At 34.8% G+C, this 57,671-nt stretch carries 58 protein-coding genes and 2 tRNA genes (1 of these 60 running past the window's edge); 28 read left to right on the top strand and 32 right to left on the bottom strand.

Annotated features, from left to right (window positions below; translation table 11 throughout):
- The 3 genes from pyrG to prlC form a co-directional block, all read left to right on the top strand.
- Positions 1–1,018: the 3' portion of a glutamine hydrolyzing CTP synthase gene (pyrG, locus tag Q1J40_RS04865; protein WP_301098919.1), read on the top strand. Its footprint begins 620 nt before the window's first position; the window shows 1,018 of its 1,638 coding nt (coding positions 621–1,638); its start codon lies off the left edge, out of view; it ends in the stop codon at positions 1,016–1,018.
- A gap of 188 nt (positions 1,019–1,206) precedes the next feature.
- Positions 1,207–1,596 (top strand): DoxX family protein, encoded by a 390-nt coding sequence (locus tag Q1J40_RS04860; RefSeq protein ID WP_301098918.1) that lies wholly within the window; start codon positions 1,207–1,209, stop codon positions 1,594–1,596.
- Between the two features lie 189 nt (positions 1,597–1,785).
- Positions 1,786–3,822: an oligopeptidase A gene (prlC, locus tag Q1J40_RS04855; protein ID WP_301098917.1), complete on the top strand. Its 2,037-nt coding sequence runs from the start codon at positions 1,786–1,788 to the stop codon at positions 3,820–3,822.
- Between the two features lie 183 nt (positions 3,823–4,005).
- On the opposite strand, the gene Q1J40_RS04850 is transcribed toward prlC, so the two are convergent.
- Together Q1J40_RS04850 and Q1J40_RS04845 are read right to left on the bottom strand one after the other, a co-directional pair.
- Positions 4,006–4,095, bottom strand: a tRNA-Ser gene (locus Q1J40_RS04850).
- A 120-nt stretch (positions 4,096–4,215) separates the two neighbouring features.
- The gene (locus Q1J40_RS04845; protein ID WP_301098916.1) at positions 4,216–4,527 is read right to left on the bottom strand and encodes a BolA family protein; all 312 of its coding nucleotides are present in this window, start codon (positions 4,525–4,527) and stop codon (positions 4,216–4,218) included.
- A gap of 78 nt (positions 4,528–4,605) precedes the next feature.
- On the opposite strand from Q1J40_RS04845, the gene Q1J40_RS04840 reads away from it, so the two are divergent.
- From Q1J40_RS04840 to ruvX, 4 genes are all read left to right on the top strand, one after another.
- Positions 4,606–5,193, top strand: a complete 588-nt coding sequence (locus Q1J40_RS04840; RefSeq protein WP_301098915.1) for a YajG family lipoprotein — start codon at positions 4,606–4,608, stop codon at positions 5,191–5,193.
- A 134-nt stretch (positions 5,194–5,327) separates the two neighbouring features.
- Positions 5,328–6,062 (top strand): 16S rRNA (uracil(1498)-N(3))-methyltransferase, encoded by a 735-nt coding sequence (rsmE, locus tag Q1J40_RS04835; RefSeq protein WP_301098914.1) that lies wholly within the window; start codon positions 5,328–5,330, stop codon positions 6,060–6,062.
- A gap of 1 nt (position 6,063) precedes the next feature.
- Complete coding sequence (locus tag Q1J40_RS04830) at positions 6,064–6,621, top strand: YqgE/AlgH family protein (RefSeq protein WP_301098913.1); 558 nt, start codon at positions 6,064–6,066, stop codon at positions 6,619–6,621.
- Positions 6,621–7,034 (top strand): Holliday junction resolvase RuvX, encoded by a 414-nt coding sequence (ruvX, locus tag Q1J40_RS04825; RefSeq protein ID WP_301098912.1) that lies wholly within the window; start codon positions 6,621–6,623, stop codon positions 7,032–7,034. Before Q1J40_RS04830 ends, ruvX begins: the two co-directional genes overlap by 1 nt.
- A gap of 66 nt (positions 7,035–7,100) precedes the next feature.
- On the opposite strand, the gene Q1J40_RS04820 is transcribed toward ruvX, so the two are convergent.
- Positions 7,101–7,661 (bottom strand): YtfJ family protein, encoded by a 561-nt coding sequence (locus Q1J40_RS04820; protein ID WP_301098911.1) that lies wholly within the window; start codon positions 7,659–7,661, stop codon positions 7,101–7,103.
- 198 nt (positions 7,662–7,859) lie between these two features.
- Here Q1J40_RS04820 and yajC point away from each other — a divergent pair, with 198 nt between their 5' ends.
- The 3 genes from yajC to secF are packed head-to-tail and all read left to right on the top strand — an operon-like array spanning position 7,860 to position 11,007.
- Positions 7,860–8,153, top strand: coding sequence for a preprotein translocase subunit YajC (gene yajC, locus Q1J40_RS04815; RefSeq protein ID WP_301098910.1), 294 nt, complete (start codon positions 7,860–7,862; stop codon positions 8,151–8,153).
- Between the two features lie 28 nt (positions 8,154–8,181).
- Positions 8,182–10,026: a protein translocase subunit SecD gene (gene secD / locus Q1J40_RS04810; RefSeq protein WP_301098909.1), complete on the top strand. Its 1,845-nt coding sequence runs from the start codon at positions 8,182–8,184 to the stop codon at positions 10,024–10,026.
- A 9-nt stretch (positions 10,027–10,035) separates the two neighbouring features.
- Positions 10,036–11,007, top strand: a complete 972-nt coding sequence (gene secF / locus Q1J40_RS04805) for a protein translocase subunit SecF (protein ID WP_301098908.1) — start codon at positions 10,036–10,038, stop codon at positions 11,005–11,007.
- Positions 11,008–11,533: 526 nt separating this feature from the next.
- On the opposite strand, the gene Q1J40_RS04800 is transcribed toward secF, so the two are convergent.
- Both Q1J40_RS04800 and Q1J40_RS04795 read right to left on the bottom strand, forming a co-directional pair.
- Positions 11,534–11,917, bottom strand: a complete 384-nt coding sequence (locus Q1J40_RS04800; protein WP_301098907.1) for a copper resistance protein NlpE — start codon at positions 11,915–11,917, stop codon at positions 11,534–11,536.
- A 31-nt stretch (positions 11,918–11,948) separates the two neighbouring features.
- Positions 11,949–12,257 (bottom strand): DciA family protein, encoded by a 309-nt coding sequence (locus Q1J40_RS04795; protein WP_301098906.1) that lies wholly within the window; start codon positions 12,255–12,257, stop codon positions 11,949–11,951.
- Between the two features lie 115 nt (positions 12,258–12,372).
- Between Q1J40_RS04795 and secM the strand changes: the two genes are divergently transcribed.
- The 3 genes from secM to mutT all read left to right on the top strand — a co-directional run bounded on the left by secM (position 12,373) and on the right by mutT (position 16,090).
- Positions 12,373–12,702 carry a secA translation cis-regulator SecM gene (secM, locus tag Q1J40_RS04790; protein WP_301098905.1) on the top strand — a complete coding sequence of 110 codons (330 nt, stop codon included), beginning with the start codon at positions 12,373–12,375 and terminating at the stop codon, positions 12,700–12,702.
- A gap of 91 nt (positions 12,703–12,793) precedes the next feature.
- The gene (gene secA / locus Q1J40_RS04785; protein ID WP_301098904.1) at positions 12,794–15,496 is read left to right on the top strand and encodes a preprotein translocase subunit SecA; all 2,703 of its coding nucleotides are present in this window, start codon (positions 12,794–12,796) and stop codon (positions 15,494–15,496) included.
- 174 nt (positions 15,497–15,670) lie between these two features.
- A complete protein-coding gene (gene mutT / locus Q1J40_RS04780; protein ID WP_301098903.1) occupies positions 15,671–16,090 on the top strand; it encodes an 8-oxo-dGTP diphosphatase MutT in 420 nt (139 codons plus the stop codon).
- Between the two features lie 32 nt (positions 16,091–16,122).
- Here mutT and yacG read toward each other — a convergent pair whose 3' ends face one another.
- Positions 16,123–16,305 carry a DNA gyrase inhibitor YacG gene (yacG, locus tag Q1J40_RS04775; protein ID WP_301098902.1) on the bottom strand — a complete coding sequence of 61 codons (183 nt, stop codon included), beginning with the start codon at positions 16,303–16,305 and terminating at the stop codon, positions 16,123–16,125.
- Positions 16,305–16,931: a dephospho-CoA kinase gene (coaE, locus tag Q1J40_RS04770; RefSeq protein WP_301098901.1), complete on the bottom strand. Its 627-nt coding sequence runs from the start codon at positions 16,929–16,931 to the stop codon at positions 16,305–16,307. Before coaE ends, yacG begins: the two co-directional genes overlap by 1 nt.
- Before the next feature lie 162 nt (positions 16,932–17,093).
- Between coaE and Q1J40_RS04765 the strand changes: the two genes are divergently transcribed.
- The 3 genes from Q1J40_RS04765 to Q1J40_RS04755 are packed head-to-tail and all read left to right on the top strand — an operon-like array spanning position 17,094 to position 21,970.
- A complete protein-coding gene (locus Q1J40_RS04765) occupies positions 17,094–18,398 on the top strand; it encodes an acetyl-CoA C-acyltransferase (RefSeq protein WP_301098900.1) in 1,305 nt (434 codons plus the stop codon).
- Between the two features lie 10 nt (positions 18,399–18,408).
- Entirely contained in the window at positions 18,409–20,529 is a 2,121-nt protein-coding gene (locus tag Q1J40_RS04760; RefSeq protein ID WP_301098898.1) for a 3-hydroxyacyl-CoA dehydrogenase NAD-binding domain-containing protein, read from the top strand.
- Between the two features lie 34 nt (positions 20,530–20,563).
- Positions 20,564–21,970 (top strand): YdgA family protein, encoded by a 1,407-nt coding sequence (locus Q1J40_RS04755; protein ID WP_301098897.1) that lies wholly within the window; start codon positions 20,564–20,566, stop codon positions 21,968–21,970.
- Between the two features lie 72 nt (positions 21,971–22,042).
- Here the strand turns inward: Q1J40_RS04755 and ubiH are convergent, their stop codons facing one another.
- Positions 22,043–23,239, bottom strand: coding sequence for a 2-octaprenyl-6-methoxyphenyl hydroxylase (gene ubiH / locus Q1J40_RS04750; RefSeq protein ID WP_301098896.1), 1,197 nt, complete (start codon positions 23,237–23,239; stop codon positions 22,043–22,045).
- Complete coding sequence (gene selD / locus Q1J40_RS04745) at positions 23,240–24,283, bottom strand: selenide, water dikinase SelD (RefSeq protein ID WP_301098895.1); 1,044 nt, start codon at positions 24,281–24,283, stop codon at positions 23,240–23,242.
- 126 nt (positions 24,284–24,409) lie between these two features.
- Between selD and Q1J40_RS04740 the strand changes: the two genes are divergently transcribed.
- From Q1J40_RS04740 to Q1J40_RS04730, 3 genes are all read left to right on the top strand, one after another.
- Positions 24,410–24,844, top strand: a complete 435-nt coding sequence (locus Q1J40_RS04740) for a type II toxin-antitoxin system RatA family toxin (RefSeq protein WP_301098931.1) — start codon at positions 24,410–24,412, stop codon at positions 24,842–24,844.
- The gene (locus Q1J40_RS04735) at positions 24,834–25,133 is read left to right on the top strand and encodes an RnfH family protein (RefSeq protein ID WP_301098893.1); all 300 of its coding nucleotides are present in this window, start codon (positions 24,834–24,836) and stop codon (positions 25,131–25,133) included. The genes Q1J40_RS04740 and Q1J40_RS04735 overlap by 11 nt, the downstream gene beginning before the upstream one ends.
- 128 nt (positions 25,134–25,261) lie before the next feature.
- Positions 25,262–26,269 (top strand): NAD(P)-dependent oxidoreductase, encoded by a 1,008-nt coding sequence (locus Q1J40_RS04730; protein WP_301098892.1) that lies wholly within the window; start codon positions 25,262–25,264, stop codon positions 26,267–26,269.
- Between the two features lie 100 nt (positions 26,270–26,369).
- Here the strand turns inward: Q1J40_RS04730 and Q1J40_RS04725 are convergent, their stop codons facing one another.
- A complete protein-coding gene (locus Q1J40_RS04725) occupies positions 26,370–27,089 on the bottom strand; it encodes a 3-deoxy-D-manno-octulosonic acid kinase (RefSeq protein WP_301098891.1) in 720 nt (239 codons plus the stop codon).
- Between the two features lie 153 nt (positions 27,090–27,242).
- Here Q1J40_RS04725 and folE point away from each other — a divergent pair, with 153 nt between their 5' ends.
- Entirely contained in the window at positions 27,243–27,899 is a 657-nt protein-coding gene (gene folE / locus Q1J40_RS04720; protein WP_301098890.1) for a GTP cyclohydrolase I FolE, read from the top strand.
- Positions 27,900–27,939: 40 nt separating this feature from the next.
- Positions 27,940–28,725 (top strand): tRNA pseudouridine(38-40) synthase TruA, encoded by a 786-nt coding sequence (gene truA / locus Q1J40_RS04715; protein WP_301098889.1) that lies wholly within the window; start codon positions 27,940–27,942, stop codon positions 28,723–28,725.
- 66 nt (positions 28,726–28,791) lie between these two features.
- Here truA and hpf read toward each other — a convergent pair whose 3' ends face one another.
- Positions 28,792–29,121 (bottom strand): ribosome hibernation-promoting factor, HPF/YfiA family, encoded by a 330-nt coding sequence (gene hpf / locus Q1J40_RS04710; RefSeq protein ID WP_301098888.1) that lies wholly within the window; start codon positions 29,119–29,121, stop codon positions 28,792–28,794.
- Between the two features lie 232 nt (positions 29,122–29,353).
- Between hpf and Q1J40_RS04705 the strand changes: the two genes are divergently transcribed.
- The 6 genes from Q1J40_RS04705 to Q1J40_RS04680 all read left to right on the top strand — a co-directional run bounded on the left by Q1J40_RS04705 (position 29,354) and on the right by Q1J40_RS04680 (position 32,914).
- On the top strand, positions 29,354–30,289 hold the full coding sequence (locus tag Q1J40_RS04705; protein WP_301098887.1) for a Kdo(2)-lipid IV(A) acyltransferase: 936 nt from the start codon (positions 29,354–29,356) through the stop codon (positions 30,287–30,289).
- Positions 30,290–30,343: 54 nt separating this feature from the next.
- Positions 30,344–30,946 carry an RdgB/HAM1 family non-canonical purine NTP pyrophosphatase gene (rdgB, locus tag Q1J40_RS04700; protein WP_301098886.1) on the top strand — a complete coding sequence of 201 codons (603 nt, stop codon included), beginning with the start codon at positions 30,344–30,346 and terminating at the stop codon, positions 30,944–30,946.
- Positions 30,946–31,266: a YbjQ family protein gene (locus Q1J40_RS04695; protein ID WP_301098885.1), complete on the top strand. Its 321-nt coding sequence runs from the start codon at positions 30,946–30,948 to the stop codon at positions 31,264–31,266. Before rdgB ends, Q1J40_RS04695 begins: the two co-directional genes overlap by 1 nt.
- A complete protein-coding gene (locus tag Q1J40_RS04690; protein ID WP_301098884.1) occupies positions 31,266–31,718 on the top strand; it encodes a YcgN family cysteine cluster protein in 453 nt (150 codons plus the stop codon). The genes Q1J40_RS04695 and Q1J40_RS04690 overlap by 1 nt, the downstream gene beginning before the upstream one ends.
- 71 nt (positions 31,719–31,789) lie before the next feature.
- Positions 31,790–32,545: an SDR family oxidoreductase gene (locus Q1J40_RS04685; protein WP_301098883.1), complete on the top strand. Its 756-nt coding sequence runs from the start codon at positions 31,790–31,792 to the stop codon at positions 32,543–32,545.
- A gap of 168 nt (positions 32,546–32,713) precedes the next feature.
- Positions 32,714–32,914 (top strand): hypothetical protein, encoded by a 201-nt coding sequence (locus Q1J40_RS04680; RefSeq protein WP_301098882.1) that lies wholly within the window; start codon positions 32,714–32,716, stop codon positions 32,912–32,914.
- Between the two features lie 73 nt (positions 32,915–32,987).
- On the opposite strand, the gene Q1J40_RS04675 is transcribed toward Q1J40_RS04680, so the two are convergent.
- From Q1J40_RS04675 to Q1J40_RS04665, 3 genes are all read right to left on the bottom strand, one after another.
- Complete coding sequence (locus Q1J40_RS04675; RefSeq protein WP_301098881.1) at positions 32,988–34,301, bottom strand: NCS2 family permease; 1,314 nt, start codon at positions 34,299–34,301, stop codon at positions 32,988–32,990.
- A gap of 108 nt (positions 34,302–34,409) precedes the next feature.
- On the bottom strand, positions 34,410–36,320 hold the full coding sequence (locus Q1J40_RS04670; protein ID WP_301098880.1) for a BCCT family transporter: 1,911 nt from the start codon (positions 36,318–36,320) through the stop codon (positions 34,410–34,412).
- A 66-nt stretch (positions 36,321–36,386) separates the two neighbouring features.
- Complete coding sequence (locus Q1J40_RS04665) at positions 36,387–38,399, bottom strand: BCCT family transporter (protein WP_502306657.1); 2,013 nt, start codon at positions 38,397–38,399, stop codon at positions 36,387–36,389.
- Positions 38,400–38,723: 324 nt separating this feature from the next.
- Between Q1J40_RS04665 and tgt the strand changes: the two genes are divergently transcribed.
- Entirely contained in the window at positions 38,724–39,863 is a 1,140-nt protein-coding gene (gene tgt / locus Q1J40_RS04660) for a tRNA guanosine(34) transglycosylase Tgt (RefSeq protein ID WP_301098878.1), read from the top strand.
- Positions 39,864–39,918: 55 nt separating this feature from the next.
- On the opposite strand, the gene Q1J40_RS04655 is transcribed toward tgt, so the two are convergent.
- From Q1J40_RS04655 to Q1J40_RS04570, 18 genes are all read right to left on the bottom strand, one after another.
- Positions 39,919–40,236, bottom strand: coding sequence for a c-type cytochrome (locus Q1J40_RS04655; RefSeq protein WP_301098877.1), 318 nt, complete (start codon positions 40,234–40,236; stop codon positions 39,919–39,921).
- A 4-nt stretch (positions 40,237–40,240) separates the two neighbouring features.
- On the bottom strand, positions 40,241–40,732 hold the full coding sequence (locus Q1J40_RS04650; RefSeq protein WP_301098876.1) for a TlpA family protein disulfide reductase: 492 nt from the start codon (positions 40,730–40,732) through the stop codon (positions 40,241–40,243).
- A 10-nt stretch (positions 40,733–40,742) separates the two neighbouring features.
- Positions 40,743–41,408: an ABC transporter ATP-binding protein gene (locus Q1J40_RS04645; protein WP_301098875.1), complete on the bottom strand. Its 666-nt coding sequence runs from the start codon at positions 41,406–41,408 to the stop codon at positions 40,743–40,745.
- A gap of 1 nt (position 41,409) precedes the next feature.
- Positions 41,410–42,525, bottom strand: a complete 1,116-nt coding sequence (locus Q1J40_RS04640; protein ID WP_301098930.1) for an ABC transporter permease — start codon at positions 42,523–42,525, stop codon at positions 41,410–41,412.
- Between the two features lie 10 nt (positions 42,526–42,535).
- Positions 42,536–43,855 (bottom strand): ABC transporter permease, encoded by a 1,320-nt coding sequence (locus tag Q1J40_RS04635; RefSeq protein WP_301098874.1) that lies wholly within the window; start codon positions 43,853–43,855, stop codon positions 42,536–42,538.
- Positions 43,856–45,259: a Fe-S-containing protein gene (locus Q1J40_RS04630; RefSeq protein ID WP_301098873.1), complete on the bottom strand. Its 1,404-nt coding sequence runs from the start codon at positions 45,257–45,259 to the stop codon at positions 43,856–43,858.
- Between the two features lie 89 nt (positions 45,260–45,348).
- Complete coding sequence (locus Q1J40_RS04625) at positions 45,349–45,870, bottom strand: iron transporter (RefSeq protein ID WP_301098872.1); 522 nt, start codon at positions 45,868–45,870, stop codon at positions 45,349–45,351.
- 38 nt (positions 45,871–45,908) lie between these two features.
- Positions 45,909–47,816, bottom strand: a complete 1,908-nt coding sequence (locus Q1J40_RS04620) for an FTR1 family iron permease (protein WP_301098871.1) — start codon at positions 47,814–47,816, stop codon at positions 45,909–45,911.
- Between the two features lie 219 nt (positions 47,817–48,035).
- Positions 48,036–48,112, bottom strand: a tRNA-Ile gene (locus tag Q1J40_RS04615).
- A gap of 104 nt (positions 48,113–48,216) precedes the next feature.
- Positions 48,217–49,272, bottom strand: a complete 1,056-nt coding sequence (modC, locus tag Q1J40_RS04610; protein WP_301098870.1) for a molybdenum ABC transporter ATP-binding protein ModC — start codon at positions 49,270–49,272, stop codon at positions 48,217–48,219.
- Between the two features lie 6 nt (positions 49,273–49,278).
- On the bottom strand, positions 49,279–49,974 hold the full coding sequence (gene modB / locus Q1J40_RS04605) for a molybdate ABC transporter permease subunit (RefSeq protein ID WP_301098869.1): 696 nt from the start codon (positions 49,972–49,974) through the stop codon (positions 49,279–49,281).
- Between the two features lie 70 nt (positions 49,975–50,044).
- Entirely contained in the window at positions 50,045–50,803 is a 759-nt protein-coding gene (gene modA / locus Q1J40_RS04600) for a molybdate ABC transporter substrate-binding protein (protein ID WP_301098868.1), read from the bottom strand.
- 20 nt (positions 50,804–50,823) lie between these two features.
- A complete protein-coding gene (locus Q1J40_RS04595) occupies positions 50,824–51,579 on the bottom strand; it encodes an ABC transporter permease (RefSeq protein ID WP_301098867.1) in 756 nt (251 codons plus the stop codon).
- Between the two features lie 11 nt (positions 51,580–51,590).
- Entirely contained in the window at positions 51,591–52,487 is an 897-nt protein-coding gene (locus Q1J40_RS04590) for an ABC transporter ATP-binding protein (RefSeq protein WP_301098866.1), read from the bottom strand.
- Positions 52,484–54,553 (bottom strand): DNA polymerase III subunit gamma/tau, encoded by a 2,070-nt coding sequence (dnaX, locus tag Q1J40_RS04585; RefSeq protein ID WP_301098865.1) that lies wholly within the window; start codon positions 54,551–54,553, stop codon positions 52,484–52,486. Before dnaX ends, Q1J40_RS04590 begins: the two co-directional genes overlap by 4 nt.
- A gap of 37 nt (positions 54,554–54,590) precedes the next feature.
- Positions 54,591–55,133: an adenine phosphoribosyltransferase gene (gene apt, locus Q1J40_RS04580; RefSeq protein ID WP_301098864.1), complete on the bottom strand. Its 543-nt coding sequence runs from the start codon at positions 55,131–55,133 to the stop codon at positions 54,591–54,593.
- A 185-nt stretch (positions 55,134–55,318) separates the two neighbouring features.
- Positions 55,319–56,773 carry a porin family protein gene (locus Q1J40_RS04575; protein WP_301098863.1) on the bottom strand — a complete coding sequence of 485 codons (1,455 nt, stop codon included), beginning with the start codon at positions 56,771–56,773 and terminating at the stop codon, positions 55,319–55,321.
- A 60-nt stretch (positions 56,774–56,833) separates the two neighbouring features.
- A partial coding sequence (locus Q1J40_RS04570; protein WP_301098862.1) for a hypothetical protein occupies positions 56,834–57,671 on the bottom strand: 838 nt, incomplete at its 5' end.

The raw sequence follows: 57,671 nt of genomic DNA, 5'->3' as shown, positions 1-57,671 counted from the left end.
TTTAATATGTCGTTCTGATCGTGCAATTCCAGCCAATGAACGTTCAAAAATTGCATTATTCTGCAATGTGCCAGAGCGTGCAGTTATTTCATTAAAAGATGTAGATTCTATTTACCAAATTCCAGCAATGTTAAAATCGCAAGGATTAGATAGTTTTGTTTGTAATCGTTTCCGATTAACTTGTAAGGAAGCAGATTTATCAGAATGGGAAAATGTACTTTATCAACAAGCTAATCCATCTGGCGAAGTGACTATCGGTATGGTTGGCAAATATGTTGAATTACCAGATGCGTACAAATCTGTGAATGAAGCGTTAAAACATGCAGGATTAAAAAATCGTTTGTCCGTACATATTAAATATATTGATTCACAAGATGTAGAAGGTAAAGGTATTGATGTATTAAAAGGTGTAGATGCAATTTTAGTGCCAGGTGGTTTCGGTTCTCGTGGTGTTGAAGGAAAAATTAAAACTGCACAATATGCACGTGAAAATAATATTCCATACTTAGGTATTTGTTTAGGTATGCAAGTAGCATTAATTGAATATGCAAGAAATGTTGCGGGTATGGAAGGAGCAAATTCAACAGAGTTTAATAAAGATTCAGCTTATCCAGTGGTTGGCTTGATCACAGAATGGCAAGATGCTGATGGTAATGTTGAAGTACGTTCAGATAATAGCGATCTTGGCGGAACAATGCGTTTAGGTGCTCAAGCTTGTCATTTAATCGAAGGAAGTAAAGCAAGAGAACTATATGGCAATGAAACGATTTTTGAGCGCCATCGTCATCGTTATGAAGTGAATAATACTTTGCTTCCACAAATTGAAGCTGCTGGTTTAAAAGTGACCGGTTTATCTGCGGATCGTAAATTGGTTGAAATTATCGAAGTGCCAAATCACCCTTGGTTTGTTGCAGCTCAATTCCACCCAGAATTTACTTCAACTCCTCGTGATGGGCATCCATTATTTGAAGGTTTTATTAAAGCAGCAAAGACTTATCAAGATACACATGCTAATTGATTTAATAGTATGCTCAAATAAGCGGTAAGATGGGTAAACATTTTGCCGTTTTTTATTTTAATAAACTAAATTTATTCTATATTATTTCTTTTTTTTAAATAGTATATACACATAAAAGTAGTAGATAAGATAACCTATAAGTGTTTATAATGTATCCATGGTGTTTAAATTATGATGAGGTAATTAATATGGAAAAAGATTATAAAGTTTATATTGTCGCATTATTACGTATTATGACTGCTTATTCTATTTTGATACATCCTATGTCTAAAATATTTGGTGTACCAGTAGATATGACTAATTTACTTACATCTTGGGCGTCTTTAGATGGTATAGCTACTGCTCTTGAATTAGTAGGTGGTATTTTATTAATTCTAGGTATTGCAACTCGCCCAACAGCATTTATTTTATCTGGTTTGATGGCAGCTGCTTATTTTATTGCCCACTTTTCATTTTTCCCTGTAGCGAAAGATGGTGAAGCCGCTATGTTATATAGTTTTGTATTAATGTTTATTACACTATTCGATGGTGGTGTATGGTCATTAGGTAATCGTTATAAAAGAAATTTATCTAAATAAAAGTTAGTTAATATGAGAGAAGTTTTATTGACATTGCAACTATAAAATACTAGATAATTTGATGGATTATCTAGTATTTTTTATTAAAGTTAAGCAATAGTCTATCTAATTTGTATAAATTACCCTTGATATTTTTCAAAAATCCTCCACATTATCGGAACGTTTTTAAAGAATATAAAAGGAATAAAAATGTCAAATCCATTATTAACAACAACAGGATTACCTCAATTTTCAGCAATTAAACCAGAACATATTCAACCAGCCATATCCCAACTTATCGAAGAGTGTCGCCAAACTATTGAAATAGTATCTAAGATTGAACAGCCGACATGGGAAAATTTTTATCAGCCACAAGCAATTGCAGGTGATAAACTTTCTCGAGCATGGTCACCTGTTGGGCATTTAAATGCCGTAAAAAATAGTCCAGAATTGCGTGAAGCTTATCAAGCATGTTTACCATTATTGTCTGAATACAGTACTTGGATAGGTCAACATCAAGGACTATATCAAGGCTATGTAAAATTAAAAAATAGTCCGGAATTTAAAACTTATTCAATTGCACAAAAGAAAGCGATTGAAAATAGTCTACGTGATTTTGAATTATCAGGTATTTCTTTGCCAGCTGAAAAACAAAAACGTTATGGTGAAATTTCTATGCGTTTATCTGAATTGAGTTCTCAATTTAGTAATAATGTACTTGATGCTACTATGGGGTGGGAAATTATCATTGATAATACAAACGATCTAAAGGGATTACCTGAGTCAGCATTAGAGTCGGCCAAATTATCAGCTCAAAGTAAAGGAAAAGATGGATATCGTTTTACTCTTGAATTTCCGAGCTACCTACCAGTTATGACTTATTGTGAAAATCGGGAATTACGCCAAAAAATGTATGAGGCATTTAATACCCGAGCATCGGATCAAGGTCCTAATGCAGGTAAATGGGATAATTCAGCCATTATTAATGAAATCTTAAAATTACGTTTAGAGTTAGCTAATTTACTTGGCTTTGAAACCTATGCCGATTATTCATTAGCAACTAAAATGGCAGAAAGTTCAAAACAAGTAATGGATTTCTTAGAAGATCTAGCTAATCGAGCTAAGGATCAGGGACAAGCGGAACTTGCTGAACTAAATGCATTTGCAGCAAAAGAATATAATGTGAATAAGTTGCAGCCGTGGGATATTGCTTTTTATAGTGAAAAACAAAAGCAAGCCTTATATGCAATTAATGACGAGGAACTTCGTCCATATTTTCCTGAAAATCGAGTCTTATCTGGTTTATTTGAGCTAATTAATCGTATTTTTGGAATGAAAGTAGTTGAGCAAAAAGATATTAATGTATACGACGAGAGTGTACGTTTCTTCAATATTTATGATGAAACTGATTGCTTACGAGGCTCATTTTATTTAGATTTATACGCACGTGAGAATAAACGTGGTGGCGCATGGATGGATGACTGTATCAGTCAAAGACGTTTGACTGATGGTTCATTGCAAAAACCAGTGGCTTATTTAACCTGTAACTTTAATAAACCTATTGGTAACAAACCGGCACTATTTACACATGATGAAGTTACTACGCTTTTCCATGAATTTGGACATGGTATACATCATATGCTTACAGAAATTGATGTAGGGGATGTATCTGGACTTAATGGAGTACCATGGGATGCAGTAGAATTACCTAGCCAATTCCTTGAAAATTGGTGTTGGCAAGAAGAATCCCTTGCCTTTATTTCTGGACATTATGAAACAGGTGAGCCATTACCAAAAGATAAATTAACACAATTATTAAAAGCAAAAAATTACCAAGCTGCTATGTTTATGCTACGTCAGTTAGAATTTGGTATTTTTGATTTTCGCTTGCACATGAGTAAACCGAGAGAGAATTTAGTATTGGATACACTAAAAGATGTAAAAAAACAGATTGCTGTTATTGAAATTCCAACCTATGTGCGAACTCCTCATAGTTTTGCTCATATTTTTGCAGGAGGATATGCAGCAGGCTATTATAGCTATTTGTGGGCAGAAGTATTATCTGCGGATGCTTTCTCTCGTTTTGAAGAAGAAGGAATTTTAAGTCGTGATGTAGGTAAATCTTTTCTACAAAATATTTTAACTCGTGGTGGTTCAGAAGAACCGATGGTGTTATTTGAACGTTTCCGTGGAAGAAAACCAACTTTGGATGCTTTGTTGCGTCATAAAGGGATTATAAACAACTAATTTAATTTGAAATTATCGGCATAGTAGACAAAAGTGGGAGAGGTTGCTATAGCACAAGGCTTTAACCCACTTTTTTAATTTCTGCATAAAAAATTGACGTAGGGGCAAAATAGAGGCAAAAAGTGTAGGAGGTTTTTCGTTTTTAGTTGATAGTTTTTGAATGCAATTACTCAATCAAAAGAATGGCGGTGAGAGAGGGATTCGAACCCTCGATACAGTTTCCCGTATACACGCTTTCCAGGCGTGCTCCTTCAACCACTCGGACATCTCACCGTTAATATGAAATAAATAAAAAATGTGCATATCTATGCACACTTTTAATACTCGGCGAACTATACAAAAAAATGTAATGCGACGCAAGCTATTTATGGACGAACTATGTCTATTTACTAATTACTGACCATGTCCCATACAATTTGGTGATTTAGGTGCAACTTCGCCCATATTTTGCCATTCTTGTTCGGTATAAGTATGTAAGGCTAGTGCATGTACACCAGCATTTAGCTCATCAGTCAAACAAGAATAGATAGCACGATGTCTTGCAATCGTTCTCATTGAATTAAAAATAGATGATACTAAAGTGACTTTAAAATGAGATTCCGCGCCTTTTCCTGAATGATGGTAATGGCTTTCATTTTCGACATGAAGCAGAATTGGATTAAAATTTTCAGTTAATTTTGTAATTATTGAATTTTCAATAGACATTTTTTATCCCTTATTTGAAAAATTGGTGCAAATCATACTATACTTTAATTAATTTCACCCATCAAAAAGGAAGATTTTATGAAACTATCAAAAAAATTATTATTCATTCTTAGTACAGTAAGTTTATTTGTACTTGCGGGTTGTCAAAGCCAATCAAATACTGTGACTTTTGTAACGCCAGCGCCAAATACTGCATTTAATACAGCAAATCAAAATACATTGGTTAATGTATCAACTCAAGATCAACGTACTTCAGCTGAAGTGGCTAATTATACTTCAAGAAGTGAAAATCATCGTTTAAGCGCAATCCCTGATGTGACTCATCTATTTCAACAAGCGATGCAACAAAATCTAAATAGCAAAGGATTTACAGTAGTGCAAGGTGCAGCTAATGCGAATGTTATTACTAATGTTAAAAAATTCTTCGCTAATGTTGAACAAGGTAACCTTCGTTATAAAGTAGATGCAGATATTCAAGTTGAAGTATTAGTGCAAGCAACTAAAGGAAATTTTAGCAAAAACTTCAACACTAGTCGCTCTTATGAAGGTGCGTTTGGAGCAGATCATGAATCTATTCAAAAGGTATTAAACCAAGCTTATACAGATATCATTCAATCCATTTATAATGATAATGAAATTAGCAATACAATTAATCAATTAAAATAAGATTGATAAGCGGTTAGATCCTGTAAATTTTTTGCAAAAAATCATCATGATCTGACCGCTTAGTTTTTATAATAAACAAATACATCTTTATATATTACCTTTGCTTTTTAAGCATTCACGGACTATTTATTATCATGAGAATCCCTAGAGTTTATCATCCTGAAAGATTACTTGGAAAAGATCATTGCTTTCTTAGTGAAGATGCGACCAATCATATTGGACGAGTTCTACGAATGAATGAAGGAGAAAAAATTATCCTTTTTGATGGTTCTAATCACGTATTTAATGCAACAATCCATCATGTTTCAAAAAAACAAATTGAAGTAACGATTGATTCAAATGTATTTGATGATCGAGAATCATCTCTACCGATTCATTTAGGGCAAGTTATCTCAAGAGGCGATAGAATGGAATTTACTATTCAAAAGTCCGTAGAGCTAGGGGTAAATATTATTACTCCACTTTGGTCTGAACGTTGTGGTGTAAAATTAGAAGGTGAACGCCAAGAGAAAAAAATTCAGCAATGGCAAAAAATTGCTATTGCCGCTTGCGAACAATGTGGACGTAATGTTATCCCACAAATCCGCCCAATTATGAAATTAACAGACTGGTGTAAGGAACAAGATCAAATGCTTAAATTAAATTTACACCCTAGAGCGAGTTATACTATAAAATTGTTACCTACTCCGCCAAAATCAGGTGTTCGATTATTAATTGGTCCAGAAGGCGGTCTTTCACCAGAAGAAATTGTAATGACAGAGCAAGAAGGATTTACTGAAGTATTGCTTGGAAAAAGAGTATTGCGTACAGAAACAGCATCGCTAGCAACAATTACAGCCTTGCAAGTGTTATACGGGGATTTAAGCTAAGATGAAAAATTTACAAGGGCAATTATTGATAGCCACACCCGATATGAATGATGATTACTTTGATCGTTCAGTTATATATATCTGCGAACATAATGATCAAGGCGCAATTGGATTGATGATTAATTCTCCAACCGATCTTTCAGTTCTAGAATTACTGGCTAAAATGGATTTTATGATGGCTAATGAGCGAGAGTACAAAAAAGATCAACTTGTTTTGAGTGGAGGTCCCATAAATCAAGATAGTGGATTTATTTTACATACAAAAACTGATACTCCTCTATTGCATACCTATAAAGTGGATGACGATATTTGGATGACTACTTCAGGTGATATTTTAGAAACATTTGGAAGACCAGAATCCCCAGAAAAATTTGTTGTTTGTCTAGGCTGTTGTACATGGAAAGCAGAGCAATTAGAACAAGAAATCGCTCAAAATTACTGGATTACCGCTCCTGCTAATGAATACATTTTATTTGAAGCAGGATATCTGGATAGATGGAATGAAGCATACAATAGCTTAGGGATTAATGGGATCTTATCAAAAGCAGGTAATGCCTAATGAATCAAACTTTACTCGCCTTTGACTTTGGAACTAATAGTATTGGTTGTGCTGTAGGACAAAGTATTACGAGTACAGCACAACCTTTATCTGCTTTTAAAGCTAAAGATGGCATTCCTAACTGGAATATAATTGAAAAAATACTGAATGAATGGAAACCCAATAAATTAATCGTTGGCTTACCTCTTAATATGGATGGTACAGAACAACCATTGACTCAACGAGCAAAAAAATTCGCTAATCGCTTACAAGGACGATTTAATTTACCTGTAGAATTACAAGATGAACGCTTAACAACAGTTGAGGCTCGCTATGAGATTTTTTCGAGAGGAGGATTTAAAGCGTTAAAAAAAGATAAAGTAGATTCGATCTCTGCTTGTCTAATTTTAGAAAGCTGGTTTGAAAATAATTAATATCAAATTATTTTAAAGTAAAAAGGCAATACAAATATTGCCTTTTATTTCATTGTAACTCGCTAATTAACCCTCAGTAATTAAATGATTAACTAATGTAATTATTTGGTTTATTTGGCTTGGAGAAAGCTTACCTTCAGAAACAAACTGTACCTTGCTATTCTTATCTAAGACTATAATAGCACTATCTTTTGCCTTAAGTTGCCATTTATCTTTTACGTTACTAGCTTGATCTAAAATAACTTGGCTATGACTATTCTTCCTTTTACCATCTTCCGCACTACTTTTAACAAAAGATCCCGTTGCAATAATTGCATCATCGGCATTAACAATTGTTGTAGTTTGATATTTGGCACGATCAAAATTTGCTTTTCTGATTGCTTCTATCAATCCTTCATTTTTTTCTTTTGCACTGCTTCTTCCTGCAATATGCTGTATAACTCTTACCTTTCCAGCTAACTTAGTTGATGACCAAGGCTGATAAGCAATCTTATTCCCTTTCATTACAATTTCTCCATCATTCTGAACACTAACTGTGGGAAGTGAGTGATTCAATGTAATGTTATGAGCAAAAATTGAAGATGAAAATAATCCCACTACAGCAAAAAATAAGTAATTTTTTTTCACGTTGTCCTCTAAAAATCTATAGAAAAAATTAATCTTTGAACATTCTAGTATAAAATACCGAATAAAGAGAGCTGATCTGTGTTTGAAAATGAATTTTCTATCGTTTAATTTGTCAGACTATGCTATTCTATAGCGTCTTTTTGTAGAGTCTTTTAGGCTCTATTATACTATTAACTTATTGATTTTAAGGAGCTTTATATGCAGCAAAGCGGCGGAATGGAAATGATCTTTATTTTGGTTATTTTCGGTCTTATTTTCTACTTTATGATGTACCGTCCACAAGCAAAACGTCAAAAACAACAACGTGAGCTTTTATCTGGCTTAGCAAAAGGTGATGAAGTCTTAACAAGCGGTGGCTTAATTGGTAAAATTACCAAAGTATCTGCTGAAAATGAAAACATTGTTATTGCACTAAACGACACTGTTGAAGTAACAATCAAACGTGATTTTGTTGTAGCTGTATTACCAAAAGGCTCATTAAAATCGCTTTAATTTTTTCCTTTAGACATGGGGATTTATTGTGTTAAATCGTTTCCCTCTATGGAAGAATCTGATGGTGATCATTTTGATCGCCATTGGTGCTTTATACGCCCTTCCAAATTTATATGGTGATGACCCTTCCGTTCAAATTTCAGGAACTCGTGGTCAACAAGCCTCAACTGAAACTCTTACTCAAGTACAAGATGTACTACAATCAATGAATATTACTCCAAAGGCTGTTAGCCTTAATAAGGGTTCTATTCTTGTTCGCTTATCTAAAGCCGAGCAACAACTTCCTGTAAAGGAAAAAATTGCCGACGAGTTAGGTGATAATTTTTCTGTTGCATTAAATTTAGCAGCAGCAACCCCTAAATGGCTTTCATCCATTGGTGGTTCACCAATGAAACAAGGTCTTGACTTACTTGGTGGTGTACGTTTCCTAATGGAAGTTGATATGAACACTGCTTTGTTAAAGCAACAAGAACAACTTCAAGATAGCTTAAGACATGAATTTCGTACCGAAAAATTGCAATATAAATCGATAAAAAAAGTAGATAATTTTGCTAACGAAATTGAGTTTAATGATGCTGATATCGCAGATAAAGCTGTGCGCTATATTCGCAGAACACACACTAATTTAACACCAACTTATTTAAATCCAACGACCGTTTCATTTGCTCCGTCAGAAGATGGATTATCTGAAGCTAGAGATACAGCGATTGAGCAAAATTTATCAATCTTACGCAAACGTGTAGAAGAGCTTGGTGTATCTGAACCGACTATTCAACGTCAAGGAGCTGATCGTATTGTTGTTGAATTACCGGGTGTTCAAGATACTGCGAGGGCAAAAGAAATCCTAGGTGCTACTGCTACTTTAGAGTTTCGTTTGGTTAATACAACAGCAAGTCCAGAATCTGCAGCTAGAGGAATTGTACCAGCAGATTCAGAAGTTAAATTTACTCAAGATGGTCAGCCAGTCGTATTATTTCGCCGAGCAGTACTTGGTGGTGAACACATTATTAATGCTAGTTCAGGTCTTGATGAAAGAGGTTTACCACAAGTTAGTATAAACCTAGATGGTGCGGGTGGGGATTTAATGGGAAATGCCACTAAGAGTGCTGTAGGTAAACCAATGGCTACACTATATAGTGAATATAAGGATAGTGGGCGTAAAGATAGCCAAGGAAAAGTTATTCTTGAAAAACATGAAGAGGTGATCAATGTTGCAACGATTAACTCTCGTTTAGGTAGTCAATTTCAAATTACTGGTCTTAATAGCGCAGCGGAAGCTCAAAATCTTGCTGTGTTACTCCGCTCTGGTGCACTTATCGCTCCTATTGTTATTGTAGAAGAGCGTACTATCGGTGCCTCTCTTGGTGCTGACAATGTTGCCCAAGGGATGGATGCAAGCTTGTTAGGATTAGCTTTAACAATCATATTCTGCTTAGTCTATTATAAAGTCTTTGGAGTATTTGCTTCTCTAGCCTTAATAGTGAATTTAATTTTGACTATTGGACTTATGTCAATGATTGGTGCAACACTAACGATGCCAGGTATTGCCGGTATTGTACTTTCTGTAGGAATGTCAGTTGATGCTAACGTACTTATTTATGAACGGATTAAAGAAGAAATTCGTAACGGACGTTCTATTCAACAAGCGATTCATGAAGGTTATAGTGGTGCATTTACTAGTATCTTCGATTCTAACTTAACAACTATCCTCGTTGCACTTATCCTTTACTCCATCGGAACAGGGCCAATTAAAGGTTTCGCAATAACTTTGGCTCTAGGAGTATTAATATCAATGTTTACTGCTATAACAGGTACACGTATGCTCGTGAACTGGACTTATGGTGGAAAACGCGTGAAAAAACTTTGGATTTAAGGGGAACAAATGGCTAGAAAAATAGAAAAAAATGTAGGGGAAATTAAACTTCCATACAAATTGATTCCCTTTATGAAATATCGGCTTATTGCATATACTTTTTCAATTGCAGTTTTAGTATTTTGTATTTTTAGTATCGTAACTAAAGGATTCAACTGGGGGTTAGATTTTACAGGAGGTACAGTAATTGAGACCAATTTTTCTCAACCAGCTGATTTAAATCAAATACGTAGTATATTAGATAAGAATGGCTATCCTAGTGCCTTAGTCCAAACTTTTGGTGGGCAACGAGATGTTATGATTCGATTACCTTCGTCAGAAGGCGATATGAATGTGGGCACCAATGTGATGTCACTTATTCATCAACAAGTAGATTCAAATGCTCGAATACAAAGCATTGAGTTTGTTGGTCCAAATGTTGGAGAAGAATTAACCCAAGGGGCTATTTATGCGACTTTAGCAACATTAGGCATGTTACTTGTTTATGTTGGAATCCGATTTGAATGGAGGCTTGCTGTCGGTGGTATTGTTGCATTATTTCATGATGTGCTAGTAACAGTGGGACTTTTTTCATTTCTACAAATTGAAATAGATCTTACCTTTGTTGCTGCAATTTTATCAGTGGTAGGATATTCACTAAATGATAGTATTGTCGTATTTGACCGTGTGAGAGAAAATTTCCCAAAAATTCGTCGAGCAACATCAGCTGAAGTAATTAATGTTTCATTAAGTCAAACCTTATCAAGAACATTAATGACTTCATTGACCACATTAGTGGTTGTACTTGCACTATATTGGTTAGGTGGTCCTACATTACATAGCTTCTCTCTAGCATTATTGATCGGAATTGGATTTGGTACTTACTCATCTATCTATGTTGCAATTGGCTTAGCGTTACAGTTAGGATTAAAACGAGAACATATGATTCAGCCTGTTGTAGAAAAAGAAGGTGAAGATCAGCAATCATTTATTAATCAATAAAATCATTTAAATATCTCATAAAATATGATCTGCTCCTAAAAAATTGGACGAAAATCTAACTAATTAAGGAGCAGATTTTTTATAACTAAGTAGCTATGTTATCTAAACGTTTTCTACTTATTTAGAAGAGCTAGGATTTAGAATATCTATGATTAAGCCATGGAGTTGAGTTACCTAAAAAATTACAATAATATCCAGAGGATATCAAAAAGATATGCTTATATTTAACAAATAAAAGATAGCAGGTACAGGTGTAGTGGCGTAGAATTCTATCCTGTCCATATTTAAGGGTATCATATTATTTAGTGAATCATGAGATCTCTCTGTGTTACAAATTCTAATCGATTTTTCTATTAGCTAATTGACCTCATTTAATCCGTTGAAAAGATGATAGTTTAGAACCTCTGTCCGATAATAGTAATTAAATCGGTTAATATAAGCATTCTAATAAGAGCAGTACGGTTCGAGGTAATCCATCAAAATAACTACTTTTATTTGCGTAATATACTATAATTCTAATATCAATTTATTTATTTAGTGTTACTTTTTCAAGTTTATAGCTTAATCCGCTTTCTGGCGCATTGCCTTCTGCATCATATAATTCGATATAACTATCAGTAATATGTAATGTGAGGTTTCTAGAGTCACTTAATTTAAGCACATCTGTTTTCTCTGGATACCATTCGTAAGTACCTTTTTCAATAAATGGATATTGTTCTTTATTTTTGAAGAATACAGCATTATATTGATAAGTTTTATCATTATTCAATATGATATTCGCTTCAATTTTCTCGCAGTCGGCACAAGGTAATGTTCCTTTATAAGTTCCTGAAACGGTTTTTTCTGGTAGCAATGAGCAAGCGCTTAATAGTGCTGTGATACCAAATACTGCTAATGTTTTCATATTCATAGATAATGTCCTCTCGATAGGAATAGCAATTCTAAATAGATTTAAAATCAGGATTAACTCTCAACTCTAATTGTGTGATATGAGGAAATTCTGTTTGTATCAGTTTAAGTAAAAATGCACGTTGTAGCAAGAAACCTTGGTGGACAGAAGCATTTTTCACATCAATAGTGACTGATTTATGATGGATGTTTGTTACTCTAAATAGAGGCTTATATTGCTCTGGTAATTGATACTTAAGATGTTCATTGAGCGTATTAATCTGATTACTCTTTTGCACAATTTTTGATAGACTCGAATTTTCTAAGATGTCTATAATATTTTTTACTGACTGAATTTTCATCTTTTTATCATACCCTAGGCTAATTTCTGGATAGAATATCTTAATTATTGAGATATTCTATGAAAAGTATCGTATAATCAACTCAATACTTTTTAAATGGCATACTATTAAATTAATGGGATTTTTTCGTCAATTACATCGTTCACCTTTTTGGTCGCAATTACTCTTGGGGTTTGTTGCGATTTTGGTGTTACCAGAAACACAAGCAATTTTACGAGAAAATGCAACAAATGCTGAAATTAATCAACAAATTATTGCGGAAGCGTTAAGCGAACACGCTTCTGTCAAGAGTGTTGTTCATCAACATATCCATTTATTAAATAATCACATTCCAACAACTTTCAATGTACGACAAGCGGTTACTTTTGGCAAATTTTTTGCAAGATCTTACCGCTTTATCACAAGTGAAGTTCCTCCTATTCGTGCTGGTCCATTTCTTCGTTAATTTATTGTTATATTTAAGTAAAAATAGATATAAGGATTTAAATTTATGTCTATCAATTTTTGAAAAATAAAACTAATTAGGAAAGGATTTTATGCTAACTAAATTAATGACTTCTATTTTTGGGAGTAGTAACGACCGTACTTTACGCCGTTTAAACAAACGTGTTGTACAAATCAACAAACTAGAACCTGAATTTGAAAAATTAACTGATGATGAATTAAAAGCCAAAACGACTGAATTTAGACAACGTCTAGCAGATGGTGCATCATTAGATAGCTTATTACATGAAGCTTTTGCGGTAGTGAGAGAAGCTAGTAAACGTGTCATGCACATGAGACATTTTGATGTGCAGATGATCGGTGGGATGGTCTTAACTGATCGCAATATTGCAGAAATGCGTACAGGGGAAGGGAAAACCTTAACAGCAACGTTACCTTGTTATCTTAATGCGTTAACAGGTAAAGGAGTTCACGTTGTTACTGTAAATGATTACTTAGCTCGTCGTGATGCAGAAACTAACCGTCCATTATTTGAATTTTTAGGACTGACAGTTGCAGTTAATGTGCCGGGGTTACAGCCTGATGAAAAGCGAGCTGCTTATGCGGCAGACATTACTTACGCAACGAATAGCGAATTAGGCTTTGACTATTTGCGTGATAATTTGGCTCATAGCAAAGAAGATCGTTTTCAACGTCCTCTGCACTATGCATTGGTCGATGAAGTAGATTCAATCTTAATTGATGAAGCGCGTACACCATTAATTATTTCTGGTCCAGCGGAAGATGCAACTCAAATTTATCAAGCGATTGATCAAGTTATCCCTCATTTAATCGCCCAAGATAAAGAGGATTCTGAGGAGTATACAGGTGATGGTGACTTTACCTTAGATCTTAAAAATAAACAGGCGCATTTAACTGAACGAGGAATGATTAAGGTCGAAGAACTTTTAACTAAAATGGGTTTAATGGCTGAAAATGAAAGCCTTTATTCACCAGCAAGAATCGGTTTATTGCACCACGTTTATGCAGCATTAAGAGCGCATAAATTATTTGAAGTCAATGTAGATTACATTGTGAAAGATGGGGAAGTTGTTATTATCGACGAACATACGGGTCGAACAATGGCTGGTCGTCGTTGGTCTGATGGTTTACACCAAGCAATTGAAGCAAAAGAAAAAGTGAATATTCAGGGTGAAAACCAAACTGTTGCCTCAATTACCTATCAAAACTATTTCCGTTTATATGAAAAATTAGCGGGGATGACGGGTACAGCAGATACTGAGGCGTTTGAGTTCCAACAAATTTATGGCTTGGATACTGTGGTTATTCCAACAAATCGCCCAATGATCCGTGATGATAGAACGGATTTAATGTTTAAGAGTGAACCTGAAAAATTCCAAGCGGTTATCAAAGATATCCAAGATTGCATTGCTCGCCAACAGCCTGTGTTAGTGGGTACAATTTCAATTGAAAAATCAGAAGCGCTTTCAGAGGCTTTAACTAAAGCTGGTATTCCACATAAAGTATTGAATGCTAAATTCCATGCGCACGAAGCAGAAATTGTAGCAGATGCAGGCTATCCAGGAGCTGTAACTATTGCAACCAATATGGCTGGGCGTGGTACTGATATTGTGCTAGGTGGTAACTGGAAAGCTGAAGTTGCAAAATTAGACAATCCAACGGAAGAACAAATTGAAGCAATCAAAAAAGCATGGGAAGAACGCCACGACATCGTAATGAAAGCGGGCGGTTTACATATTATCGGTACAGAGCGACATGAATCTCGCCGTATTGATAACCAGTTACGTGGTCGTTCAGGTCGTCAAGGGGACCCTGGTTCATCACGTTTTTATCTATCGTTAGATGATGCACTTATGCGTATTTACCTAAATGAAGGTAAACTAAATATGATGCGTAAAGCCTTCACTGAAGAAGGCGAGGCGATGGAGTCTAAATTACTAACAAAAGTGATTGCATCTGCCCAAGCGAAAGTGGAAGCCCATAACTTTGATGGGCGTAAACAACTTTTACAATATGATGATGTAGCAAATGAGCAACGTAAAGCGATTTATGAACAGCGTAATCATTTATTAGAAACTGATGATATCTCGCCAATGATTAACACTATTCGTGTTGATGTATTTAATGCAGTGATCGACCAATATATTCCACCCCAATCTATCGAAGAAATGTGGGATATTGAAGGTCTTGAAAATCGCTTGAAACAAGAATTTTCTTTAGATCTTCCAATTGCACAATGGTTAGATGATGAACCTGATATTCATGAAGAAATTATTCGTGAGCGTATTGTTGATATTGCAAAACAACAGTATGAAGAAAAAGAATCAATAGTCGGTTCTGAAATTATGCGTAACTTTGAAAAAGGTGTAATGTTACAGAATTTAGATGAGCTGTGGAAAGAACATTTAGCAGCAATGGATTATTTACGTAAAGGAATTCATTTACGTGGCTATGCACAGAAAGATCCGAAACAAGAATATAAGAAAGAATCTTTCGAAATGTTCACCAATATGTTGGATCTATTGAAAGCAAATGTAATAAGTATTCTTAGTCGTATTCAAGTACGCAATCCTGAAGAGGTTGAACAAGCTGAAAAAGAACGTATAGAGAATGCTGAAGAAGAAGCTATGCAGTATGAGGAAGAGGGGGCTGAAGAGAAGACTTTAACTGATGAAGAGTTAGCAAATCTAAAAATTGGTCGAAATGAACTTTGTCCTTGTGGCTCAGGTAAAAAATATAAACACTGTCATGGAAATAAAGCAAAATATGCTTAGGTAGAGTGTTTAGATAAATAATAAGCGGTAAGATGAGCAGATCAAAATGCAAATCTTACCGTTTTTTCTAGTGTTGATTTTTGTACAGAAATTTGGTTTTTATATGAGAATTTGATAGTGTATACGTGGTACTATTTTGTATAAATTTAATAAAAAGGTAAAAAAATAAAAATAATGGAAGAACATAATTCAAAGCCTACTGTGCGTGTAGCGGCAGGCATTATTCGTAATGAATTTGGTCAAATTTATTTAACTCAAAGACTAGAAGGGCAGGATTTCGCTCAATCTTTGGAGTTTCCTGGAGGAAAAGTTGAAGAAAATGAAACTCCTGAGGAAGCACTAAAGAGAGAACTAGAAGAAGAGGTTGGGATAGTTACCTTAAGTGCCTTTCCTTATGAACATTTTTCTTTTGATTACCCAAATAAGATCATCGAATTTTTCTTTTATTTAGTGGAAGAGTGGGCGGGAGAGCCTTTTGGTAGGGAAGGGCAGGAGGGGTTCTGGATTGAGCAATCCTCACTAGAAGAAGGGCAATTTCCTCCTGCAAACACAGATTTAATTCGCAAACTCAAATTAGATACTGATTGTAGGTAAATTTGTATAGTTTTATACAATTGTTAGCGAAGTTAGTAATCAAGCTCGTCTTCAGTAAGATGAAATCCTTCGCTTGTTCCTGCAATATATTTTTTCTCATCAGCCCATTCACCAAGGTCAATAAGGCGGCAACGTTTACTACAAAATGGTCTAAATTTACTTTCTGGAGACCAAACCACTTCTTTATTGCATGTTGGGCAATTTACAATTGTCATTATGAATTATTTCCTTTTTGCTTAGCAGATTGTAAGTAATTTTGATGTAATTGAAGTACTTTTTGTTTAATTTTCTTAATACCTTGAGCTAACTCTTGATTGTTTTCAATAATATCATCAGCATAGTTTAATCGTGTTGCTCTGTCCACTTGTGAGGACATAATCTGTTTAATTATTTCTATTTTACTTTGATCTCTTTTACTTGCTCGATTAAGTTGAATTTCTGGTGAAACATCGACAACTAAAACACGATCACACAATGATGTTAATTTATTTTCGATTAAGAGTGGTACGACCCATATAACGTAGGGATAGTTTGCACTAGAAAGTTGCTTATCCATTTCGCTACGAATAGCAGGATGTAATAAATTATTTAGCCATTGCCTTTCATTTTCATTAGTAAATACAATTTGACGTAAAGCTTTACGATCCAACTCTTGAGAATTAGTCAAAATATTATTACCAAAATGATTAGTGATTTTAGCCAGTAATGGAGAGCCTTTTTCTACCACTTGGCGAGCAACTACGTCCGCATCAATAACAGGAACACCTAACTCTATAAATAGATCAGCAATAGTACTTTTACCGCTACCAATTCCGCCTGTTAGGCCTACTATATATGTCATACTTTCTCCATTTATTCTTTAAATTATTAGCATTCTAAAACTTTTTGCAAAAAAATGAAAAAATCTGACCGCTTTTATTGGTTTATCTCCTCGAATTCCAAATCAACATGATAGAATGATAAAATTTTTAATTAAAGACGAATAGATGTAAAAGGAGCCATTATGGCGACACAAAATCTTTTTAATGCCCAAGGGGAACGGATTGCAATCGTTTCAGGGCTGAGAACACCTTTTGTACAAAGAGATGGCGCATTTAAGTCTTCCTATGCGACCGATCTTGGCACTATGGTAACAAATGAATTATTGAGTCATGTTGAAATTGAACGTCATCATATAGAGCAGCTAGTATTTGGTCAGGTAATCCAGCAGCCAGATATTCCAAATCCAGCAAGGGAAATTGCTCTAGCATTAAATATGCCATATTTACAGTCTTATACGTTGAGTAGCTCGTGTTTATCAGGTTTACAGGCAGTAGTAAATATTGTGGGAAGTATTCTTAGTGGATCCATTTCTGCGGGGATTGCAGGAGGAGCGGATTCTATTTCTAATGCACCTTTTAGTATTAGTCCAAGAGTTGTACATAAATTAAAAGCTATTTTTAAGGTACCAACGATTGAAAAGAAATTTAAGCTTTTTCGTGAGTTCTCTTGGCGTGATTTAAAACCTCATGGAGTTAATTTAAAAGATTATATGACTCAAATGTCTGTGGCTGAAATTTCAGAACAAATGGCTCAAGAATATCATTTGAGTCGTCAAGAGCAGGATGAGTTTGCTCGATATTCTCATGAGAAGGCTGTCAATGCATGGAAACTGGGGCTTTTAAAAGGTGAGGTAATGCCTTCATTTCCTTTACCTTACACTGATGCTGTTGTGTCAGATACAATTATTCCTTCGGCCAATAAGATGAAGTATTACAATAGATTTTCGACAATTGTAGGAAAATCCTATGCAACGGTAACTGAAGCTAATATGCCTAGACCAGTTGATGGCGCTGCTGCTGTAATGTTAATGAGAGAAAATCGCGCAAAAGAATTAGGTTTAACCCCTCTCGGCTATATTCGTAGTTACTCAATTATTGGTAATGATATTTGGCATAATATGTTTATGGGTGCGACTGTGGCAAGTAGTCAAGCTCTTGATAGAGCTAGAGTCAGTTTGCAGGATATGGATTATATTGATATTCACGAAACCTCAGCAAGCCAAATGTTAGTTAATTTACGGTTATTTGAATCAGATGAATTTGCAAAAAATCAACTCAATCGAACCGCTTGTCTTGGTGAAATAGATCAAGATAAACTAAATCATCTAGGTGGTTCAATTGCATTTGGTAATCCTCGCGCTGCAACAAGTTTACGTATTTTGATTCAATCACTAAATGCGTTAAAGCGAAAAGGAGGTGGTTTATCTCTTATAGCATCAAGTGGGTTAGGTGGGTTAGGTGCAGCAATGGTACTTGAAAGTGAATAAGGAGGATAATATGCAACAAGAATCACAAAATATTTCCCCTTTCAGTGTCGAGATCGATCATAACCAAATTGCTATAGTAAGTATTCATGTACTCGATGAGCAGGATAATTGGTTATCAGAAAGTTTTATATCAGATTTACGTGATGTAATAGGTGAAATTATTTATCAACGAGCTAAAGGTGTAATTTTTAGATCAACAAAGCCTAAATGCTTTATTCAAGGGTATAACTTAAGTAAATTACAAGATAAAACGGAAGCTCAATTGTTGGCATTAACCCAAGATGCACAGGCAGTTATGAGAGAAATTAATACGTTAAAAATGCCGGTTATTGCTGTGATTGATGGTGCTTGTTTTGGATTAGGATTGGAGCTTGCTTTGGCTTGTGATTATCGTATTGCAAGCGAAGAACACTATACACAATTTGCAATGCCTCAAGTTAGATCGGGAATTTTACCTTTTGCTGGAGGAACACAACGTTTACCTCGTTTAATTGGTTTAGCTAATGCAGCTTCATTACTCATATCGGGCAATAAAATTAATGTTGAAAGAGCATTACAATTGGGTTTAGTCGATCGTTTGATTCCTTCAAGCAACGCTTTTGAAATTGCCTATCAATTACTTTTAAATGATGAAGTTGCTAAAGTAGATTATAAAAATTCACTTACTCGCATAAGAAAATGGAAAAAGAATTTATTAGGTAATCCAGTATTTCGTGAATATTATCTTAATTTTGTAGAAAATCGTTTGTGGAATAGATCATTTGATAATTATCCAGCTATGCCTAAAATTCTTTCTGTATTAAAAGAACCTCATTTTAAAGCAGGTCTAGCGTTAGAACAGCAAGCATTTGTGGAATTATTTTTCACAGAACAATCTCAAGTTTTGGTTAATTTAAAAAAATCAGAACAATCTATGCGGTATCGCTATCAAGCAACCGCTTCAGGATCGCATATAAAACAAGTAAGTATTCTAGGTAGCGGTTATATGGGGGCTGGAATAGCTTATTTAACAGCGAATAATGCAAAATTACCAGTACGAATTAAAGATATTCATCCAACTGAAATTCAAAGAGCATTGCAGAATAGTTATGAATTGATGAAAAAAGAGGTTGATCGCAAGATACTTTCTCACGGTGAAATGATCCAACGCATGAATTTAATTACTGGTGGTGATAGATTGATAGCGGTGAAAGATACCGATTTTATCGTGGAAGCTGTTTATGAAAATTTATCATTAAAGCAACAGATGGTTGAGGAAAGTGAAGGTTATTATAGTGAAGATACAATCTTTGCAAGTAATACTTCAACTTTCTCGATTAGTGAAATTGCCTCAGTTGCGAAACGTCCTGAAAATATTGTTGGATTTCATTATTTTAGTCCTGTAACTAAACGTAAAATGATAGAAATTGTTCCTCATGCTCAAACAAGTGAGAAAACGATTTCTAAAGCTATTTATTTTGCATTAAAACAAGGTAAATTACCGATTGTAGTCGCTGATCAAGAAGGATTTTTTATCAACCGAATATTGACACCATTTTTGCTTGAAGCAATACAATGTTTAATTGATGGAGAAGGTATAGAATTTATCGATCAATCATTGGAAGAGTTTGGTTTTAGAACAGGTCCACTTGCGATGATTGATGATATGGGATTGGATGTTATTGTTAAATCTAATGCAGCAATGGTGAATAAATTAGGTAAGCGCTTTTCTTTACCTGAAGGCATTCAATTGTTAATTATGAATGAACGGAAAGGGCGTAAAAATAAAAGAGGATTTTATTTATATGATACAAAAGGAAATCGCACTCAAGAAGATAAAAGTATTTATCAGGTAATGGAAACAATCATGCGAAATAATATGGAGTCACAAGATATTGCCCGTCGTTGTATTTTGAGAATGATCAATGAAGCATGTTGGTGCTTACAAGATAATGTAATCACTTCAAAAGAAGAAGGGAATGTTGCATCCGTATTAGGTGTAGATTTTCCTGATTTTAGAGGAGGTATTTATGCCTATATCGAGGAGATTGGAGCCAAAGAAATTGTAAAACAACTTAGAAGGCACGCTGCTTTATATGGTGATCGTTTTCATCCATGTGATTGGCTTCTTCAACAAGCTGGATTAAATTAAATATATTACATACAACAACCAAAGAGGATAAAAAATGAAAATATCTACTATTGCAATTTCTACAATAGTTGTATTAGGTATTGCTGCGACAGGGGGGAGTTGGTATTCGGGTAAGCAAGTTGAAGAGCATTATCAAGAATGGGTTAGTCAAGGCAATGGAGTATTAAAAAAATTAGAACTCTATGGTATTCAAGCTGAAATTAAAGATATGAATCTGAAACGTCATTTTTTTAGCTCTGATACAACCTATAATATTGAAGCTAAAGTAGACGGTGAAACTTATATTTTTAAAGGTCAGGATAAATTAAATCATGGTCCTTTTCCTCTCAATCGACTATTGAGTGGTAATATAGTACCAGCAATGGCAAGTATAGAAAGTCATATTACTATACCAACAGAATTAAGACAGTATTTTACTAAAGATGAATTATTATCTGGGATAAGTACTATAAGCTATGGCGGTGATATTTCTGGTTCTATTACTACCCAACAGTTCTCTTTTGATGATGCACATGGTAATGTTTCAGCAGTTGATGTTGATTTTGCTGTTGATAAATCAGGTAAAACTGATTTATCTATTCAACTTCCCTTATTTAAGGTAGATAATGCAAAAAAAGGATTACTTGATATTCAGAATTTAAATTACACGATAAATTTTAAATATAATAAAAGTTATAATTTTTTAACAACAGGTGACAGTTTATTAAAAATAGATTCTTTCGTTATGCATAATCAACATCAAGATGATAGGTTTATTAAATTAAATGAACTAAAAGTAGATGCCAGTACATCACTAAATAATGATAGATTTGATGAGAAAACTCAGGCTAATTTTAATCTTATCGTAACAAAAAATGGAAAGGAGCAAGAACTTGGACATTTAAAACTTGATGGTGGATTTCAATTAGATGCACCTTCTTTAGAGGAATATATGTATTATTTAACTCAACCAGATAAGATAGATTCACAAGAGGCAAATAATGTTGCTATCAAATTATTTAGAAAGAATCCTCAACTGCATATTAATGAATTATCTATTAAAAATAGTGAGGGTAAAAATAATATCAAATGGATAATGAACCTCCAAACTGAAGATGTTGATTTTGATAAAAAAAATATTAATTTACTAGAATTATTCCAATCTCTAGTTAATTCTAAATTTAATTTGAATATTGATATTAATTCAGCTAAAAAATTAATATCACAAGTAATGATATTGGATGATGTATCGGAAGATGAAGCATTAAATCAAGCAAAAAATACTATTAATCGTTTGGTTAATGAAGTTAAAAGTAGTCATTATTTTGTAGTAGATAAAAATAATATCAAATTGAATGCTGAAATAGATGAAGGTAAGCTAATACTAAATGGTAATCCACTATCTAATAGTGAAGTTCAAGGTATGATATTTGCTTTGATTCTTGGATTGGGGATGCTTTAATCGATCTTTAAAATGTACAGATTGAACCATAAAACTAGCCTGTATTTAGGCTAGTTTTTTTATAAGTATCAGTTACCACCCCAATGCTCTATGTGCTACTTTATGACGAGCAAAAGTGAGTAGATTTAATGCCGCTAGACCTAAATTTCTAAGAGCTTGAGCTGGTAAAAATTCGCAACAAAAGATCGAGATCAGACCGCTTGTAGATCGCATAATTCTTTCTTGATCAGCTTGGCGGTTTTGATCAAAGGTATTTAATAATGTTTGATCGCCAATATCTTGCTGCTGATTAAATGCTTTACTCACTAATGTTGTTAATTCAAATAGATCTCGCATTCCCAAGTTAAAACCTTGCCCTGCAACAGGGTGAAGTAATTGTGAGGCATTACCGACAATAGCTAGACGATGATGAATGTGTGATTGGCTTTTTCGCAAAGAAAGAGGATAAACAAACCGCTTACTTACACGCAAGAATTTACCTAATTTCCAGCCAAATTGTTGCTGAATGGCATCCAAAAATTCATCATCTGAATAAGTCATTACTTTAGTGGTATCATTCATACACCAGACTAACGACATTGTTTTTTCAGTGAGTGGTAATAAGGCAAATGGACCTTGTGTAGTAAATCGCTCAAAGGCTTGATTTTGATGTAATTCACTAAGTTCAACATTAGCAATAATAGCGGATTGGTTGTATTCTTTGACTAATACGGTTTCGATTCCACACTGTTGAGCGATTTGAGATTGAATCCCATCTGCTGCCACTAATAGCTTACACTCAATGACTTCATCATTAGCTAAGGTCAGGGTACTGTGTGTTGCAGAACGTTCAATTTTCTCTACAGTATTTGGGCAAAAGAATGTGATGTTTTGATGCTGAGCGATGATATTATTAAGCTTTTCGCCAAGTTTAGCTAATTCAACCACAGCCCCTAATTGTGGCAAATGTAATTCTTCTGCCTCAATATGTGTTTTACCAAAATGTCCTTGATCTGAAACATGAATTTTATGGATAGGCGTTGAGATTTGAGCAATTAAATCAGCTAAATTTAACCCAACAAGCGGTTGGATCTTGGCTAACTTTTGCAAACTACCATAAGCAAGGGCGATAGAACGGGCATCGAATCCCCCTTGTTCTGCAAAATTAGGCACAGATTTTTCAATAATCGCAATACGCATTTTATGTGATGTGGCAGAGCTTAATGCGAGGGATAATATAGAGCCTGTAATTGCTCCTCCTACAATCGCAATATCAAATTGTTCAGCCATTTACTTTACCTCAATTAACGCTTTACTATCATCTTGAACCAATAATTTGCCCACTGGATAGAGATCAATATTCATTGTTTTTGCAATTTGTTGCACTGAACTGACCGCTTGTGGTTTTACTGCAATCAGTAAACCACCTGATGTTTGCGGATCGCAAAGAATGGCTTTTTGTTCATCTGTCATTGGTGAAATTAAATGCCCGTAGCTATCAAAGTTACGTTGTGTACCACCTGGTACAGCTCCTTGTGCAATATAATCTTTAACGCCGTCTAAGGCTTTAATCTGATCAACATAAACTTCTGCCCGAAGATTTGAGCCTTGACAAATTTCACTTAAATGACCTAATAATCCAAAGCCTGTTACATCCGTCATCGCAGTGACTTCCGGTAATTTAGCAAATTCAGCTCCCGCTAAATTCATTTGACACATCACATCACGGGCAAGATTTTTATGCTCATCCTTCAATTTTCCTTGTTTTTCTGCGGTCGTGAGTACACCGATTCCCAATGGTTTAGTGAGGAAAAGTTCACAATCTGCTTGAGCAGAGGCATTTTTCTTCACCTGATCAGTTGAAATAATCCCTGTTACCGCTAAACCAAAAATCGGTTCAGGAGAATCAATAGAGTGTCCACCTGCTAGAGCAATACCTGCTTGCTGGCAAGCGAAACGTCCACCATCGACTATCTTTTGTGCTACCTCTGGCGGAAGCACATTAATTGGAAAGCCTAAAATCGCAATGGCCATAATTGGTTTTCCACCCATAGCAAAAATATCACTGATAGCATTCGTCGCTGCAATTCGTCCGAAATCAAATGGATCATCAACAATCGGCATAAAGAAATCGGTAGTGCTAATAATGCCTACGCCATTGCCAATATCATAAACAGCAGCATCATCTTTTGTTTCATTGCCGACTAACAAATGCGGATCGATAAATTTAGCTTGTTCGGTGTGAAGTATTTGCTCGAGTGTTTTGGGTGAGATTTTACAACCACATCCTGCACCGTGGCTGTATTGAGTTAAACGAATGGAGTCTAGTTGCATTGTTGCCCCTCAATAGTCAATAAATTTATCGGATTGTACTCCTTTTTAAAAAAATTGACAGCAACTGACCGCTTGTAATGAATGTGATAAAATGCGATCACAATGAATGTAAACTATAAAAAAATTATGCCATCAATCAATCAATCTGCTTTAGTTCCGTATAGTGCGGAGCAAATGTATCAACTCGTGAATGATTATGAAAAATATCCAGAATTCTTATCAGGTTGTATTGCAACAAACACGATAAGTATTGGTGAAACTGAATTGAGTGCTGAATTAGTAATCCAGAAGTTGGGTATTAGTCAGCGATTTAGTACTCACAATACCATGATCCCTAACCGAAAAATTTCGATGGAATTATTAAATGGACCTTTCCGCTACCTAACAGGTGCTTGGATATTTGAACCATTTGATGAACAAAGTTGTAGAATTTCTTTTCAATTAGATTTTGAATTTTCTAATGCGTTAATTGCGATGGCATTCGGTAAAATTTTTAATGAGCTTACTATTAAAATGGTTAATGCTTTTAAGATAAGAGCGAAGGAGGTATATGGTGTCTGAACAAGCTGAAAAAATTATTGTAGAAGTTGTTTACGCCTATCCAGAAAAATATTTTTTGAAAAAGTTATCTTTAGATAAGCCCCTTTCTATTCAAAATGTGATTCTGCAATCAGGAGTATTGGAAAAATATACAGAAATTGATTTGAGAGAAAATAAAATTGGAATCTTTAGTCGCCCTGCAAAACTCACTGATTTAGTTGAAGATGGTGACCGTATTGAAATCTACCGTCCTCTGATTGCTGATCCAAAAGAAATTCGTAGAAAGAGAGCGGAACAACAGAAGAAGTGAATATATAGAATTTATAGTAGAATAGAAAGTATACGTCATATCAAGGATTTTTATTTTATAGTAACTACAGTAGCTAAATGATAGGGTTATCATATTTTTGAGTTCAGAAACTAATAAAAAGGAGAATAATGATGAAATTTATTTTATTTAGCGCTAGAGAAGATGAAAAAGAAGCTATCGCCTCTTATCAAAAAAATCATCCAGAAATTGAATTAGATGTCTATACCGATCACATTACAGAAGAAACAATGTCTTATATAAAGAAAGGTTATGATGGCCTTATTGCTAGTCAAGTGCCAGCGATTCCTGAGGAAGCTTACCATTTGATGAAAGAAGCAGGCATTAAAGTTTTTGCAACAAGATCAGCTGGTTTTGATATGTATAATTTAAAATTACTCAAAGAATTAGGCATTCGTTTCACTAGGGTTCCTGTTTATTCCCCATTTGCTATTGCAGAATTTGCATTTACAAATGCTATGTATTTTTCGAGAGATATTGATGTTATCCAGAAAAATAACAAAGTCGGTAATTTTCTTTTCACTGATGAGAATACCAGTACAGAAATTAGACATAAAACCGTAGGTATTATAGGTACAGGTAACATAGGAAGCCAAATAGCTAAGCTGTTTAGCAATACAGGAGCTAAAGTTATTGCTTATGATATTGTACCAAATAAAGCATTAGAAAATATTTTAACTTATGTCTCAAGTACTGAGGAGTTAGTAGAACAATCAGATATTATTTCACTGCATATTCCAGCATCGGAAGAAAATTATCACATGTTTAATAAAAAACTCTTTGATCTAGCCAAAAAGAAACCTATTTTCATCAATGCAGCAAGAGGAAGTTTAGTTGATACAGAAGCGCTATTAGATGCGATTGATAACAACCAAATAAGAGCAGCAGCTATTGATACCTATGAATTTGAAGGTCCTTACATGAATAGAAGGGTCAATCTTGAAGAGGTTACTGACAAGGTATTTTTGAGATTATTGAAACATGATAGAGTGCTTTATTCTCCTCACGTTGCTTTCCATACATACACAGCGATAGAAAATCTTGTACATATAGCAATAGATGGTGTTAGACGTATTCTCCAAGGTGAAGAGATTAAAGAGGAATTGAAATTAGATTAGCAAGAAGAAATTAAAAAACCGTGATGTGGTTATTTAAGACTATTCACGGTTTTTGTCGTTTTAAGCTGATATCTTTTCTAATTTGATAGCTAAAACATATTTATTCATTAGAAGCTAATGTTTTATAACCCGCCAATAAAGCCTCCCAATTCTTTTCAGAAAAATGAATATTGAGGCGTTCTTTTTCTTTATAAAATGAGCGTTTTAAGCGTGATAAGTTAGCTTGTTTCCAATCTTCGCCAGACTGAATTTTACACTTGTCAAAATCAATTAGCCAAAATTTGCCGTCATTTTTGCCGATTAAAATATTATGAATATTGAGATCAGAGTGATGAACTTGATGATTATGTAATTGACGAATTAGCTGTCCGATTGCGTGATATTGTCCATCAGTTAAAGCTGAAGCCTGTAAAAATTGACTGAGATCTTGTGTGTTGTCGATTCTTCCCAGTAAAATATCAGCTTGATAAAAGCATAAGAATCGATGAATTTTTAAAGCAAGTGGGTAGGGGGCAGGAATATTCCATTGGGTTAATTTCTCAAGAAGTTTAAATTCCTGATAGGCACGAGTGTTTTTGATACCATTGAATAAATAGCTATCTTTAATTAATTTACCAAATAACCCTCCTCGATAGTAATGGCGTAACACACTATTTATTGATAATTCAGATTTTGTGTCCAGAAACCACGTAATTCCTCTACCTGTTGATGAACCAAGTAAGCGGTCAGATTGTGAGAAATCTTTACAATTTAGTAAGTCTTTTACAAAAGACTGTTGAGAGTCGGATACAAAATCAGAATTAAAATGATAATATGTCATAACCTACTAGTTAATTAATTGAGAATAATTACTACTCATTTTACACAATTTTAATCTTTTTTTATTGTATTTTTATTGACTTTTCGTTGCCCTACATTGTTTTTTTAAAGTAATTTGATAGAATCTTTGGCTTGAAATTTTAGAGGATATTCAATGAACACCATTTCTCCAGAAGCACAGAGTGTTAGAGAGGCGTTGCTGGCTAAAGGTATTGAAACGCCAACCATTCCCCACCAAAAAGATAAAGATGATCGTCGAGCGGAAATTCAACAGCATATACGAGCGGTACTCGAATTACTTGGGTTAGATTTACGAGATGATAGTTTAGAAGAGACTCCGCACCGTTTAGCAAAAATGTATGTGGATGAAATCTTTAGTGGGCTGGATTATCAAACTTTTCCTAAAATTACGAAGATTCGTAATCAGATGAAAGTTAGCGAGATGGTGATCGTTGATGATATTACCTTAACCAGTACTTGTGAGCATCATTTTGTAACCATTGATGGTTCGGTCGCTGTTGCTTATTATCCCAAAGATTGGGTGATTGGATTATCTAAAATTAACCGCGTGGTGCAATTTTTTGCGCAACGTCCGCAAGTTCAAGAACGTTTTACGGAACAAATATTAACCGCATTTCAAACTATTTTAGAAACAGAAGACGTAGCAGTATATGTGAAAGCAACACACTTTTGTGTGAAATGTCGTGGTGTAAAAGATACTAATAGTCAAACAATGACATCTGCATTCGGCGGTGTATTCTTAAAAGATAGAGAAACTCGTAAAGAGTTTTTATCGCTTATTACCCGATAAGAAAAAATACAAGCGGTAAGATAAAAGGAAAAATTTGCAAATGAGAGTCGCATTAGGGATTGAGTATGATGGAAGCCGTTATTACGGTTGGCAACGACAACAACATTTAGATTCAGTCCAACAAAAACTGGAAGAAGCGTTATCAATAGTTGCAAATTTACCTTGTGAAGTATTTTGTGCAGGTAGAACTGATTCTGGTGTACATGGTACAGGGCAAGTTGTTCATTTTGATACAGAAGCGGATCGCCCTTTAAAAAGTTGGTGTTTTGGTACCAATGTGCATTTACCTTCTGATATTGCAGTGAAATGGGCAGTTGAAGTGAGCAATGATTTTCACGCTCGTTTTAGTGCAACAGCTCGTCGTTATCGTTATATTATTTATAATCAAAAATTACGTCCTGCAATTTTGCCATTTGGTGTTTCCCTTTATCATCCACCACTTGATCACGAAAAAATGCACGAAGCAGGGCAGTTTTTACTTGGTGAAAATGATTTTAGCTCATTTCGTGCAGCTCAATGCCAATCTAAATCCCCTTGGCGAAATGTCCATCATTTAAAAGTAACCCGTCAGCAAGATTACATTATCGTCGATATTCAAGCGAATGCGTTTGTGCATCATATGGTGCGTAATATTGTCGGTAGCTTAATTGAAGTTGGGCAAGGTAAACAACCGATAGAATGGATTAAGTGGTTACTGGAGCAAAAAGACAGAAAGTTAGCTGCTCCGACTGCAAAAGCAGAGGGATTATATTTAGTTGATGTGCATTATCCCGAACATTTCAATTTGCCTAAGGGACGTTTAGGCCCCTTGTTTTTAAATGATTAAAAAAAGCCAAACATAGTGTTCGGCTCATTATCTTATTTTTTTGCTAACTAGTTTTATGATTTAAAGTTATTCAACAACCTCATTTAAGTTTTTTAAGCTATCATCAGTACGGCGAGCTTCCTCTTTTTGTTTTTGTTTATTGAGTTGTGTTTCAAGTTTTGTTTCGACGTCGTTAATAGCCTTGTATAAATCCTCATCTTGAGCTTTTGCAAACAACTCTCCAGCAGGAGTACCAATTGAAGCTTCAACTTCATAACCGTTAGGTAGTTTGTGGATCATAAAATGCGGACTGATGAGTTGTATTTTCCATTTATTTAATTTTGCTAAACGCTCTTCAATGTGAGAGCGAATTGCTGGGGTAACATCCATTTGTTTGCTTGAAATATTGATTGTCATAGCATTTTCCTCATAATTAAAACATCTATAACCAAATAAATATAATTATTTATTGGTTAAGTTAAAGTTATGTGTTTCTTGATTGAATTTCAATACCTACTCAAAAGTAAAATCTCAAAATTTGATCTACTTAACACTTTTAATGTGTTTTCGACTATAATCTCAGCTTGGTAATTAAATGAATTGAACATTACTAAATAAAATAATTAGTTTTTTATAAAAAGAGAACAATATGAATCAAAAGCAGTTACCACCATTTCAATGGCATTTTCTGCATCCCAAATATTGGGGATTGTGGATTGGTTTTGGCGTATTTCGTCTTATCTTGTGTTTACCTTATCCTGTCTTAGTTCGTATTGGAAAAGGACTAGGCAAATTATTTGCATCATTAGGATTTGGCAAACGAAGAATGCGAATTGCACGTCGTAACCTTGAACTATGCTTCCCTGATTATACGGAACAACAAATCAATAAGATTCTAGCTAAGAACCTAGAGTCCGTAGGAATGGCGATTATTGAAACCGGGATGGCATGGTTTTGGTCAGATAAGCGAGTGTTAAAATGGTCTAAGATTGAGGGCATTGAACATCTACGCAATAGTGGTGAAAAAGGTGTGCTGTTTATTGGAGTTCATTTCCTGACTTTAGAATTAGGTGCTAGAATTGTTGGATTACATTATCAAGGTGTGGGAGTTTACCGCCCTAATGATAATCCACTTTTTGATTGGTTCCAGTTTAGAGGTCGAGTGAGATCGAATAAAGCGATGTTAGATCGAAAAGATGTGCGAGGAATGATAAAGGCATTATTGGATGGTAATGCTATGTGGTATGCGCCAGATCATGATTATGGGCGGAGAAAAAGTGTGTTTGTACCATTCTTTGCGGTTAAAGATGCTTGTACTACAACAGGCACAGCAATATTGCTAAAATCTGCTCCAAATAGTCTTGTGGTACCATTTTCACCAATTCGTCATGATGATTTTTCAGGTTATACAGTAAAAATTAGCCCACCAGCTGATATTTATGCTGATGAAGATGAGGTTGTGATTGCAACCAAAATGAATAAGTTGGTTGAAAAGGAAATTATGAGGGCTCAATCACAATATATGTGGTTACATCGTCGTTTTAAAACACGTCCGAATAAAGGTGATCCTAGTTTGTATGATTAAGTTATACGTACAAGCGGTTAGTTTAGATAAAAGATTTGCAAAATGGAGAATAAAGTGGAAAAAATAAAAGTTGTACTTGCAACAGGTAATGCGGGGAAAGTTAAAGAAATGGCGGATGTACTGAGCGAATATGGTTTTGATGTGGTTGCACAAAGTGAGTTTGGTTTGAGTAGTCCAGAAGAAACCGGTTTAACTTTCGTTGAGAATGCATTATTAAAAGCACGTTATGCTTCTCAAATGACGGGATTACCTGCTATTGCAGATGATTCAGGATTATCGGTTGAGGCACTAGGTGGCGCACCGGGATTATATTCTGCACGTTATGCTGGTATAGATGGGGATGATGCAGCAAATCGTCGAAAATTATTAAAAGAATTAGATGCGGTGGAAGATGAACATCGCAGAGCTAAATTTGTCAGTTGTATTGTGTTTCTCAAGCATGAAAAAGACCCAACCCCCAAAATTGCATTGGGTGAATGTTTTGGCACAATTTTACGTGAAGAGAAAGGTAATAATGGTTTTGGGTACGATTCTCTCTTTTTCTATCCGCCAAAACAATCTACTTTTGCTGAATTGGAAACGGCAGAAAAAAAGAAAATTTCGCATAGAGCGGTTGCATTGAAATCACTTAAACAACAATTAGAAGAGGAATACTAGTGTTAATTACAACTACGCCTTCATTTGAAGGTAAAGAAATTATTGAATATAAAGGATTAGTTTTTGGTGAAGTAGTTGCTGGTGCTAATTTTTTACGTGATTTATTTGCTGGTGTTACTGATTTCCTTGGTGGACGCTCTGGAGCTTATGAGAGTAAATTAAATCAATCCCGCCGAAATGCTTTGACTGAATTAGAACAAGAAGCAAAAAGGTTAGGTGCTAATGCAGTTGTTGGTGTTTCCTTTGAATATCAATCAATGGGTGGTGATAAGGGAATGTTTATCGTTGTGGCTACAGGGACAGCGGTAGTTGTACGCTAATGAATAAAGAGCAAGAGATCACGCCTTTCTTTTGGAAGAAAAAGTCATTACTGGAGATGAATGAAGCAGAATGGGAAGCTTTATGTGATGGCTGTGGTAAATGTTGCTATCGTAAATATCTTGAAGGTAGAGGCAAAAGAGAGCGTCTTTTCTATACTTCCGTTGCCTGTAATTTGTTAGATGTGGAATCGGGCAAATGTAGCAATTATCTCAATCGCTTTGAAATTGAACACGATTGCACAAAATTAACTAAACGAAATTTACCTGATTTTCACTGGCTACCTAAAACTTGTGCATATCGTTTATTGTATGAAGGTAAACCGTTATTCGATTGGCATCCACTTATTTCACAAGATCCAAATTCAGTAAAAAATGCGGATATTCTCATTAAAAACGGTATTCACGAAAAAGATGTGATAGATTGGTTTGAGTTTATTATTGATGAAGTCTAAACAAGCGGTAAGATTGTTCAATAATTTTGCAAAATTTAATCATAATAAATAGAGCATATAGGGAGAAAACAATGAAAACAGCATTAGTAACAGGAGCTACTGCAGGTTTTGGCTTAGCCATTTGCAAAAGTTTGATTGCTACAGGGTATAAAGTGATTGGAACAGGGCGACGAGCAGAACGTTTAGCTGAAATCAAAACAGAACTAGGTGATAATTTTCTCCCATTAGCCTTTGATGTGAGTGATACTCAACAAACAAAGGAAGCATTATCTAATCGTCCAGAAGGTTGGCAATCTATCGATCTACTCGTGAATAATGCAGGGTTAGCTCTTGGGCTTGAACCAGCTCATAAAGTGGATTTGCAAGATTGGTATCAAATGATTGATACGAATATCAAAGGGCTTGTTACCGTTACTCATCTTGTTCTACCTGAAATGGTAGAAAAAAACTCGGGGCATATCATTAATCTTGGCTCAATTGCGGGTACTTATCCATATCCGGGTGGTAATGTTTATGGAGCAACCAAAGCCTTTGTTAAACAATTTAGCTTAAATTTACGAGCAGATTTAGCGGGTACAGCAATACGTGTAAGTAATGTAGAACCGGGTTTAAGTGGCGGAACTGAGTTTTCTAACGTTCGTTTTAAAGGTGATGATGAAAAAGCTGCTAAAGTCTATGAAAACGTACAATCTATCACACCAGAAGATATTGCAAATATTGTATTATGGCTTAATCAACAACCTCCTCATGTAAACATCAATCGTGTTGAGGTGATGCCAACCGCACAAACTTTTGCGCCATTGAATGTGCATAGAGAAATGCGTTAAGTGATCCTGAATTCTTAGCTATAACTATACGGTCAATCTGAGTTTAATAAAAATTCTATTCTGATTGACCGTATTTTTGTTTGTGTGAGAAGTTATATGGTTATATATAATTTTGCAAAATATTAAAATGAACTAACCGCTTGTATTTAGCTAGAATAAGGAGAAGAAGTGAAAAAATCGGTCTTGATGTCGTTATGTTTAATTGGCTTATTTGGGTGTGAATCGATAGATTATTATAAAGATGAACGTTCAGCACGTTTCATTTATGGAGATGCAGAATTTGAGCGTTTAGTTAAAGAGGGTAAGTTGAAAAAGATGGAAACCCAAACAATTCAATTTGAGAATCACAAGATACAAGAAACAAAATAACCGATTGATTTGTTAGAAAAGAATTTTAAGGGCTAAGTCATTACTTAGCCCTTAATTTTATCGTGTTAGAAAATTAAATTGCATAGCCTAGTGCATAGAATGCAACGAGGACAATAGCAATAATTACTGTACCAATATTAAGTCTTTTAACTTCACCTGAAATAATACGGCCAAGTACTAAGCTTGCAAATCCAAGCATGATACCTGTAACAATATTAGCAGTAAGCACGATAAATACTGCACAAATTAAACCTGACATAGCCCCAACGAAATCATCAAAGTCTAATTTAGATACGTTGCTTAACATTAAAAGTCCAACATACATTAGTGCTGGTGCAGTTGCGTATCCCGGTACTAAAAATGCAAGAGGTTGGAAGAAAAGCATTAGTAGGAAAAGAATACCAACAACGATTGCAGTTAGACCTGTTTTTCCACCCACAGCTGTACCGGCAGCAGATTCAATATAAACAGCAGCGGGTGCAGTACCGAATAAACCAGAAAGAATACTACTCATTGAGTCAGAAGTAAGGGCTTTACCACCATTGATAATTTGACCTTGTTTATCAAGTAGATTCGCTTGGCCTGCTACTGCTCGTATTGTACCTGTAGCATCAAAAATTGCAGTCATCACTAGTGCAAATACTACAGGAAGGATAGCGGTATTTAATGCCCCCATAATATCTAAATTAAATAATTGAGAGTTTTCACCAAAGCTTGGCAGTTTAAAAACATTACCTTCAAATTTAACATTTGGATCGATAATTAAACCGATAACTGTAATAGCGATAATTACCCATAGGATAGAACCTTTTACTTGTAAGCGTTCTAAGCCAATAATTGTAGCTAATCCAATTAATGTCATAATAACAGGGAATGAAGTAAATTCGCCCATTTTTACAGGTAAACCAGCATTATTTCCGACTACTAAACCAACACCATTTGTTGCGATTAAAAGTAAAAATAAGCCAATTCCAATCCCTGCACCATGGGCAATACTTGAAGGTAGATTACGCAAAATCCAACCACGGATTCCTGTTACTGACACAAGTGTGAAAACTACACCCATTAAAAATATTGCACCTAATGCAACAGGTACACTAATTCCTTGGCCTAGAACTAAGCTAAAAGCGGTAAATGCAGTAAGTGAAATCGCACAACCAATAGCCATTGGCACATTAGCCCATAAGCCGATTAAAATAGATCCTAAACCTGCAACTAAACAGGTGGCAATAAAAACAGAATCAGCAGGGAAACCTGCTGCACTTAACATATTTGGAACAACGATGACAGAATAAACCATAGCAAGGAAAGTAGTTAAACCAGCGATGATTTCTTGTCTAATGTTGGAGCCTCGTTCTTTTAGTTGAAAGAGAGATTGAACCGACATGATAGGCCTCAAGATAGTTATAAAAAAATTAGGCGAGCATTCTACACAAGCATTTTTCATTAAGCAAACGATTGCTTAATATAGGTAGTATTTAAAAAGATTGGAGTTTTAATTTTGTAAATGCTGTTCATATTGTTGCAGAATATCAACAATCAATTCTTTTTTTCCGATATGCTGAATTTCATAGCTAAATTCTCCCTCGTTAATAGTAACTTGTAAGGGATAAGTTTTTTCGATTTCATCATTCAGTTCAGTATTTTCCGTAATTTGTAATTGTGCTTCAAGCACATAGCTAAACAAATGTTTATTTGGAGTTTCGATAGTAAATAGGACTTTAGGTAGCGAGTGTTCAAATTCTGTTTCTAAATGGACATCAAGATCATAAATCCCAATTAGTTCTTGGCGTAATTCACGCATAGCAGTCAACACGGTATGTTTTAAATAGAAAAGCATTTCTTTTTTATCATGAGTTGTGAGCAATTCAGTTAATTGATCACGCCATTCTTTATTATCCCATGCTTGATTATTCAATTCTGTATTGTAATAGTAATAGTCAAATTTTAACCCTTTGATTAAACTATACGCCATTCCTAACATCAGAAATACAAAAGGTAGTGAGAAAATTAGCATGGTAGAATGTAGCGCATCTAAGCCACCAGATCGAAAAAGGATAAATGTTATACCCGCTAATAATCCTCCCCACATAATCGCTTGCCAATTAGGTGAAACAATACTTTTATCTCGAGATGAGATGTTATTTAAAATGTAGATACCAAAATCAATGGTGGTAATAAAAAAAAGCAAGATAATTGCTACTGTTACATAGTAGGAAATAGATGAAAATGGCAAATAATCCAAAAAAGCAAAAAGTAATTTTCCTGCTTGGCTAATTAATTCATTTAATTTGCCATCAGCGAGATAATCATTGATCCAAATTGCACTATTACCAAAAACAGTAAACCAAATAATAAAAAATATACTTGGTACTATAAGAATACCAAAAATAAACTCTCTGATACTTCTTCCTCTGGAAATACGAGCAATAAAGATCCCAAAAGAAGGAGCCCAAGAGAACCACCAAGCCCAATACAAAATCGTCCAATCAGTAAACCATTTTGTTTTCTCAGGCTCGTAAACATAAGTCCGAAAGCCCGTATTAATAAATCCACTTAAGTAGTAACCTATATTTTCAGTAAATGCTGACATTAAGTAAGCTGTAGGGCCTGTAATTAATACAAAAATAAGTAATACAATAGATAAAGTTAAATTGATCTGGCTGATGATTTTTAGTCCATGAGCTAATTTTCTCATTGAAAGCATAATTGCAACAATAAAAATACCACCCAAAATAATTTGGATTGAAATTCGGTAGTTAGCAAAAGCATTGGTTAGACGAATAGCACTATATGCAAGTGTTGTAACTAATCCAAAAAGAGTTGTACATAATCCTAATATATCAATAATATCACCTAGTACACCATCAATTTTTTGTTTAAGTATGGGATAAAAGCAGGAGCGAAGAGACAATGGTAATTTATACCTAAAGCCGAAGTAAGCGATAGCAAGTGCAATCACACCATAAATAGCCCAAGCATTAATACTCCAGTGAAAAATACTTTGAAATAATGCTTCTCGCTCCACGTATTGATCTGAAAGTGGAGATACTACGTGTGAAAGAGGTTCAGCTATACCCAGAAAGATAATACCTATTCCCATACCGGCAGTAAAAAGTAGTGAAAACCAAGCTCCTTGACTAAATTCAGGTTCTTCTTCATCCATCCCTAGTTTTATATCACCATATCGACTTAATGATAAAAAGCCTAAAAAAAAGATAAAGAACGCACTAGTTAGAATATAAAACCAGCTAAATTCCTTAAAGATAATTCGTTTGATTGAATAAAGGTGAGAGAGAGACCATTCTGGTTTGAAAATAACAAAACCGATAATTATGCTACAAAGAATTAAACTACTAAAAACGACTTTCTTATTAAATGTAGAATTAAATTTAAATGGAAACATAAGCCTAGATTGAACTAGGGGGCGATAAACGCCCCCTTGATTATTTTTATGAAATAATGGATAGAACTATTCTGCTAATTCAGTTTGTTCATGAGCCATTAATTCTTGACCGACATTATCGAGTAGTGTCATATAACGTTCATATTGTTTTAGAATATCAACAATAAGTTCATTGCGTGTCATGTATTGTACATCATAACCTGTTCTTCCATCAAAGAAATAAGTAATAGGTTGATAAGTTTTTGTATGTTGGATATGAGGTAAGCCATCATCACTGATTAATTGTTCAGCAGTTTCGTGGCTTGTACATCTAATTCCATATTTGAAATCACGCATTGCTTCTTTATGAATAATAATTTCTACACTTGGTTCTTCAGGATCTTCAAGATCTTGAATTACTTCAACATTAAGATTATGAACTCCAATTAATTCTTGACGTAATTCACGCATTGCTGGTAACGCAGTACGTTTTAAGAATTTGATAATATCACTTTCTTGTGTTTGAACAAGCATTTGGCCAAGACGTTCTTTCCATTTATCACCATTCCAGAATACGCTTGTTGGTGTTACTTTCGCTTCAAAGTATTTCTTGTCAGCAGTCACACCTTTCCATAAACTTATGCACATAATGAGCATAAGAATTGCGAATGGAAGGGCAAATATTAGCGTCATAGTTTGTAAGGTACCTAAGCCGCCATCTTTCATTAATACGATGGCTACAACAGACATTAAGATTCCCCACATAATTGCTTGCCAACTTGGAGATGACATACTCTTATCGCGAGATGAGATATTATTTAATACATAGATACCTGAGTCCGCAGATGTAATAAAGAATAATGAAATAATAACAAGAGCAACTATTCCAGTAATAGTTGATAAAGGCAAATAATCTAAAAACTTAAATAATAGTGTTTCTGGTGAAGATATTAATGCACTTAATGCACCATCTGCAACATTAGTATCTAACCAAATTGCACTATTACCGAAAATTGTAAACCATAAAACACAGAAAAGTGATGGGATTGCTAATACACCAAAGATAAACTCACGAATCGTACGTCCACGAGAGATACGTGCAATAAATAATCCTACAAATGGCGCCCAAGAACACCACCATGCCCAATATAGAACTGTCCATCCAGTAAACCATCCTGTATTTTCTGATTCATAGATATAGGTTTTAAAGCTTAATTGGATAACCCCACTTAAATAACTACCTAAGTTATCACTGAATGATGATAATAAGTAAAGAGTAGGACCTACAATTAATACAAATAGCATAAGTGAAAATGCTAATCCTAAATTGATTTCACTCAGCATTTTAACACCTTTACCAACACCTGATATGGCAGAGATTACCGCAAGTGTCATTACGACAAGTATAACAATAACTTGAACTGAAAAGTTACTTTCATTAAGTATTCCAATCTGCTCTAAGCCTGCACCAAGCTGTGATGCGCCATATCCAAGAGTAGTGATAATACCAAAAAGAGTTGCAATTAAAGCAACAATATCAATAATATCACCAATTTTACCGTTAATACGATCTTTTAATAAAGGATAAAAACATGAGCGTAAAGCCAGAGGTAATTTATAGCGGAATCCGAAGTAAGCTAATGCTAGAGCTATGACTGCATAACAAGCCCAAGCATGAATCCCCCAGTGAAAGAATGTATGTAACAATGCTTCTTGTTGTTTATGTTCTAATGAACCAGTAGTAATCGATGAGGTGAAGTGAGTTAATGGTTCAGCTACGCCAAAGAACATTAATCCAACCCCCATACCTGCAGCAAATAACATAGCTAACCATGAAATAAATGAAAATTCCGGTTCTTCTTCATTTGAACCTAATTTTATATTTCCTAAGCTGCTGACAGATAAAATAAGTAAGAAAAATAAAAATATTGAGAAAGAAAGGATATAAAACCAACTAAAGTCTACAAAAATAGTAGCTTTAGCCCAATTTAGTACCTCTTGACTTTGTTCAGGTAAAATAAGTGTTAAAGCAACAAGCATTAACACTAATAACAGTGTTATAGATATAACGAAAGGATTAAATGAAGATCGATCATTAATCAATTTAGACAAAAACAAAATATACTCCTATTTTGTTACAAAATATATTTGGTAAAAAAATTATGATGTTGTTGAGACAAAACATATAAAGTTTGAAGTGTAAAATAAAATAAGGGAAATTTTAAAAAAATAGATGAAATTCCCTTATCTCCTGTTTATTTTAGCATAAAGTAATGATTTATCAAAATTTTGTTTATAATTTATCAACCAATATATGCATAGTATTATTTTCAGGTTGTTTTATTGATGTTTAAGGTATAATACATTTCACCTCATTAGGTTTAGTAACTTTATTTACGAACTGTTTCTTCGTAGGAGAATTAAATGAAATATGAATTAAAAAAAACATGTGGTAAAGCTCGTAGAGGGCGACTGACTTTTTCTCGTCCTAAAGGTGAATATCATGTAGAAACCCCTGCTTTTATGCCAGTGGGAACTTATGGTACAGTAAAAGGAATGACGCCCGAGGAAGTTGCAGCAACGGGAGCTCAAATTCTATTAGGTAATACTTTCCATCTTTGGTTACGTCCTGGACAAGAAGTGATGCGTCAACACGGGGATTTACATGATTTTATGCAATGGCATGGACCAATCCTAACAGATTCTGGTGGTTTTCAAGTCTTTAGCTTAGGCAAGTTAAGAAAAATTAAAGAAGAAGGTGTTCATTTTCAAAATCCAATTAATGGTGAAAAAATATTCTTATCACCAGAGAAATCTATGGAGATTCAATATGATTTAGGATCAGATATTGTGATGATCTTTGATGAATGTACTCCTTACCCATCAACATTTGATTATGCTAAACAATCTATGGAAATGTCACTACGTTGGGCAAAGCGTAGTCGTGTTCGTTTTGATGATCTAGGCAATAAAAATGCACTTTTTGGCATAATTCAAGGAGGTGTATATGAAGAGTTACGTAAAATCTCCACAGAAGAATTAGTTAAAATAGGCTTTGATGGTTATGCAGTTGGTGGATTAGCTGTAGGTGAACCTAAAGAAGATATGCATCGCATTTTAGAGTATGTTTGCCCTCAAATTCCACAGGATAAACCTCGTTATTTAATGGGGGTTGGAAAACCTGAAGATTTAGTTGAAGGGGTTCGTCGTGGCATTGATATGTTTGATTGTGTTATGCCAACACGTAATGCTCGGAATGGACATTTATTTGTAACAGATGGTATTGTAAAGATTCGGAATGCTAAGTATCGTAATGATACGACACCACTTGATCCAGAATGCGATTGCTATACTTGTAAAAATTATACAAAAGCCTATTTGTACCATTTAGATAAATGTGGTGAGATTTTAGGGGCAAGATTAAATACGATCCACAACCTACGCTATTATCAACGTTTAATGGCTAAAATCCGTCAAGCGATTGAGGAAGATAGATTTGATGATTTTGTTGTAGAATTTTACCAAAAGATAGGTAAAGAAGTTCCACCTTTACAACTTGGTTAAGTTTAAAATTAGCCCAAGTATACTATTTTTTATATGCTTGGGCTAATTCAAAAAGCTATTCTATTTTTTGCAGAAACTCTGCAATATCCTTCATATCTTGTTCAGATAATTTAGATTTAATTCTATTTCCTGCTTTAGAAATTGAAATTGTACCAGTTTTTCTATTTTGTAATGCTAAAACAATTTCATCTGCATTTAGCTGATTAATTATTTTAGATTGGTTCATCGCTGATTTTTCGCCAGTTTTTCCATGGCAAGTGGCACAAGTTTGTTTAAACAATTTTGCACCTTTTTCAGCATCGGCTGGAGAATCAGTATTTGCAAATAGATTAGCACTTGCAATCAATAGGATTACTGAATAAATAATTTTCATTGCATTATCCCTTAAATAAACCCTCTAATTCTTCTTCTGGGATTAACCCTTCATATTTATTAAGGATTTTTCCTTCTGCATTAATGACAAAAGAAGTAGGTGTTCCTTTTAATTGATAACGTTCAGCTGTAATATTTAATTGATCTTTAACTACGGGTAAAACTAAATTTCTTTTATTTACTACACTTTGAGTATCAGCATTTTCACCATCAATATTAACCGCAAGAACTTGCATATTATTTGGATATTTACTTTGTAATTCTTGGAACTCAATTAATTCTTCTGCACAGATACCACAAGATCCTGACCAAAAAGTGAGTAGCAATGGTTTGCCTTGTTTTTCTTGTAAGCTCACTGGATTCCCTTGTAAGTCAAATGTGGCTAAATCTGGAGCGGTTCCTCCAACTGTAGCAACTTCATCTTTACAAGCAACAAGGGTGATGCAAGCAACGGAAAGTAAGGCAGTGTTAATCATTTTAAAAATACGAGATGACATAGTAATTTCCTTAGTTAATTTCTTCACGTAAAAATTTTCCATGTTGTAAAAATATGGTTCTATTTGTAAGCTTTGTTAGTTCTGGGTTATGAGTAACCATAACAATGGTTCGCCCTTGTTTGTTGAGTTCAGTTAATAGATTTAGCACCAATTCTTCATTTTTTTCATCTAAATTACCAGTAGGTTCATCAGCAAATATTACTGGTGGTTGATTAACTAATGCTCTAGCAATACAAACACGTTGTTGTTCTCCACCAGAAAGTTGGCTAGGTCTATGATTGATACGATGTCCAAGACCTACTTTTTCAAGTGCTACTTTGGCAGACTCTTCATCGACAACACTATGATAATGCTGAGCAAGCATAATATTTTCCAATGCAGTTAAGTAGGGTATTAAATGGAATTGTTGGAAAACTAAACCAATTCTTTCGGCTCTGAATCGTTGGCGGCCTACTTCATCTAACTGTGCGGTATCTATACCATCAATGATGACTTTTCCTTCTGTAGCCGTATCTAATCCAGTCAGAATATTCATTAGCGTTGTTTTTCCAGAGCCAGAAGCCCCCATTATTGCAATAAATTCACCTTCTTTGATTGTAATATTGATGTCTGCTAATGCGGTAACTTGATCGAATCTTTTGTATAACCCTATTGTTTCTATAATATTGTTAGCCATTCTATTCACCTTTTAATACATTTGCAGTTTGAATTTCTAACGCTCTACGTGTTGGAACAATTACTGCAATTAAAGCCACACATAACGAAAGTATAATAGTAATAGGAATAACAGGTAAACGCATATCTATATAGGCTTTAAATACAGTTATCCCTAACACTTGAGCTAGAACATAGCCTAAAATTAGTCCCACAATAATTGCAAAAATAGCAATGATAAGAGTTTCAGTCATAATTTGTTTAATAATATCAGTTCGTTTTGCACCTAACGCTTTTTGTAAGGCAAATTCTTTAGAACGTTCACCCACTATGGCGATGAGGGTAGTATTAACACAAAGTGTTGCCAACAGTAATATAACTAAAGAGATTAGTCCCATTAGTCCTTTAATTTTATCGAGTATTTGCCCTTCAGATGCTGATACTTTTCGAATTGGACGGATATCTAAATCAGGATATTCTTGTTCTAATTTTTGAGCAAATTGTTCCACTTGACCTTGATCATTCTTAACATTCAAAAAAGCATTTGTGGCGAGTCCTGATTTATCAAGCCATTTCTGTGCAAATTCTAAGCTTACGATAAGCATATTGTCTGTTGCATCACCAGCTTCAACAATACCTTTAATTTTAAAGCTATGCTTATTCGAGGCATCTTTGATTAATGTTATTTGATCACCAATGCTTAGATTGAGTCTTTCAGCAAGGGCTTTTCCAATCATTGCATTGCGATCATCAAAATTAACACCAATAGCGCTACCCGTAATTTGCCAATAAGGGGCAAGTGTTTTAATGTCGCTAAACCAAACTCCCATGAGTACGACTTTTTCCAATTCACTCCGTGCAATACCATATAAATAAGGGCTTGCTGCAGTAATTAAATTAGCTGGTGCTTCTTTAATTATTTGTTCAAGTTTTGATTCAGACATGAATCCATTTTGTAGTGAACCGATATAAAAATTAGCACCAAATGTTCTAAGTTCTTGGCTCATCTTAGTATTGATATCAAAATACACAGCAGACATTGCAGTAACAATACTTGCTCCTACGGTCAATGCAGAGAAAATAATTAATACTCTTTGCAACCGTAACCGTAATGCTCTAAAGACGATTCTCCAAAACATGTTGTTCGAGCTACTGACGGCCATATAAAACCTCTACAGGATAGAGTTGAGAGATTCTATGTGCAGGTATCCAAGTACCTATTATTGCAATTAATACTGATAATACCATTACACAAGGGATAACAATCCAAGCAAAGCTTAATAGTGAACCAAAAAGAGCCGTTCCGATAAATTGAGCCAGTCCCCAACCTGCAATACATCCTAGAACTCCACCAATAAGCCCACTTACTGTTGCTTCACAATAGAAGAGTAGAATAATTTGCCATTGGTATGCGCCTAATGCTTTCATTAGCCCAATTTCTTTACTACGTTCAATGATGGTTGAGGTCATTAGGGAAGCAATCCCCATTGCCGCAGCAATTAAAGCAGCGAAAGTCACTACACCAAGCAATAATTGTATTTTTTCAATTACCGCACCTTCTGATGCAGCAACTTGCCAAATTGGACGAACTACTGCTCCAGAAATAGCTTCTTCCAGTTGAAGTGAAATAGAGGATACATAAGCTGTACAATACCATAGATCATATTCTTCAGCAGTTAAAGCATCGGGATTTGCTCTAGCCTTACGAGATAATGCATTTTCAGGTACAGTAAGTGCAGAAACTTTGATTTCTTGTACTTTCCCTTCTAATCCAAGTAGATTTTGAACCTCACTTAAAGGCATAACGATCTGATTTTCTTCAGCTCCACCAGTTGATAGAATACCTGTGATAGTCACATCAACCGAATGTTTTGTTTGCTTTTCATCAATATATTCTAACTGGATTACGTCATTAACTTGCCAATTATATTGCTGAGATAATGTTTTACCAAGTAATGCTGGTATTGGCCCAGTAAATTGGTTAGTTGAATCATCGACCCATTTGCCTTCAACCTTCCAAAAAGGGCTAATAATTTTTTGACCTGTATGATAGTCATCTTCATCAGGAACAGCTATTTGATGATCGAAAAATGTACCCAATATTTCAATCTCATTTGATGCGTTACCCGATATTGCAGTGACTTGTGCTTTTAATAAAGGTGCAAAGCCGACAATATTGTTACGCCAAAAGATATCTTTGATATTTGGTAATTCTGATTCATCTAAGAAATCTTGGGTAGAAAGTGAACTATTAATATTCATTTCATCAGGCAAAGTAGCACTACTTGCTGGTGCAATAAGAATATTTGCCCCATAAGATTTCAATTCTCTCGACATCTTATCACCGATATCGATAGAAACTGCAAGTAATGCAGAGACTAATCCAGCTGCTAAGAATATCGTAGTAATAGCGAGGAGTTTTCTTTTTAATCCATACCGCCAAGATTGAAATAGCATTCTAAATAACATTTATTCCCCCTTGGTTGCATCATCCTGTACATATTTTTCAGGATTATCACGGAATAAACTCATATTTTCTTCGGTTGCAAAGAAATAAGTTTTATCGTTATAAGTGTATCTGTATTCCGTTTTTGTATTGATGACTTTACTGTGATCTACAGGATCGGTTACTTCTAGTTCAACAACGGTAGAGAAGTACGTTTTCCCTGCTTCTAAACTTGCTTTACTTATTACCACACTGTCTTCTGTTTGTTCCCAGTCATCAATTGGTACAGGGTTACAACCACCAGGTTTACCGATTGATGGAATAAATACACGAACACCACAACCGACACAGATAACTTGATCACCTTCCATTATGTAGCCTTGATCACCACATAATAGACAAGCATCAAATACTACACCTAAACTTACCTTTCCTTGTACTCTATTTATGATAAAGAATCTAACTGCTTTTCCATCATCAGCGATCCAAACAAATCTATGTAATTTGCCATCCTTGACGGTTTCAATTGGAATTCTAACTTGATTATTTTCATCAAGGGTAACAGGTGTTGCTTCTGATAATCTAGGTGCTTGTGAAGCGACTTGATCCCAATAGAGTTGAGTTGAAAAAATAATACAAATGATTGCAAAACCTGAAATAAAAAGTCTTTTTGCAACGAGGAATATTGCTGTTTTTTGTCTTTTTTCTATTAGATCATTTTCTGATATTGAAGATTTCTTACGTGGGATATACACGATAGGTATAAATACGAGCAATACTAGGATAAGTACGACCATATTTATATAGTTAAAATAGTTAGTAAGACTTCCTGATTTCGCCACAATAGTTAGGCGAAGTTTAGTGAGATCCAAAATTTGAAGTTTCATCAAACTCAATAAGATATCACTTAACATAGGAATAAGAAGTAATAATGTAACCGCTGTAATGACAAATAATCGAATAAATCTAAATTTTTGTTGGAGTTCTTTTTGTTTTAATAGGATATTGATCCAACAAGCGATAAATAAACAAAATAAGAAACCCAGAACGATGGCACAGATATTTAAAATAAAATCAGTATTGATAACATCAGTATTAGTTACAGAGGTAATGTTAGGATCTTTAGCCCAGATAATACCAGCCACTAAACATAGGATAAAATTTAAAATATAAGCGAGTCGTTTAGAATAGAAGAATTGAACTAGGTAAAAAATAAACAACAGACTAGCAATAGCACCAGTTAAAACGAGTACTGTTGTTTGGTTTTGAGGTAAATTTAGATAGATAGCTATACCAATAAATATAGCAAAAATACTACTCCAGATAAGTGATTGAATTTTTACTTTTGAGTAATTTGACCACATACAACCAAGTAATAGTGCAAACGGCATAACGCTCTGTAATAAAAAAACAAAAAAGTAATTCATAATGGCTCTAACTATAAAAAGAAATGTAAAGAATGGGAAAAACACCTTAAATTTTTAAGGTGTTTTTCTCAACGAGAGTTATTGATGAATTATTTTAATCCAGTGAATTTAAATTCATAGCTAACATCAAAAGGTTTCCACCAACGCTCAACTCCAGTATCCTTATCTGTATGACGGTGTAAACCAGCTTTTGATGGAGGATCAATATGGTAAGTTAATTTATAGTTACCTACTCCCATCATTTTGATATTGGCACCATAGTGAGGGCCATCGCTCGCAACCATTGGCATAAAAGTACCTTCTTGTTTTGCTCCAGTATCACTATTTACCAAAACATAATTTATTGTAAGATAAGGCATCCATTCACCTTCACCAAATCCATTAGTATTACCAGTGGTTGCATGAATATCTGCTTCCAAGTGAATGTCTGATTGAGCAGCTGATAATCCCATGCCTCTTGGCTCCATATCAATTGGTTGTAAATATACTGCAGCAATTTCCATATTATTCATTGTTACTGCTTCGCCAATTGGAAATTCTTCAAAAGCAAAAGCACTAGGAGCAGCTAAAATACTTGATAATAAGGCAGTCGCCATTACAGTTTTTTTCATAATATTTTCCTTTTTGGGGGTTAAAAACTTGATAATAATTAAATAGTTTGTTTACTTTTATATTTCATATAGAACAAGGCAAAAATTGCAGCAATTAGTAAAACTAGTTGCGGTATTAATGTTTCTACATAAGGATAAATACCAAGCCAGGAAATTTCTGGTACACCTGATAACAATGTAGGCTCAAATAATTTACCTTCAATAAGTTCAAGAATACTCTTTCCTGCAAAAATAAATGCCATCAGGTACATAAACGAACCAGTAAATAGAAAGAATGGTTTAAGTGGCAATTTAACAATACTATAACGCATTATGAAGTAACAAATAGCGAGGAGAATACATCCTACAATGAATCCAGCAAACATATACAAATAACTCATTGAGCTTGTTGCATCACCAACCAGTGCATAATAGAATAGTACGGTTTCAGCTCCTTCTCGATAAATAGCCAGGAAGCTAGTGAACCATAATCCCATCAATGAGCCGGTACTAAGTGCTAAAGTTAATTTTCCTTCTAAATAACGTTTCCAATTTTGTGCTTCAACTTTAGATAATAACCAATAACTCATCATAAACAGCATAAAGACTGCAATGATCATAGTAAACCCTTCTAATAGTTCTCGGTTAGCACCTGAATTAGAGAATATAAATTGGAATATAACTGCTGTAACCACACTTGCTACTAGTGCAACATAAACAGATTGGCGGATAACAGGCAATTTATCGTTATGATTATTTTTGACTAAATAGGCAATAATCGCAGCAACAATAAGTAATGCTTCTAAGCCTTCACGTAAAATAATAATCAAGCTGTAAATAAACATTGACCAATCGCTTTGGTTGCCTTCATCTAACATATCGACAGCTTTAACTAGTCCATCTTGAAGGCCTTTAGCTTGCTCTTGTAGTTGTTCACTCGGTTGTTCAGCTTTAATTAAGCTAACAAGACGAGTAAAATAACCCTCGAGATCAGCTTTAAATTGGCTATCTCTTGAACCAATTTTATTTTCCATTCCTGTATTTTCAAATACATCAAAATAGGTGTCTTGGACAAACAACATAGCTTTTTTGCCTTCACCTTGATTGTACATTTTTATGGCTTGTTGGATCCGAGTATTGATATCTTGAGATATCTTAGCCCAATCTTGTGATTCAGCTTCATTATCTAATGATTGTGCTACTTGTTGCGTTTCTCTAGTTGTAGGGAGATTTGGTAATAGTTCTTCGATATCTTGTAATAACGTTGTAACTTGATAACCGATAGCGATAATTTGGTCTGGTTCTTCACTTAATCGAATAAGATCGTAGAACTGTTGATTGATATTAGCCGAGATACTTGCGGAACGATTTTTGCGAACGGACATTTCCATTTCTGAATTTTTATAGCCATCATACTGTGCCTGTTGTATCAATTTCTTCGCTGTTTGATAGTCTTGTTTTTGATAAGCTGTAATTGCTTGTGCTAATAGATCGTCAATAACCCTGAAACTATCTTGCCAATAAGGCTCAATTTCAGGATTATCATAAACCTCATGTGAGGCTGATGCACTAATTTGGTGACCATTAATAAGAGATGGTAAGACTTCTTCTAGTTCTGCTTTTAGTCCGTTTATTGTAGTTTCTACTTCAGCAATAGGTTTAGATTCACCGATCATCTTGCGGATTTCACCAAAAGTCGCTTCCATTTTATAACTTTTTTGAGCTGAAAAATTAATACGAATAGGTCCTTCTAAATTTTCAAAAACCTCAAAATAAGCCATCTGTACTTCAGTTCTAGCATCATCGGAATTATTCTGCTGATAAAGAGACAATGTTTTATCAAGTCGATTTTCAATATCTTGTACCCATTGATGATAGTCCGTGTCTGAAAATGCCAGACTACTATAAAATAATGAAAATAGTAAAATAGCATAGTGTTGCCAATTGCGTAGTAGTAAGTGGAACATAAAACCAAAACCTCTGCTACTAATTAAGAATGATTATTATGTTTAATTGTAGAGTGTTCGTTCATTTATGTCCAATTAAAATTTTAAAATGAAAGCATTAAGATCTTATTATATTGATACATATCAATATGTGCAAAAAGGGTAAACCGCTATGTATAATTGCCAAACTTGATTACTAAAGTTCTTCTTAAATTGTAACGAAGAGTTATGAAAGGGAAATGGTCCCCCCGACCGGACTTGAACCAGTGACCAATCGATTATGAGTCGACTGCTCTAACCAACTGAGCTACGGGGGGATTAGAGTGTGTAAAACGGCGTGCATTATAAAGATAAATATAATGAAAATCTAGTGTGTTCTATTCATAAGCTGAAAAAAACGACTATTTGGGCTGCTTTTGTGTTAAATCGAGACCGATTTGATTTGTAGATAAATGTTTTTTCCTTGTGTTAAGGATAATTCTTCTGCAGACCATTGACTGATACTTGCCCAGATAAAATGGTTTTCGACATCAATTTTAATATCAAAGCGGTCAGATTGTGGCTGAATTTTGCAAATTTTACCTTGGAGAATATTACGAATAGAGGTTTGTTTTGGTTTATTTAAGGTAATCGACACATCTTTGCTAGCAATAGTAATACGTAATGTTTCGCCTAGTTGATAGCGACTGTGTTTGTTAAACCAAATTTGTTGCGTGCCTAATGAAACACTCTGCATTTGATAGTGATGATTTTCATCTGAAATTGGCAACTCAAGTAGGCTAACTTTTTGCGTATCAGGTTGCCATTCGGAAAACTTAGGACTGTGCCAAACATTAATAGTGCTATCATAGGCAATAACCTTGCCTTGTTCGAGAAGTAATACCTTGTCAGCTAAACGAATAACTTCATCTAAACTATGACTTACATAGAGAATGGGGATTGAAATTTGTTTGGCTAATTGGCTCAAATAGTCTAATAATTCATTTTTACGTGGTAAATCCAAGGCGGATAAAGGTTCATCCATTAGTAAAATATCAGGTTCAGAAAGCAATGCTCGTCCGATTGCGACACGTTGTTTCTCTCCCCCTGATAAACTGTTAGGGTAACGGTCAAGTAGATGTTTAATGCCTAATAATTCAATAAGTTGTAAAAAATTATCGGGATCTGACCGCTTGCATCCGTACTTTAAATTCGCTTCTACTCGATAATGTGGAAATAATCGAGGTTCTTGAAATACATAGCCTACTTTGCGTTTTTCTGGCGGTAAGTTTATTCGCTGTGATGAATCAAAAAGAATGCGATCGTTAAGGACAATTTGCCCTTTACTTGCTTGGCTTAAGCCTGCTATTAGATTGATCAAACTTGATTTGCCTGCTCCTGAACGTCCAAAAATAGCGGTTACGCCGTGATTGGCAATATCGACATTCACATCTAGCAATAAATCACCTAATTTTTGTTGAATTGAAATGTGTAGCATATCGATTTACCTATATTTTTGTTGGCGTTGAGCAAGCCATTCTGATGCAAAAAGAGCGACTAGAGAAATAGCAATAGCGACTAAGCATAAACGAGCGGCAGCCATTTCTCCATTGGGTGTTTCAATAAATGTGTATAGTGCGGCTGGAATAGTTTGTGTTTCATTTGGAATATTAGACACAAAGGTAATGGTTGCACCAAACTCACCTAATGATCGGGCAAAGCCAAGCACCGCTCCAGCAATGATCCCCGAAAAAGAAAGGGGAAGGGTAAGAGTAAAAAAGACTTTGACTGGATTAGCGCCAAGTGTTCGGGCAGCTTGTTCTAATTTAGGATCGATTGCTTCGAAGGCAAGACGAATGGAGCGAACCATAAGGGGAAAAGCCATCACAATAGAGGCTAAGACTGCTCCTTTCCACGAAAAACTGAGTGAGATGCCAAACCAATCCCATAAATATTGCCCAATGAGCCCTTTTTTTGCCATTGAGATCAGCAATAAAAATCCGATAACCACAGGAGGCAAAACGAGAGGTAAGTGGATAATGCCATTGAGCAGATTCTTGCCCCAGAAGTTTTTACGGGCGAGTAGCCAAGCAATGCCAATAGAAAAAGGTAAAGCAAGAATAACAGCAACAGAGGCTATTTTAAGACTTAAGAAAATAGCGGTCAGTTCTTGAGGAGAAAATGCAGAAAACAGATTCATTAGTGGTGTGAATTCCTATTTTAAAATTTGCAAAATATCAGACTAAAGTGACCGCTATTACATCATACTTTTATTTTTCAACGGATTTAAATCCAGCAGATTTAAAGAAAGATTTAGCTTCTTTACTGGATAGAAAATCGAGAAAAGATTTTGCTTCGGCTTTATCTGTAAGTGTTGCCGCTGGATACACTACTTTACCGTAGCTTTCTTGTGGAAAGACGGAAACGACTTTCACATCATCACTGATTTTTGCATCAGTTGAATAGACGATACCTAATGGTAATTCGTCTCGAGCAATATAAGTTAGCACAGCCCGCACATCTTTTGCTTTAGATAGACGAGATTCAACCGTATGCCATAAGTTAAGATTGGTTAGAGCGGTTTTGGCATATCGCCCAACAGGCACATTATCATCGCCCACAGCCAGATAACTATCTTCAGTGAGTTTCTTAAATGGCACTTGTTTGATGTCCATTAACTCAAGGGAACTTGATTTAGGGGCGATTAGCACTAACTCATTTTCCACTAAAACGGTTCTGTTTTGGACTTTTTTAGGTAGTTTTTCTGAAAGATAATCCATCCATTTTTCATCAGCAGAGATAAAAATATCTGCTGGAGCATCTTGTTCAATTTGTTTTGCTAAAGTGGACGACCCAGCAAATGAGAAAATAAGATCATCATCGGGATGTTGTTTCTTATATTCATCACCAATTTGTTGTAGTACATCTGTCATCGAAGCTGCTGCAAATACTGTGATATTTTGAGCCAATGCAATATTAGCCAAGAGTAATGAACTATATAAACTGATGATATATGATTTTTTCAACATTGGATTTCCTTCTTTAAGAATTAACTTCTTAACCCAACCCCTCGGCTAATTAATGAATATACCCAAGCATAAAGCACTACGACAAATAAGATAAGCACACCAAAAGTGTAATAGAGTGAAACATCGCTGATGCCTAAAAATCCGTAGCGGAATCCGCTAATCATATACACTATCGGATTGAATCGAGAAACACCTTGCCAAAATTCAGGAAGAAGATTGATTGAGTAGAACACGCCACCTAAGTAAGTTAAAGGAGTAAGTACAAAGGTTGGAATAATTCCTACATCATCAAAGGTGTTGGCAAAAATTGCGTTAGCAATTCCACCCAATGCAAAGGCAATCGTAGTCAGCAATATGGTTAGAATAATGACTGTCCACGAATGAATATCAAAAGAGATAAAACATAAGGCAACAAGCATCACGAGAATACCAACTAAGACACCTCTAATCACACTACCTAACACATAGCCCCAAATGATTGTATGAGTAGAAAGAGGCGAAACTAATAATTCCTCGATATTGCGAACAAATTTACTTAAGAAAAATGAAGAGGCAGTATTAGTATAAGATGCAGTAATTGCAGACATCATAATGAGTCCGGGTGCAATAAATTGCATATAACCCACACCATTCATATCGCCAATGCGACGTCCAATTAACGTACCAAAAATAAGGAAGTAAAGGGTTGTGGTAATAATCGGTGGTACGAGTGTTTGTCGCCAAATACGCAACACTCGTTTTATTTCTTTCATTACTAAGGTGTAAAAACCAATCATATATTATCCTTTTATTTTAAGCTCATAAACAAGGCTTCTAAGCGATTTGATTTATTTCGCATACTCAATACTTCAACCTGTTGCTCACTTAATTGTTGAAAGAGTTTGTTTAGCCCTTGTTCACGTTTTACATCAACTTCAATGGTCGTATCATCGACCCATCTAACAGGGTAGTCATTAATTGCAAGCGGTTTGTTTTCAGCTAAATCAAGCAAAAATGTTTCAGTTTCTAGCTTAGCCAGTAATGATTTCATTGAGGTATTTTCAATCAATTGTCCTTGTTGAATAATACCAATATGACGGCATAAACTTTCTGCTTCTTCCAAATAGTGAGTGGTTAAAATAATTGTTGTACCTTGTTCGTTGAGTTCAGTTAAAAATTCCCACATACTACGACGTAACTCAATATCAACCCCAGCCGTTGGTTCATCTAAAATAAGCAATTTAGGGTTGTGCATCAATGCACGAGCAATCATTACTCGGCGTTTCATACCGCCTGATAATTCACGAGTATGATGGTTACGTTTATCCCATAATTCTAATTTTTTTAACCAGTATTCAGCTCGTTTTAGTGCCTCTTTATGAGGTACACCATAAAATCCAGCTTGATTCATGATTACATCGATAACTGATTCAAATTGGTTAAAATTAAATTCCTGTGGTACAAGCCCAATTTGTTGTTTTAACTTAGTTTTTTCGGTATCTAAATCGTAGCCAAAAACTTTTACTGTACCACTGGTTTTATTAACTAAAGAGCTAATAATTCCAATTGTAGTGGATTTACCCGCACCATTATGGCCGAGTAGGGCGTAAAAGTCTCCTTGAGCAACGGTAAGATCGATCCCCTTAATTGCTTGTACACCCGTTGAATATTGTTTGACTAAATTTTTAATTTCTAATGCATTCATTCTTCTATTACCACCGCTCTAATGGTTGATTCATCTAGTTGTGCATTAAATGCATCCATCAATAGTTTGAGTTTAGGATCTGTTAATAATGCTTGTTTGGCATTAGCAGTCATTTGCTCGTAAATGATTCTGCGTAATTCCAAAGGTGTTTGGCTGCCATTACTTTCCCCAAGGCTTAAATCATAGGTTAATCCTTGTATCGCCATAGCATCTGCCAGTTTTTTTAGATTATCAGGATGATTTAAATGTGCAACCGATGATTTTAAAATCAGATTAAGATGATTTCCTTCTCGATTGGCGAGATAACTATTTAAAGCCACTTGTCGAACAAGTCCGGGTAAGTCTAATGACTCGACAATTTTGCACCATTCATCTTGTTCGCAAGAAAGTTCTATGGTTTTTCTCAGTAATTCTGGTGTTTTCTCTTGTAGAATCGCTTGCTTAATATCTGAAGGTTTAGGTGATGACTCTTCAATTTCTAATTCAGGATTAAGCCATGTCCAACGATAATCTTCATCAGTAGTTTTTATGGCTTGATTGTGTTTAGGCTGAACATTTTTAGTTTGATTTGTTGGTGTCGCTTTTTTAGCTAAATTAGCAAAGCGTTCTTGAATACTTAAATCCGAAGATTGTTTAGTCTTTTTAGGTATTACTTCAGATTTTTTTTTTTCGTCCTGAGCCTGATTTTGACCTTGCAGTTTTTTTAATGCATTAAGTGCTAAAGTTGCATTGGCGACAATATCATTTTCACTATTTTGCTCACTGACTTCTGCTACTGCTACATTATTTACAGATTGTTGAGCGGAACTGACCGCTTGCGGTTGTGTTTTTGCCTGTACTTGTTGTGGTACTTGTGCATCAGATTGAGTTTGTTGATTCTGGCGAAGCTTTTCTCGCAATTGTTCAAACTGTTGTGGCACTGCTTGTTGAGAACGTACTTGAGGTTGAGCTTGAACTGCTTTGATCTCAGTAGCCGATGATGTTTCAATATATTTAGGATGAAATGCCAAAGCTCTTAAGATCGTCATTTCTACCCCAATACGCTGATCAGGAGCAAAGGGTAATTCCTTTTTGCCTGTTAAAACAAGCTGATAGAAGAATTGCACATCTTCCGGTGAAATTTGACGTGCCAGAAAATGTAAGGTCGTTTCTTCCTGAACTGGTTTAGGTAATAGCTGGAGCATTGCTATTTTATGCAATGTTTCTGCAAGATCCGATAGGAATTGTTGCCAATCGACACCTTTGGTCGCTACGGATTGAATCACATTCATTGCTTTTTCGCCATCAGCTAGCGCAAGGGCTTGAACAAGTTCAAGTGGTTGATGATCATCAATCAAGCCAAGCATTTGGCTCACAATATCAGCAGTTACATTGGCATTGCTCATTGCAATTGCTTGATCAGTCAAACTCAACGAATCTCGAATACTCCCTTGAGCAGCTTTAGCGAGTTTTTCTAATGCCAATAATTCAAAGGGAATATTTTCCTGTTTCAGAATAAAACTTAAATGATCTTGGATCTGCTGTTGCTCCAATGCACGCAAGTGGAATTGAATACAACGGGAAAGGATCGTAATAGGTAGTTTTTGTGGATCAGTTGTAGCCAGTAGAAATTTGACATACTCTGGCGGTTCTTCCAATGTTTTTAACAACGCATTAAAACTGTGGCGAGAGAGCATATGCACTTCATCTATCAAGTAGACCTTGAATCGACCCATCGTAGGTTTGTATTGTACATTATCAAGTAATTCGCGAGTATCTTCTACTTTTGTACGAGATGCCGCATCGATCTCAATAAGATCAATGAATCGACCTTCTTCAATTGCTTTACAGTTTTCACATTCTCCGCAAGGATCTGCCGTAATGCCTTTTTCACAGTTCAAGCCTTTAGCAAATAGACGAGCGATAGAAGTTTTACCTACACCTCGAGTACCAGAAAAAAGATAAGCGTGATGTAACCGCCCTTCTCTTAAGCCATTTTCAAGGGCAGCTAATACGTGCTGTTGTCCCACAACCTCGCTAAAACGTTGTGGTCGCCATTTTCGTGCAAGAACTTGATAAGAAGACAAATTAACTGATCCTATTTATTCTTTATGAAAGGAAAGATTAATGACCGTCAAAACTCACAAGTGAGAATGATTTAACGCCCATTTTTTCTAAACGCTCCGCACCACCTAATACCGGTAACCAAATCACAAATGCAGCGTGTGCAACATCACCATTTAAGCGACGAATTAATTTTATAGTCGCTTCAACAGTACCACCAGTTGCAAGTAGATCATCAATAATCAATACATTGTCACCAGCTTGAATTGAATCTGTGTGAATCTCTAATGTATCTTCGCCATATTCTAATGTGTAAGATTGAGAGATTGTTTCACGAGGAAGTTTATTTGGTTTACGAACCAATACAAATGGTACACCTAATGCTAATGCAACTGGCGCACCAAAAATAAAGCCACGAGATTCTGTTCCAACTACTTTTGTAATACCTTTATCTTTAAATTCGGCCACGATTGCATCAATACTTGCTTGGAATGCTTCTGGAACTTCTAGAAGAGATGTGATATCACGAAAGATAATTCCTTCTTTTGGATAGTTAGGAATAGATTTGATAGAAGATTTTATTAAATCTAATTGTGGGTTCATTGTTTAGCCTTTTCTTTTTTAATTGGGAAAATAACTTGAGGAATTTAGCAAAAAACACGAGAATTACAAGGAAAAAATGTAAATAAGCGGTTCGTTATAACAAAAGTTTTGCAATTGGTAGACGTATTCTTAATTAATCAAGTTGAACTATTTGTTTAGAGTGTTACTTTTTAGGTTAATGAAAATTAAAATTCGGTTTCAAATATCATATTAATGTTCTTATCAGTGTATTGATATAAGCTAGGAATATTACTGTATTGCTTGTGCCATTTTAAAACCACTTTAGGTGTGATATACCACAAATGCCAATCTCTTTTCCAAAGCATGAGAGTTGCTGTATAAATTTTATCAGCTCTTGTTTTACCTAGTGGAAATACGCCGATTTTGGCTTTATCTTTATATTTTCTATAACTTGCCGATAAGAAAATATGGTTTGATAATCCAGCTAGTTTCCAATGTTTTTCCCAGCCTACACGAAGCGTACTTCTATCATTACTATACTGTTTTACCCTCGTATTCTCTCGATAATAATCAATCCCTAAATAACTAAATTGGGTCGGATCCTTTTGCCAAAGAAGAGTAGAGGAGAGTTGATAATTCACACCATTAAGAGCTTTGTTTTCATTATAGCGTTGAAGTGCGTATTCTCCAGAGGCAGAATACTGCAAATGAGAAGTCAACCATTTGCGGTAACTTAAATGTAATCCACCTGATTTAGAATAGCGATGATTACCATACCAGCGTAAAGCATAGAATGGTGTAATTTTAATTATACTTAAGGCATCTTTATAGGCATAGCCTAGTGAGGTACGTAAGTTAGTGTCATCAAATGAGTGATTTGTCCAATAATTTTTACTATAAAATTGTTGATCAAATGTAATGTAATGATTTTTTTGAAGATTAAAATCTTTACTTAAACTGATACTATAACTCATACCTTTTGCTTTTTGAGGCAATATTTCCTTATATTTTTGCAATGGAATACCCAAAAAAGAGATTTCCGGTATATATGCTGTATCCGAAGCATTATTCACATTCTTTTCATTAAGATAAGATATGGTTGCATTAAACTTCCAATCACTTTGTTTTTCAATTGATTGGAGGTAAGATTCTACTTGAGCTTTGATAGTATTAGGTAACTTATTATCACTTCTTACTTTTTCAAATTGCTCTTTAGCAAGGCTATTTTGTTTGTTTTCAAATAATGTAATAGCTAATGCAAATCGAATAGATGATAGAGAAGGGTTTCTTGCCAATATTTCTCTGTATAGGTTAATAGATTGTTCAAAATTACCGTTTAATTTTGCCATTTGTGCATTAGCAAAATCAAGCAGAATAGGATCTCTATTCGGAAATGTTTCGTAAATTTTGATTAGTAATGGAATAAATTTAGTATTGTTTTGTAAGAGTAATGTTTTCAATATTTTTTCTGTAAGATAAATATTATTTTTTAGATCATCATAAGAAAAATCATTAGGAATAGATGATATATTGTTTTTATTAACACCAATATTAGGCGTATCTGGCATTTTTTGTATAGAATTATATTGTGATGATTCGATAGTATTGTAATCAGTGAGCTCAATTGAAAAAGCAGATACCGAAAGGAAAGCAAAACAAATAAATAAAAAATTATTCATAAGAGGTAATTGAGTAAATGATGCCTCATCAGAGGCATCATATTTTAATAGAATGTACAATTATTGTTTTTCTGCAACAAAAGCACCACCTAAAATTTGGGTACCTTGTGTTACTGTACCTTTTTCAATCTTACCCACCACATTTTCAGCATTCGGGCCTGCAAATGAACCATTATAATCTGATGATAAATTTGTATTTGAATTTGTGTATGAAAAATTGCCTTTAAAAGTTAGATCATCATTTATATTTGATTTCTCAAATATCAGCTTATCCGTAGGGTTATTTTCTAGTGTACCCATCCCAGAAATGGAGTTTTGGTCAACAACAAGTGAAACATCTCCAGATTTAGAAGAAAATAATCCGTTTTGATTGTCTATATCTAAAGAAAACTTACCATTGAATGTTCCTGCAATACTTTCTTTTTTGATATTAGGTTTTTCAGCTTTAAAAGTATTGAACCCATAATCTCCATTGGATAATTTTTCTCTAGAATAGGCAGCATATACCATAGATTCAAAATCTTGCACCAAAGATGTTTGTTTGGTTGGATCTTGTTCATTTATTTTTGCTATATAGTCAGCTTTTAAATCATTAAATTGTGTTAAATCTAAGAAACTATTGTCTGTAGATTCGTTGTGGGATGAAGCATTCTCATTAAGTTCATTTTTTTTAGTTTCAGCATTATCAATAACTTTATCATTAGATGCATTATCAGCAGGCGCTTTGTTGTTAGCGTCTGTATTATTGGCAATATTGTTGTTAGATGCATTATCAGCAGGCGCTTTGTTGTTAGCGTCTGTATTATTGGCAATATTGTTGTTAGATGCATTATCAGCAGGCGCTTTGTTGTTAGCGTCTGTATTGTTGGCAATATTGTTGTTAGATGCATTATCAGCA

It is taken from the genome of Otariodibacter sp., from assembly GCF_029256985.1.
GTDB lineage: Bacteria > Pseudomonadota > Gammaproteobacteria > Enterobacterales > Pasteurellaceae > Otariodibacter.
The sequence above is the reverse complement of the archived record's forward strand: the minus strand, read 5'-3'. Positions and strand labels throughout refer to the sequence as shown.

What these genes read in the sequence shown, in the direction of transcription:
- Q1J40_RS04595 (WP_301098867.1), bottom strand. Translation starts at nt 51,579, where the DNA reads ATGATTGGTTTTTACACCTTAGTAATGAAAGAAATAAAACGAGTGTTG.
- modB (WP_301098869.1), bottom strand. Translation starts at nt 49,974, where the DNA reads ATGAATCTGTTTTCTGCATTTTCTCCTCAAGAACTGACCGCTATTTTC.
- coaE (WP_301098901.1), bottom strand. Translation starts at nt 16,931, where the DNA reads ATGACATATATAGTAGGCCTAACAGGCGGAATTGGTAGCGGTAAAAGT.
- Q1J40_RS04860 (WP_301098918.1), top strand. Translation starts at nt 1,207, where the DNA reads ATGGAAAAAGATTATAAAGTTTATATTGTCGCATTATTACGTATTATG.
- Q1J40_RS04655 (WP_301098877.1), bottom strand. Translation starts at nt 40,236, where the DNA reads ATGAAAATTATTTATTCAGTAATCCTATTGATTGCAAGTGCTAATCTA.
- truA (WP_301098889.1), top strand. Translation starts at nt 27,940, where the DNA reads ATGAGAGTCGCATTAGGGATTGAGTATGATGGAAGCCGTTATTACGGT.
- Q1J40_RS04635 (WP_301098874.1), bottom strand. Translation starts at nt 43,855, where the DNA reads ATGTTATTTAGAATGCTATTTCAATCTTGGCGGTATGGATTAAAAAGA.
- Q1J40_RS04620 (WP_301098871.1), bottom strand. Translation starts at nt 47,816, where the DNA reads ATGTTCCACTTACTACTACGCAATTGGCAACACTATGCTATTTTACTA.
- Q1J40_RS04840 (WP_301098915.1), top strand. Translation starts at nt 4,606, where the DNA reads ATGAAACTATCAAAAAAATTATTATTCATTCTTAGTACAGTAAGTTTA.
- modA (WP_301098868.1), bottom strand. Translation starts at nt 50,803, where the DNA reads ATGTTGAAAAAATCATATATCATCAGTTTATATAGTTCATTACTCTTG.
- yajC (WP_301098910.1), top strand. Translation starts at nt 7,860, where the DNA reads ATGCAGCAAAGCGGCGGAATGGAAATGATCTTTATTTTGGTTATTTTC.
- mutT (WP_301098903.1), top strand. Translation starts at nt 15,671, where the DNA reads ATGGAAGAACATAATTCAAAGCCTACTGTGCGTGTAGCGGCAGGCATT.
- selD (WP_301098895.1), bottom strand. Translation starts at nt 24,283, where the DNA reads ATGCAACTAGACTCCATTCGTTTAACTCAATACAGCCACGGTGCAGGA.
- yacG (WP_301098902.1), bottom strand. Translation starts at nt 16,305, where the DNA reads ATGACAATTGTAAATTGCCCAACATGCAATAAAGAAGTGGTTTGGTCT.
- Q1J40_RS04575 (WP_301098863.1), bottom strand. Translation starts at nt 56,773, where the DNA reads ATGAATAATTTTTTATTTATTTGTTTTGCTTTCCTTTCGGTATCTGCT.
- Q1J40_RS04705 (WP_301098887.1), top strand. Translation starts at nt 29,354, where the DNA reads ATGAATCAAAAGCAGTTACCACCATTTCAATGGCATTTTCTGCATCCC.
- secA (WP_301098904.1), top strand. Translation starts at nt 12,794, where the DNA reads ATGCTAACTAAATTAATGACTTCTATTTTTGGGAGTAGTAACGACCGT.
- Q1J40_RS04800 (WP_301098907.1), bottom strand. Translation starts at nt 11,917, where the DNA reads ATGAATATGAAAACATTAGCAGTATTTGGTATCACAGCACTATTAAGC.
- apt (WP_301098864.1), bottom strand. Translation starts at nt 55,133, where the DNA reads ATGAACCCACAATTAGATTTAATAAAATCTTCTATCAAATCTATTCCT.
- tgt (WP_301098878.1), top strand. Translation starts at nt 38,724, where the DNA reads ATGAAATATGAATTAAAAAAAACATGTGGTAAAGCTCGTAGAGGGCGA.
- secM (WP_301098905.1), top strand. Translation starts at nt 12,373, where the DNA reads ATGGGATTTTTTCGTCAATTACATCGTTCACCTTTTTGGTCGCAATTA.
- ubiH (WP_301098896.1), bottom strand. Translation starts at nt 23,239, where the DNA reads ATGGCTGAACAATTTGATATTGCGATTGTAGGAGGAGCAATTACAGGC.
- Q1J40_RS04685 (WP_301098883.1), top strand. Translation starts at nt 31,790, where the DNA reads ATGAAAACAGCATTAGTAACAGGAGCTACTGCAGGTTTTGGCTTAGCC.
- secF (WP_301098908.1), top strand. Translation starts at nt 10,036, where the DNA reads ATGGCTAGAAAAATAGAAAAAAATGTAGGGGAAATTAAACTTCCATAC.
- prlC (WP_301098917.1), top strand. Translation starts at nt 1,786, where the DNA reads ATGTCAAATCCATTATTAACAACAACAGGATTACCTCAATTTTCAGCA.
- Q1J40_RS04735 (WP_301098893.1), top strand. Translation starts at nt 24,834, where the DNA reads ATGGTGTCTGAACAAGCTGAAAAAATTATTGTAGAAGTTGTTTACGCC.
- Q1J40_RS04725 (WP_301098891.1), bottom strand. Translation starts at nt 27,089, where the DNA reads ATGACATATTATCATTTTAATTCTGATTTTGTATCCGACTCTCAACAG.
- Q1J40_RS04830 (WP_301098913.1), top strand. Translation starts at nt 6,064, where the DNA reads ATGAAAAATTTACAAGGGCAATTATTGATAGCCACACCCGATATGAAT.
- Q1J40_RS04730 (WP_301098892.1), top strand. Translation starts at nt 25,262, where the DNA reads ATGATGAAATTTATTTTATTTAGCGCTAGAGAAGATGAAAAAGAAGCT.
- Q1J40_RS04690 (WP_301098884.1), top strand. Translation starts at nt 31,266, where the DNA reads ATGAATAAAGAGCAAGAGATCACGCCTTTCTTTTGGAAGAAAAAGTCA.
- Q1J40_RS04765 (WP_301098900.1), top strand. Translation starts at nt 17,094, where the DNA reads ATGGCGACACAAAATCTTTTTAATGCCCAAGGGGAACGGATTGCAATC.
- Q1J40_RS04675 (WP_301098881.1), bottom strand. Translation starts at nt 34,301, where the DNA reads ATGTCGGTTCAATCTCTCTTTCAACTAAAAGAACGAGGCTCCAACATT.
- Q1J40_RS04625 (WP_301098872.1), bottom strand. Translation starts at nt 45,870, where the DNA reads ATGAAAAAAACTGTAATGGCGACTGCCTTATTATCAAGTATTTTAGCT.
- Q1J40_RS04650 (WP_301098876.1), bottom strand. Translation starts at nt 40,732, where the DNA reads ATGTCATCTCGTATTTTTAAAATGATTAACACTGCCTTACTTTCCGTT.
- Q1J40_RS04630 (WP_301098873.1), bottom strand. Translation starts at nt 45,259, where the DNA reads ATGAATTACTTTTTTGTTTTTTTATTACAGAGCGTTATGCCGTTTGCA.
- rsmE (WP_301098914.1), top strand. Translation starts at nt 5,328, where the DNA reads ATGAGAATCCCTAGAGTTTATCATCCTGAAAGATTACTTGGAAAAGAT.
- folE (WP_301098890.1), top strand. Translation starts at nt 27,243, where the DNA reads ATGAACACCATTTCTCCAGAAGCACAGAGTGTTAGAGAGGCGTTGCTG.
- Q1J40_RS04640 (WP_301098930.1), bottom strand. Translation starts at nt 42,525, where the DNA reads ATGTTTTGGAGAATCGTCTTTAGAGCATTACGGTTACGGTTGCAAAGA.
- Q1J40_RS04740 (WP_301098931.1), top strand. Translation starts at nt 24,410, where the DNA reads ATGCCATCAATCAATCAATCTGCTTTAGTTCCGTATAGTGCGGAGCAA.
- Q1J40_RS04845 (WP_301098916.1), bottom strand. Translation starts at nt 4,527, where the DNA reads ATGTCTATTGAAAATTCAATAATTACAAAATTAACTGAAAATTTTAAT.
- Q1J40_RS04760 (WP_301098898.1), top strand. Translation starts at nt 18,409, where the DNA reads ATGCAACAAGAATCACAAAATATTTCCCCTTTCAGTGTCGAGATCGAT.
- ruvX (WP_301098912.1), top strand. Translation starts at nt 6,621, where the DNA reads ATGAATCAAACTTTACTCGCCTTTGACTTTGGAACTAATAGTATTGGT.
- Q1J40_RS04795 (WP_301098906.1), bottom strand. Translation starts at nt 12,257, where the DNA reads ATGAAAATTCAGTCAGTAAAAAATATTATAGACATCTTAGAAAATTCG.
- Q1J40_RS04645 (WP_301098875.1), bottom strand. Translation starts at nt 41,408, where the DNA reads ATGGCTAACAATATTATAGAAACAATAGGGTTATACAAAAGATTCGAT.
- Q1J40_RS04590 (WP_301098866.1), bottom strand. Translation starts at nt 52,487, where the DNA reads ATGAATGCATTAGAAATTAAAAATTTAGTCAAACAATATTCAACGGGT.
- hpf (WP_301098888.1), bottom strand. Translation starts at nt 29,121, where the DNA reads ATGACAATCAATATTTCAAGCAAACAAATGGATGTTACCCCAGCAATT.
- Q1J40_RS04670 (WP_301098880.1), bottom strand. Translation starts at nt 36,320, where the DNA reads ATGTTTCCATTTAAATTTAATTCTACATTTAATAAGAAAGTCGTTTTT.
- Q1J40_RS04755 (WP_301098897.1), top strand. Translation starts at nt 20,564, where the DNA reads ATGAAAATATCTACTATTGCAATTTCTACAATAGTTGTATTAGGTATT.
- modC (WP_301098870.1), bottom strand. Translation starts at nt 49,272, where the DNA reads ATGCTACACATTTCAATTCAACAAAAATTAGGTGATTTATTGCTAGAT.